This is a genomic window from Paenibacillus sp. An7, assembly GCF_009870785.1.
GTDB lineage: Bacteria > Bacillota > Bacilli > Paenibacillales > Paenibacillaceae > Paenibacillus.
This window is the reverse complement of record NZ_WTWX01000014.1, coordinates 57,672-108,237: the sequence shown is the minus strand read 5'-3', so window position 1 is coordinate 108,237 and position 50,566 is coordinate 57,672. Positions and strand designations below refer to the sequence as shown.

Annotated in this window: 49 protein-coding genes and 1 riboswitch (1 of these 50 running past the window's edge); of the genes, 19 read left to right on the top strand and 30 right to left on the bottom strand. The window is 43.6% G+C overall.

What is annotated here, in order from left to right:
* Window positions 1-527 precede the first annotated feature (527 nt).
* Window positions 528-1,550, top strand: coding sequence for an LLM class flavin-dependent oxidoreductase (locus GQY27_RS15580; protein WP_160036027.1), 1,023 nt, complete (start codon window positions 528-530; stop codon window positions 1,548-1,550).
* A gap of 93 nt (window positions 1,551-1,643) precedes the next feature.
* Here GQY27_RS15580 and sdaAA read toward each other — a convergent pair whose 3' ends face one another.
* From sdaAA to GQY27_RS15550, 6 genes are all read right to left on the bottom strand, one after another.
* A complete protein-coding gene (gene sdaAA / locus GQY27_RS15575) occupies window positions 1,644-2,567 on the bottom strand; it encodes an L-serine ammonia-lyase, iron-sulfur-dependent, subunit alpha (RefSeq protein ID WP_160036025.1) in 924 nt (307 codons plus the stop codon).
* A gap of 2 nt (window positions 2,568-2,569) precedes the next feature.
* Complete coding sequence (gene sdaAB, locus GQY27_RS15570) at window positions 2,570-3,247, bottom strand: L-serine ammonia-lyase, iron-sulfur-dependent subunit beta (protein WP_160036023.1); 678 nt, start codon at window positions 3,245-3,247, stop codon at window positions 2,570-2,572.
* 421 nt (window positions 3,248-3,668) lie between these two features.
* Entirely contained in the window at window positions 3,669-4,427 is a 759-nt protein-coding gene (pstB, locus tag GQY27_RS15565; RefSeq protein ID WP_160036021.1) for a phosphate ABC transporter ATP-binding protein PstB, read from the bottom strand.
* A 33-nt stretch (window positions 4,428-4,460) separates the two neighbouring features.
* Window positions 4,461-5,357 carry a phosphate ABC transporter permease PstA gene (gene pstA, locus GQY27_RS15560; RefSeq protein ID WP_160036059.1) on the bottom strand — a complete coding sequence of 299 codons (897 nt, stop codon included), beginning with the start codon at window positions 5,355-5,357 and terminating at the stop codon, window positions 4,461-4,463.
* Window positions 5,357-6,277 (bottom strand): phosphate ABC transporter permease subunit PstC, encoded by a 921-nt coding sequence (gene pstC, locus GQY27_RS15555; protein ID WP_160036019.1) that lies wholly within the window; start codon window positions 6,275-6,277, stop codon window positions 5,357-5,359. Before pstC ends, pstA begins: the two co-directional genes overlap by 1 nt.
* Window positions 6,278-6,410: 133 nt before the next feature.
* On the bottom strand, window positions 6,411-7,334 hold the full coding sequence (locus tag GQY27_RS15550) for a phosphate ABC transporter substrate-binding protein PstS family protein (RefSeq protein WP_160036017.1): 924 nt from the start codon (window positions 7,332-7,334) through the stop codon (window positions 6,411-6,413).
* Window positions 7,335-7,608: 274 nt separating this feature from the next.
* Between GQY27_RS15550 and GQY27_RS15545 the strand changes: the two genes are divergently transcribed.
* Together GQY27_RS15545 and GQY27_RS15540 are read left to right on the top strand one after the other, a co-directional pair.
* Window positions 7,609-8,493, top strand: a complete 885-nt coding sequence (locus GQY27_RS15545) for a LysR family transcriptional regulator (protein WP_160036015.1) — start codon at window positions 7,609-7,611, stop codon at window positions 8,491-8,493.
* 75 nt (window positions 8,494-8,568) lie between these two features.
* Window positions 8,569-9,342 carry a hypothetical protein gene (locus tag GQY27_RS15540; RefSeq protein ID WP_160036013.1) on the top strand — a complete coding sequence of 258 codons (774 nt, stop codon included), beginning with the start codon at window positions 8,569-8,571 and terminating at the stop codon, window positions 9,340-9,342.
* A 61-nt stretch (window positions 9,343-9,403) separates the two neighbouring features.
* On the opposite strand, the gene GQY27_RS15535 is transcribed toward GQY27_RS15540, so the two are convergent.
* The 4 genes from GQY27_RS15535 to GQY27_RS15520 all read right to left on the bottom strand — a co-directional run bounded on the left by GQY27_RS15535 (window position 9,404) and on the right by GQY27_RS15520 (window position 14,727).
* Window positions 9,404-11,083, bottom strand: coding sequence for an alpha-amylase family glycosyl hydrolase (locus tag GQY27_RS15535; protein ID WP_236570620.1), 1,680 nt, complete (start codon window positions 11,081-11,083; stop codon window positions 9,404-9,406).
* Complete coding sequence (locus GQY27_RS15530; protein ID WP_160036011.1) at window positions 11,080-11,922, bottom strand: sugar ABC transporter permease; 843 nt, start codon at window positions 11,920-11,922, stop codon at window positions 11,080-11,082. Before GQY27_RS15530 ends, GQY27_RS15535 begins: the two co-directional genes overlap by 4 nt.
* The gene (locus tag GQY27_RS15525) at window positions 11,919-13,259 is read right to left on the bottom strand and encodes a carbohydrate ABC transporter permease (protein ID WP_160036055.1); all 1,341 of its coding nucleotides are present in this window, start codon (window positions 13,257-13,259) and stop codon (window positions 11,919-11,921) included. Before GQY27_RS15525 ends, GQY27_RS15530 begins: the two co-directional genes overlap by 4 nt.
* Window positions 13,260-13,422: 163 nt before the next feature.
* Entirely contained in the window at window positions 13,423-14,727 is a 1,305-nt protein-coding gene (locus tag GQY27_RS15520) for a sugar ABC transporter substrate-binding protein (protein ID WP_160036009.1), read from the bottom strand.
* Window positions 14,728-15,309: 582 nt separating this feature from the next.
* Here GQY27_RS15520 and GQY27_RS15515 point away from each other — a divergent pair.
* On the top strand, window positions 15,310-16,350 hold the full coding sequence (locus GQY27_RS15515; RefSeq protein WP_160036007.1) for a LacI family DNA-binding transcriptional regulator: 1,041 nt from the start codon (window positions 15,310-15,312) through the stop codon (window positions 16,348-16,350).
* Between the two features lie 77 nt (window positions 16,351-16,427).
* Here GQY27_RS15515 and GQY27_RS15510 read toward each other — a convergent pair whose 3' ends face one another.
* Together GQY27_RS15510 and GQY27_RS15505 are read right to left on the bottom strand one after the other, a co-directional pair.
* On the bottom strand, window positions 16,428-16,676 hold the full coding sequence (locus GQY27_RS15510; protein ID WP_160036005.1) for a helix-turn-helix domain-containing protein: 249 nt from the start codon (window positions 16,674-16,676) through the stop codon (window positions 16,428-16,430).
* On the bottom strand, window positions 16,628-16,966 hold the full coding sequence (locus GQY27_RS15505) for an RNA polymerase sigma factor (protein ID WP_160036003.1): 339 nt from the start codon (window positions 16,964-16,966) through the stop codon (window positions 16,628-16,630). Before GQY27_RS15505 ends, GQY27_RS15510 begins: the two co-directional genes overlap by 49 nt.
* A 346-nt stretch (window positions 16,967-17,312) precedes the next feature.
* Here GQY27_RS15505 and GQY27_RS15500 point away from each other — a divergent pair, with 346 nt between their 5' ends.
* Window positions 17,313-18,398 carry a hypothetical protein gene (locus GQY27_RS15500; protein WP_160036001.1) on the top strand — a complete coding sequence of 362 codons (1,086 nt, stop codon included), beginning with the start codon at window positions 17,313-17,315 and terminating at the stop codon, window positions 18,396-18,398.
* Window positions 18,399-18,566: 168 nt separating this feature from the next.
* On the opposite strand, the gene GQY27_RS15495 is transcribed toward GQY27_RS15500, so the two are convergent.
* The 3 genes from GQY27_RS15495 to serS all read right to left on the bottom strand — a co-directional run bounded on the left by GQY27_RS15495 (window position 18,567) and on the right by serS (window position 22,835).
* Complete coding sequence (locus GQY27_RS15495) at window positions 18,567-20,825, bottom strand: bifunctional 2',3'-cyclic-nucleotide 2'-phosphodiesterase/3'-nucleotidase (RefSeq protein ID WP_160035999.1); 2,259 nt, start codon at window positions 20,823-20,825, stop codon at window positions 18,567-18,569.
* A 208-nt stretch (window positions 20,826-21,033) separates the two neighbouring features.
* Window positions 21,034-21,450 (bottom strand): pyridoxamine 5'-phosphate oxidase family protein, encoded by a 417-nt coding sequence (locus GQY27_RS15490; RefSeq protein WP_160035997.1) that lies wholly within the window; start codon window positions 21,448-21,450, stop codon window positions 21,034-21,036.
* A gap of 92 nt (window positions 21,451-21,542) precedes the next feature.
* Window positions 21,543-22,835, bottom strand: a complete 1,293-nt coding sequence (serS, locus tag GQY27_RS15485; RefSeq protein WP_160036053.1) for a serine--tRNA ligase — start codon at window positions 22,833-22,835, stop codon at window positions 21,543-21,545.
* Between the two features lie 433 nt (window positions 22,836-23,268).
* A riboswitch (TPP riboswitch) is annotated at window positions 23,269-23,387 on the top strand.
* Between the two features lie 174 nt (window positions 23,388-23,561).
* Between serS and GQY27_RS15480 the strand changes: the two genes are divergently transcribed.
* The 5 genes from GQY27_RS15480 (at window position 23,562) to GQY27_RS15460 (ending at window position 27,350) form a co-directional block, all read left to right on the top strand.
* Window positions 23,562-24,551, top strand: a complete 990-nt coding sequence (locus tag GQY27_RS15480) for an ABC transporter substrate-binding protein (protein ID WP_160036051.1) — start codon at window positions 23,562-23,564, stop codon at window positions 24,549-24,551.
* A gap of 44 nt (window positions 24,552-24,595) precedes the next feature.
* Complete coding sequence (locus GQY27_RS15475; RefSeq protein ID WP_160035995.1) at window positions 24,596-24,889, top strand: thiamine-binding protein; 294 nt, start codon at window positions 24,596-24,598, stop codon at window positions 24,887-24,889.
* On the top strand, window positions 24,886-25,647 hold the full coding sequence (locus tag GQY27_RS15470) for an ABC transporter permease (RefSeq protein ID WP_160035993.1): 762 nt from the start codon (window positions 24,886-24,888) through the stop codon (window positions 25,645-25,647). Before GQY27_RS15475 ends, GQY27_RS15470 begins: the two co-directional genes overlap by 4 nt.
* A gap of 74 nt (window positions 25,648-25,721) precedes the next feature.
* Window positions 25,722-26,519, top strand: a complete 798-nt coding sequence (locus tag GQY27_RS15465; protein ID WP_160035991.1) for an ABC transporter ATP-binding protein — start codon at window positions 25,722-25,724, stop codon at window positions 26,517-26,519.
* A 24-nt stretch (window positions 26,520-26,543) separates the two neighbouring features.
* Entirely contained in the window at window positions 26,544-27,350 is an 807-nt protein-coding gene (locus GQY27_RS15460) for a TatD family hydrolase (RefSeq protein ID WP_160035989.1), read from the top strand.
* Window positions 27,351-27,459: 109 nt separating this feature from the next.
* Here the strand turns inward: GQY27_RS15460 and nfsA are convergent, their stop codons facing one another.
* Window positions 27,460-28,203, bottom strand: coding sequence for an oxygen-insensitive NADPH nitroreductase (nfsA, locus tag GQY27_RS15455; protein ID WP_160035987.1), 744 nt, complete (start codon window positions 28,201-28,203; stop codon window positions 27,460-27,462).
* Window positions 28,204-28,219: 16 nt separating this feature from the next.
* Window positions 28,220-28,597 carry a hypothetical protein gene (locus GQY27_RS15450; protein WP_160035985.1) on the bottom strand — a complete coding sequence of 126 codons (378 nt, stop codon included), beginning with the start codon at window positions 28,595-28,597 and terminating at the stop codon, window positions 28,220-28,222.
* A 259-nt stretch (window positions 28,598-28,856) separates the two neighbouring features.
* On the opposite strand from GQY27_RS15450, the gene GQY27_RS15445 reads away from it, so the two are divergent.
* Both GQY27_RS15445 and GQY27_RS15440 read left to right on the top strand, forming a co-directional pair.
* Entirely contained in the window at window positions 28,857-29,432 is a 576-nt protein-coding gene (locus tag GQY27_RS15445; protein WP_236570619.1) for an RNA polymerase sigma factor, read from the top strand.
* Window positions 29,429-30,238 carry a hypothetical protein gene (locus GQY27_RS15440; RefSeq protein ID WP_160035983.1) on the top strand — a complete coding sequence of 270 codons (810 nt, stop codon included), beginning with the start codon at window positions 29,429-29,431 and terminating at the stop codon, window positions 30,236-30,238. The genes GQY27_RS15445 and GQY27_RS15440 overlap by 4 nt, the downstream gene beginning before the upstream one ends.
* 20 nt (window positions 30,239-30,258) lie before the next feature.
* Here GQY27_RS15440 and GQY27_RS15435 read toward each other — a convergent pair whose 3' ends face one another.
* Window positions 30,259-31,287 (bottom strand): YeiH family protein, encoded by a 1,029-nt coding sequence (locus tag GQY27_RS15435; RefSeq protein ID WP_236570623.1) that lies wholly within the window; start codon window positions 31,285-31,287, stop codon window positions 30,259-30,261.
* A 194-nt stretch (window positions 31,288-31,481) separates the two neighbouring features.
* On the opposite strand from GQY27_RS15435, the gene GQY27_RS15430 reads away from it, so the two are divergent.
* Window positions 31,482-32,369, top strand: coding sequence for a LysR family transcriptional regulator (locus tag GQY27_RS15430; RefSeq protein WP_160036047.1), 888 nt, complete (start codon window positions 31,482-31,484; stop codon window positions 32,367-32,369).
* 27 nt (window positions 32,370-32,396) lie between these two features.
* On the opposite strand, the gene GQY27_RS15425 is transcribed toward GQY27_RS15430, so the two are convergent.
* The 5 genes from GQY27_RS15425 to GQY27_RS15405 form a co-directional block, all read right to left on the bottom strand.
* Window positions 32,397-33,137 (bottom strand): uracil-DNA glycosylase family protein, encoded by a 741-nt coding sequence (locus tag GQY27_RS15425; RefSeq protein WP_236570618.1) that lies wholly within the window; start codon window positions 33,135-33,137, stop codon window positions 32,397-32,399.
* Between the two features lie 224 nt (window positions 33,138-33,361).
* A complete protein-coding gene (locus tag GQY27_RS15420; RefSeq protein WP_328803009.1) occupies window positions 33,362-35,800 on the bottom strand; it encodes a heavy metal translocating P-type ATPase in 2,439 nt (812 codons plus the stop codon).
* Window positions 35,801-35,958: 158 nt separating this feature from the next.
* The gene (locus GQY27_RS15415; protein ID WP_160035979.1) at window positions 35,959-36,159 is read right to left on the bottom strand and encodes a copper ion binding protein; all 201 of its coding nucleotides are present in this window, start codon (window positions 36,157-36,159) and stop codon (window positions 35,959-35,961) included.
* A 66-nt stretch (window positions 36,160-36,225) separates the two neighbouring features.
* Window positions 36,226-36,636: a metal-sensitive transcriptional regulator gene (locus GQY27_RS22005; RefSeq protein WP_160035977.1), complete on the bottom strand. Its 411-nt coding sequence runs from the start codon at window positions 36,634-36,636 to the stop codon at window positions 36,226-36,228.
* Window positions 36,637-36,879: 243 nt separating this feature from the next.
* The gene (locus GQY27_RS15405; protein ID WP_160035975.1) at window positions 36,880-37,569 is read right to left on the bottom strand and encodes a type 1 glutamine amidotransferase domain-containing protein; all 690 of its coding nucleotides are present in this window, start codon (window positions 37,567-37,569) and stop codon (window positions 36,880-36,882) included.
* Between the two features lie 74 nt (window positions 37,570-37,643).
* Between GQY27_RS15405 and GQY27_RS15400 the strand changes: the two genes are divergently transcribed.
* Window positions 37,644-37,973, top strand: coding sequence for a MerR family transcriptional regulator (locus GQY27_RS15400; protein ID WP_160035973.1), 330 nt, complete (start codon window positions 37,644-37,646; stop codon window positions 37,971-37,973).
* 100 nt (window positions 37,974-38,073) lie between these two features.
* On the opposite strand, the gene GQY27_RS15395 is transcribed toward GQY27_RS15400, so the two are convergent.
* The 6 genes from GQY27_RS15395 to GQY27_RS15370 all read right to left on the bottom strand — a co-directional run bounded on the left by GQY27_RS15395 (window position 38,074) and on the right by GQY27_RS15370 (window position 44,200).
* The gene (locus GQY27_RS15395; RefSeq protein WP_160035971.1) at window positions 38,074-38,829 is read right to left on the bottom strand and encodes a nucleoside phosphorylase; all 756 of its coding nucleotides are present in this window, start codon (window positions 38,827-38,829) and stop codon (window positions 38,074-38,076) included.
* Window position 38,830: 1 nt separating this feature from the next.
* Window positions 38,831-39,502 carry a sulfite oxidase-like oxidoreductase gene (locus GQY27_RS15390; protein WP_160035969.1) on the bottom strand — a complete coding sequence of 224 codons (672 nt, stop codon included), beginning with the start codon at window positions 39,500-39,502 and terminating at the stop codon, window positions 38,831-38,833.
* Window positions 39,503-39,535: 33 nt separating this feature from the next.
* Window positions 39,536-40,459 (bottom strand): ABC transporter permease, encoded by a 924-nt coding sequence (locus GQY27_RS15385; RefSeq protein WP_160035967.1) that lies wholly within the window; start codon window positions 40,457-40,459, stop codon window positions 39,536-39,538.
* A complete protein-coding gene (locus GQY27_RS15380) occupies window positions 40,443-41,510 on the bottom strand; it encodes an ABC transporter permease (RefSeq protein ID WP_160035965.1) in 1,068 nt (355 codons plus the stop codon). Before GQY27_RS15380 ends, GQY27_RS15385 begins: the two co-directional genes overlap by 17 nt.
* Entirely contained in the window at window positions 41,507-43,009 is a 1,503-nt protein-coding gene (locus GQY27_RS15375) for an ABC transporter ATP-binding protein (RefSeq protein ID WP_160035963.1), read from the bottom strand. The genes GQY27_RS15380 and GQY27_RS15375 overlap by 4 nt, the downstream gene beginning before the upstream one ends.
* 153 nt (window positions 43,010-43,162) lie before the next feature.
* Window positions 43,163-44,200: a BMP family lipoprotein gene (locus tag GQY27_RS15370; RefSeq protein ID WP_160035961.1), complete on the bottom strand. Its 1,038-nt coding sequence runs from the start codon at window positions 44,198-44,200 to the stop codon at window positions 43,163-43,165.
* A gap of 264 nt (window positions 44,201-44,464) precedes the next feature.
* On the opposite strand from GQY27_RS15370, the gene GQY27_RS15365 reads away from it, so the two are divergent.
* From GQY27_RS15365 to GQY27_RS15355, 3 genes are all read left to right on the top strand, one after another.
* Complete coding sequence (locus GQY27_RS15365) at window positions 44,465-45,841, top strand: hypothetical protein (RefSeq protein WP_160035959.1); 1,377 nt, start codon at window positions 44,465-44,467, stop codon at window positions 45,839-45,841.
* A gap of 145 nt (window positions 45,842-45,986) precedes the next feature.
* On the top strand, window positions 45,987-46,586 hold the full coding sequence (locus tag GQY27_RS15360; protein WP_160035957.1) for a DUF5317 domain-containing protein: 600 nt from the start codon (window positions 45,987-45,989) through the stop codon (window positions 46,584-46,586).
* Window positions 46,587-46,823: 237 nt separating this feature from the next.
* Window positions 46,824-48,686, top strand: coding sequence for a bifunctional diguanylate cyclase/phosphohydrolase (locus GQY27_RS15355; protein WP_160035955.1), 1,863 nt, complete (start codon window positions 46,824-46,826; stop codon window positions 48,684-48,686).
* An 80-nt stretch (window positions 48,687-48,766) separates the two neighbouring features.
* Here GQY27_RS15355 and GQY27_RS21525 read toward each other — a convergent pair whose 3' ends face one another.
* On the bottom strand, window positions 48,767-48,937 hold the full coding sequence (locus tag GQY27_RS21525) for a hypothetical protein (RefSeq protein ID WP_201450737.1): 171 nt from the start codon (window positions 48,935-48,937) through the stop codon (window positions 48,767-48,769).
* 366 nt (window positions 48,938-49,303) lie between these two features.
* Here GQY27_RS21525 and GQY27_RS15350 point away from each other — a divergent pair, with 366 nt between their 5' ends.
* Window positions 49,304-50,146: a sensor histidine kinase gene (locus tag GQY27_RS15350; RefSeq protein ID WP_160035953.1), complete on the top strand. Its 843-nt coding sequence runs from the start codon at window positions 49,304-49,306 to the stop codon at window positions 50,144-50,146.
* Window positions 50,143-50,566, top strand: the 5' portion of a protein-coding gene (locus GQY27_RS15345) for a response regulator (protein WP_160035951.1). Its footprint extends 233 nt past the window's final position; only the first 424 of its 657 coding nucleotides appear in the window; the start codon lies at window positions 50,143-50,145; the stop codon falls past the right edge of the window. The genes GQY27_RS15350 and GQY27_RS15345 overlap by 4 nt, the downstream gene beginning before the upstream one ends.

The window sequence follows — 50,566 nt, the reverse complement described above, 5'->3', positions numbered from 1 at the left end:
TGCGCGGAAAATTTTGAGTATAGCTATTTACTACCACGCTCTACTGCCGGTTAGCTTAATGAGATATATGAGTCTAAATTAGACTCTCAAATAAAGACACCACTGAGCAATCATCTCAAGACATCATTAGATCTCAAAAATATGATCTATTTTGGCTAGGGCTAGAAAAAGTCAGCGAAACGGATGTTACTATAAAAGATATAAAGGTGGGTTCCGGAATTCGCTTCAAAGCCAAAAACGAACAATTGGATACCATGCCTCCTACTATTACTGCAAAAGAGATTCAAATCATTGATTCAAAATAAAACAGAAATAGATCAAAAAAGTCGTCAACTCTTTTGTAGCAAGAGAGAACTGACGACTTTTTTCATTACTAAAACCTTACGAAATCCCCTCTACTTTATCCTACTGTCACACATACATATATATATCTATATTTTATGTTATAATAGTCAGATTACGATTTACATATTCAAAAATGACTTATATATAGGAAGAAACAATCCTAGCGTACAGGAGGTACACACATGAATACTGAATCACAAGCACAAAGCAAATCGTTAAAAGATATTCCTTTCTCTATCCTTGACCTAGCCACCGTTACGGAAGGCTCTAACATCCAGACGGCACTACAAAATTCCTTGGATATTGCAAAACTAGCTGATGAAGTGGGGTATAACCGCTTCTGGCTTGCAGAGCATCACAACATGCCGGGGATCGCAAGTTCAGCTACTTCGGTTGTCATCGGCCATATCGCAGGTGGAACCAAACGAATTCGGGTTGGCTCTGGAGGCGTGATGCTCCCTAACCACGCTCCGCTTGTGATTGCTGAACAATTCGGTACACTCGAATCATTATTTCCTGGACGAATTGATCTTGGACTTGGCCGCGCGCCTGGATCTGATCAGCTGACTTCCCGCGCCTTGCGCCGGGGACCTGGCAGTGACGGACAAGATTTTCCGCAGCGTCTTGAAGAACTGCAGAATTACTTCCATCCGACATCGAGTTCGTCTATGCAAGTGCATGCCTATCCTGGACGTAACTTAGATATTCCGATTTGGCTGCTTGGTTCGAGCGGTTTCAGCGCAGAACTTGCCGCTAGAAAAGGTCTCCCGTTCTCTTTTGCGAGCCATTTCGCTCCAGATTACTTACTGCCTGCGCTTGATATCTACCGATCAAGTTTCAGACCATCTGAAGTGCTGGATAAGCCTTATGCTATGGTTGCTCTAAACGCTTTTGTTGCTGATACGGATGAAGAAGCTCATTACTTATCCACTTCACATAAAAAACAATTCCTAAATATGATCCGTGGACGCTTTGGACTCATGCAGCCACCGGTGAAAGAACTCGATTGGAACATGCAAGAGAAAGCGATCGTCCAAAATCAGCTCAGCTATTCGGTGATTGGCAGTAAGGACAGCGTTCGCGAACAACTGGAACGTTTCCTTGCTCAAACGGGTGCGGACGAGTTCATGATGACTACACCGATCTATGATCATGAGGCGAGACTCCACTCGATCAAACTGCTTGGAGAACTGATGAACAAATAATCTTCATTGCGATCAGAATCAAAACAATTCTATATAAAAAGCCGGAAGACGAAACTTTCATCGTTTCGTTTTCCGGCTTTTGGGTCATCCAACTTATTTACTGTTTTCTTTGGAGCTAACTTCTCTGTCTTGTGTTGTTTTCTTGGGCTTAGCTAAATTTTCTGCCATCTTCCGTCCTGTCGGCGTTTGGGCAAGACCGCCTTGCGCAGTTTCCCGGTGACGACTTGGCATCGCACTTCCCACTTCCAGCATCACATCGATCACTTCATCTGAAGGTATTGCACTTCTTACTCCTGCCAGTGCCATATCTGCGGCCGCCAGAGCAGTTACTGCACCTAAGCCATTACGAACAATACAAGGGATCTCAACAAGTCCTGCTACCGGATCACAGATCAGCCCCAGTGTGTTTTTCAGTGCAATCCCTACCGCATGAACTACCTGCTCAGGAGTTCCTCCGCGCAGCTCAACCATCGCACCGGCTGCCATTCCGATGGCCGAACCCACTTCAGCCTGGCAACCTCCTTCTGCGCCTGAAATAAAGGAGTTATTCGCAATCACATATCCAATCGCACCGGCACAAAACAGTCCATTTACCATATGTTCATCGCTCCAGCCAAACCGTTCTTGTGCACTAAGAAACACACCTGGAATAATCCCAGCGGAGCCGGCTGTAGGAGTCGCAACAATTCGCCCCATGGATGCATTCACTTCAGATACGCCGAGTGCATATGCCATGGCAAGAGCGGAAGCATCTCCCGAACAACTTTGATTACTTTGCAAGTAGTCGCGAACACGCTGACCATCCCCGCCAGTGAGACCGCTGCGGGAAGTTGTATCTTCCGTCATTCCTTTATGAACAGCTTGTTTCATAATCTCGTAATAATCAGCCATTTGCTGAACTACTTCTGTCTCAGAAGTGCCTGTTTCCTTCACTTGTTCTTCAATCATTAAGGTGCCAAGTGTCTTGTTTTCTTCGGTACAAATGGCATGAAGTTCTCTTAGATGTTTAAAACGCATCCTTATATTAGCCCCTTTTTCAAATCGATTACTTTACAATCCAGCACATGTGGAAGCTGAATAAGTTTTGTCAGCACCTCAGGACAAGGAGCGGTATCCAGCTCCATCGCAGTTAATGCTTCCCCCTCTCTTGCTTTTCGGTCTACCTGCATAAAGCCAATGTTAACTCCCGACTCACTGATGGTAGAAGTAACCGAAGCAATGACCCCTGCTTTATCAAGATGTCGAAGGACCAGCGCAGGGAAATCCCCCGTCAGCTGTACTCGGAAATCATTTAAATGAGATACGACGACGCTGCCGCCTCCAATCGAAGCTCCCATCATGTAACAGGTTTGATCATGTACCTTTAATTCAAATTTCACTGTATTGGGATGGGCAGCAGGAAGTCCGCTTGTCACAATCTCGTACTGCATGCCAAGCTTCTCTGCCCACTCTTCTGCATCAGGGATACGGGAATCATCGGTAGCCATATCCATTAGACCGCTTAGAAGAGCTAGATCGGTACCATGACCTTGAAATGTATCCGCAAAAGAACCATATAACGTCATTTTCGCTTCAGTAGGTTGTTCCCCAAGCCACTGCCGAGCAATTCGTCCAAGCTTAACTGCTCCTGCGGTATGGGAACTCGATGGTCCCGTCATTGCGGGTCCTATAATAGAAAAAACGTCTTTAAATCTCATGTTGTACTCCCCCAAGGTGCATATATTACACGTGAAGACCATAGGAACAAACAACCTGCAATCTCCCGCAAAAAAGGACAGAAGAAGAACATATCACTCTTCTCTGTCCTTGGTATTTGAATGTTTCGCCACTTACCAATATAGCAATATTCAGGTTAATTGAAACAAGTTGGCGGTGTCAATAATAACTCTAACATCCATCAACGAAGATATCCTCTACATGACTATCTGTCAATTCCTACTTATTTCACTTACTGTTCCCGCTGCATCTCCCTTCTATGCTGCATGCTGTTTCCTTTGTAATACATGAAAAATGACCCTACAGATGATATGGCAAAAGACCAAGGTCACCTATTCCAGGGAACCTTGGTCTTGCCATGTCTTCCTATCCATTTGAAATTGTTAACTATTAAAATCTATTTTAACCGAAACGTCCCATAATATATTCTTGAGTAGACTGGTTCGCAGGATTTGAGAATATCTTTTCTGTAACATCACGTTCAATCAGATTTCCCATGTAGAAGTAGGAGGTATAATCTGAAATCCGTGCTGCTTGCTGCATGTTATGAGTCACAATAACGATACGCAACTCTTTTTTAAGTTCTGTAATTAGCTCCTCAATCTTCCCCGTCGATACCGGATCAAGTGCAGATGCCGGTTCATCGAGCAAAAGAATTTGCGGCTCCACTGATAATGCACGAGCAATACATAGACGTTGCTGCTGCCCGCCAGATAGTGCCAGGGCTGAATCTTTGAGCCGATCTTTCACCTCATCCCATAGTGCTGCGCGGCGCAGACTTTTCTCCACAATCTCATCGAGCTGCTTCTTATTCTTCACTCCCCGATACTTGGGTCCGAACGCGATATTATTATAGATCGACTTATGAAAAGGATTCGGCTTCTGCCACACCATTCCGATTTGTTGGCGTAGTTTGATTACGTCAGTTCCCGGTGCATTCAGATCTTGTCCGTTCATCCATATATGACCTGTAACTCTAGCACCCGCAATCTCATCATTCATGCGATTTAATGAACGAAGAAAGGTGGATTTCCCGCATCCCGAAGGACCAATCAGTGCCGTTACCGTATTCTCAGGAAACTCCATACTGATTTTTTTTACCGCTTCTTTTTCCCCGTAAAAAACACTTAGATCCTCTGTACTAAATGGTTGTTGTGCCATTACAGCTGTACCTCCCTATATACAAAAAAACAATTAATCCATGCGTTTCGCAGCAGTCATTAGGCGATAAACAAACCGCCCAAACCAACGAGCGAATAAGTTAAATAGCAGAACCATAATCACGAGAACAGCAGAAGCACCCGCTGCGATCTCAGCAGCATCTGGTTTAAGCTGCTCACTATTTACCTTCCAGATGTGTACGGCAAGTGTCTCTGCAGGACGCATCGGATTCAGCGGAGATCTCTCACTGAAAGGATTCCAATTCGTAAAGTCGAGTGGCGGACTACTCATCCCTGCAGTAAACATCAGAGCAGCCGCTTCCCCAAAGATCCGGCCTGCTGCAAGAATCGTTCCTGTAATCATGGCAGGTAAAGCTACAGGAAGCAGAATGGAAGTGATAATCTTCCACTTTGATAACCCGAGGGCAAGTCCAGCCTCTTTTTGTGCTTTAGGAACCGAACGGAAAGCTTGCTCGGTTGTCCGAACCATAAGCGGCAGGTTAAATACGGCAAGTGCAAGTGCACCTGACAGCAAAGAAAATCCAAAACCAAATGTATTTACGAGAACCAACAAACCAAAAAGACCAATTACGATGGATGGAAAGGAGGATAATACCTCAACGACCAAGCGAATCATGTTAGTAATTCTACCTGGTTTCGCATATTCAGCCATATAAATACCAGCTCCCCAACCAAGCGGGATCGTAATGATCAGCGTAAGGATGAGAAGGTATATAGAGTTAAATAGCTGTGGTCCAATTCCGCCGCCAGCCCGTAAATTTTGTGGTTTGCTAGTTAGGAAATCCCAACTGATATGTCCAATTCCGCGGAAAATAATAAATCCAAGAAGACCTGCGAGAATAGCAACAATCGCAAGTGCAAAGGTAACGATAACCCCAGTAGCAATGCGATCTACTGTTTTCGGCTTCATCATACCCGATTTCTCCTTTCAAGCAAACGAACAAGTAATACAAAGATAAAGGTCATAAGAAGAAGCACAAGCGCCATACTCCATAGCGCATTATTATGAACAGAACCTGAAGCTGTATTTCCCATGCTAAGTGTAATTACACTGGTGAGTGTGGATGCAGATTCCAAAAGTGAATGTGGAACATGCGGTGCATTACCAATAACCATCTGTACAGCAAGTGCTTCACCAAAAGCCCGTGCCATTCCGAGAACAACGCCTGTTAAGAGCGCAGGCAGTACCGTAGGTATGACTACACCTGTTATCGTCTGCCAGCGGGTTGCACCCAGTGCATAGGAAGATTCTCTAAGACCACCAGGCAGAGAAGTAATCGCATCTGCCATAATACTCGTAATCGTGGGAAGAATCATAACGGATAACACAAGACAACCTGCTAAAATACCGACCCCCGTACCTCCAAAGATCGAACGGATCAGTGGAACAATAACGGTAAGTCCAACAAATCCATAAACAACCGAAGGAATACCAGACAAAAGTTCAATCGCTGGCTGCAGAATTCGCTTCCCTTTACCCGGTACAATCTCAGTCATGAATAAAGCGGCACATAATGCTAAAGGACTTGCAATCAGTGCAGCCAGAATCGTTACTGTAAAGGAACCTACGATAAACGGAAGTGCGCCATAGGCAGGTTCATCCCCTGTCGGATCCCAAGTCCCCGATGTAAAGAACTCTAGTGGACTTACTCCGTCTTTCACAAAAGTAGTTAAACCTTTGGAAGCAACAAAAAAGACAATCGATATAATAACTACAATAAGAAAGACTACACAGATGGACGTATATATTTTACCGATCCAATCTTCATAATAATGCTTTTCCCGTTTCGGGCGAGGTTTGTGCGCATGATCCGTGTTCGCTACACTCATCAAGAACCATCCTTTTTAAATCATTTTAGTATCATTCTGCATCTTATCTAAAAACCGAACGAAAGAGGTCGAGCAACAATTCAGCCCGCCTCTTATCGATCTATATCTCATTAATTAAAAATGGTACTCTACCTTATTTCTCGGTAATATTACCTTCCGCATCACGCACAACTTGCATTCCTTTAACTGGGATATAACCCAGGTCTACCACATAAGTGTCTTGAATTTCGTCAGACAACATGTAGTCGAGGAAAGCCTTCACTACTTCATTCGGATCACCATTGGTGTACATATGTTCATAAGCCCACACCGGATACTTACCAGATTCGATATTCTCTACTGTAGCTTCTATCCCGTTAAATTTAATGGCCGTGATACTATCATCGAGGTAGGACAGTGCAAGGTATCCGATTGCCCCTGGAGTTTCCGTAATGATTTTCTTAACAGTACCGGAAGAATCTTCTTGAATAGCTCCTTGCAAATCAGGTGCACTTTGACCTAGAGCATATTTTTCAAATGTAGCACGAGTTCCTGAACTTGCTGGGCGGTTAACGATAACGATTTTTTGATCTGCTCCGCCAACTTCTTTCCAGTTCGTGATTTTACCAGTGAAAATATCAACCAATTGGTCTTGAGTCAGGTCAGTAACACCTACATCTTTATTCGCTACAGCAGACATTCCTACAACAGCAACTTGATGGTCAACCAAGGTTTTTGCTTGATCCGCATCTAATTTTTCTTCTGCAAACACATCGGAATTACCGATATCTGCTTGTTTGTCAGCAACTTGAGTAAGTCCTGTTCCACTACCGCCGCCTTGGACTTGAACGGTAATGTCTTCATTTCCTTCTACTTCCATAAAATCTTGTCCAGCTTGATCAACCAACGGTTGAAGCGCTGAAGATCCAACAGCAAGAATGGAACCACTTAATTTTGTTCCTGTATTATCTGTATTTCCAGAACCGGCCGTATCTGAGCCAGAACCGCAAGCGGCTAGTACGACAGTCATTGCGAGTGTTGTCACTAGTAAAGGAAATTTCTTTGCTTTCTTGAACATGTTAGGTTGTCCTCCCCCAAATTGTGTGTGGCGTTTATTTGTTTACCACGTTTTGACTATATGTTTATTGTAAAACCGGTGCATCAATATAAAATTTATGTTTTGTAAACTTGTTATTAAATATATATATATTTTATCTATGGGTTGATATAATTAATCTATAGCAGAAAGATCGTACAGTGTGTATTTACCAGATGTTTACTATTCAATCGTTTTTATCCCTTTTAGCTACCGTGTATGTAAAATGACTAAAGCAGAAGTGAGGTACCACGCCATGAATATAAATGTAATCAAGTTTCAAATCCTCGTTCTCATTGATCGCTACAATAAAGTAACGGATGTCGCTAGAGAACTTCAAATGAAGCAGCCAACGGTATCTTTTCATATGAAAAGCTTAGAGAAAGACATGGGCGTCCCCATATACATTGCTCAGCAAGGAAGAATGATGTTAACCGAGGCAGGAAAGGCGATCCTCCCTCATGCCAAACAAATCCTTGCACTTACCGATACGGTTAAACGAACGGTTCAGCAATTCAGTTCGCTTGGACAAGGGGATGTTCTCATCCATACCGATTCACTTGCCGCTGAAAATGTGCTGCCTGAGGTGATGAGTCGTTTCGCTTCAGAGTATCCAGGAATTACAGTGAGAAGCAGCTTAATTGAAGATTCGGCTGGAGAAGGAAATACAGAAGATTCTTTTCTACTTGCACGTACCGAAAAACAGCCCCTCTCTCAGGAACCGGAATCGAGCGATTATGTATTATTGCAGCAAGATCAGCTCGTGCTTGTATCAGCAAAAGATCATCCTCTGCTAATGAGCGATTCTGTAAAACCCAGTGATCTCTCTCAAATCTTATTCGTTGACTATGAAAGCCAAGGGTTACTTGATAAATACACAGAACAATTTACGGAACAAACTAATATTCATTTGTGGAAAAGGATATCTGCGGCTACACCGCAAGCAGCGCTGAAGACCGTCTCTTTAGGGAATGCGTTTACCTTTTTACCTGCGAGTATGCTCTCCTTCACCTCAGCCAATATCAGCTCGATGCCGATTCCAGGTTTAGAAGAACAAGATACTAGACTCTGCACCTATTTATATAGAAGAAAAGATTTATCACCCGCTGCTTCTGCATTATGGAACTTCATTACATCCTGATGCACCCATCCCACTTGCGGTTCATATATATGACCATAGGCTATGAACCAATATTCGGATTGGGAGTTGATTGTTTTGTCTTTTTCTACCTTTCCTATACCTGCTCCACTGACACCTGGTCAGGGAGGAAGTGCTCCGCTTCAATCTTTATTAGGATCCATAAATATCGGGAGTTTAACTGCTACACCGGGTGCGACGCAGGCCGTTCCTGCAAACCTTCTCGGGTCGCTGCCTTCCCCGCCATACCAAGCTTTGCAGCATTATCAATTGTTAACTTCTAATCCAGCGCAGGCCCAAACGCTTGTAGCACAATCCGGTCAGCAAGCGGGCCCCGGCGGATCACCTTGGCAGATACCGGGCGGGGGTGGTTTTCCTGGCGGGTTCCCTGGTGGCGGACCGGGTAGTGGTCCGGGCGGCGGGCCAGGTGGTGGGCCAGGCGGTGGGTTCCCCGGCTTCCCAGGTGGAGGTCCTTTTGGTCCCTTAGGTCCTGCCCCAGGAATGGGCGGCCTTTTGGGTCCGGGCGGCCTTTCGAATCCCGGCAATATCCTCGGGAATATTTTGCCGGGTCTTGGTGGACCCAGGGAGGAAGATAACGAGGCGGAACTTACCGAATCGGATTCAGAATCTCAGCTCGCCGAATATCGTAGTGCACGGTTCCCTTGGTCGCTCCCATTCTGTACAAATCGCTGGGCCGTCATCATTACAGGCCCTAACCCTTTTAATCTCACTGTTCGTTTAGGGGTTGTACTCTTCACTAATCCGGCGGTAACTGTGTTCCTGCAAACGCAGCCCTATCCAATCATTCAAGCATTTCCTACATGGCAAATTTTATATATTCAGTGCTTCTAATCATCACAAAAAACCTTGCCTCCATACGGGAGACAAGGTTTTTATTCTTGTTACTTTATACTTACTTCAATACAACTGTACTATACGGAGGAAGGCTTACTGTACCGTTCTGGAGACTAGCTTGGTCATCCGACTGATACAATAGTGCAGAGAAATGAGGTTCTTTTTCAGACAAACTTACTTCTTTTGCTTCACTAGATAGATTATGAACAACCAGCACCTGCTCACTTGCTGCTACTCTTATATAAGAAAGAACTTGATCATCCTCTACAGAATAATCTTCTACCGCACCATCTCGCAATGCTGCTGTCCCTGTTCTCCACTCAATTACATTTCGGTACAGGGATAAAAGCGATGACGGGTCTGTAAGCTGAACCTCTACATTCACAGCATCATCATCCAGATTATGTTTTGCCTTCTCCCAAGTTGTTTGTCCCTTACTGCCGTCACTGTTTTTACTCCACAGCATAGGCTCCCGGATTTCTTCATCCGGTTTTGAGCCCTTCATCCCAATCTCTTCCCCGTAGTATAGGAATGGATTACCCGGAAGCGTCAGCAGGATCGCTGCGGCCATACGTGCATGGTCACTATTCCCGCCAAGCTGACTCATCACACGGTTCTGATCATGGTTGGCAAGGAATATCGCATCGACAAATTCACCTTGTGATTTTTCAGAAAAAAGCTCATAGTTTCTTTCCCATTGAATCAAAAACCCACCGTTTTGCTCATTGCTAACTGTACGAATGATTTGATCGGCCAGTCCAAAGTTAAAACCGGAATCAAATGCATTTTCTAAATAAGGAGCAATGGCTACCGGTGAATTCTCCCATACTTCTCCTACAATATAAGCATCTTCTTTCACTTCGTTCATCGCATCTCGAAATTCCTGCCACCATGCTACATTTTTGGCAGTCGTTTCGGGACTGCGATCACTCTGTAAATCCTCATAGATGTGTTTTGCAGCATCCAGGCGGAATCCATCAAAACCTTGTTCTAGCCAAAACTTTCCGATCTTCTTCATCTCTTCTCGAACGGCCTCCTGATCAAAGTTCAGATCCGGCATACCGTTCCAGAAGGTTCCAAGATAATGATTTCCGTTCTTCTCATGCCATGCCGGGCCGCTGCCTGCAGCACTAAGTCCAGATGGATCTACATTTAGATCTTCTGCCCATTTATACCAAGCACGATGTGTATTGTCTAAAGATGAAGCAGATTTCACAAACCAAGGATGTTCTGTGCTCGTATGGTTAACGACCAGATCCATGATGACTTTCATCCCTCGCTTGTGTGCTTCTTCTAATAGATGCTGCAAATCTTCCATTGTGCCATATTCAGGATTAACCCCGTAGTAGTCCGTGACATCATATCCGTGATAACTAGGCGACGGGTTAATGGGCATAAGCCATATTCCTTCTACTCCGAGATCGTCGCCACCGGGTTTCCCATCATTTAAATAATCCAGCTTCTCTGTAACGCCGTTCAAATCTCCAATCCCATCGCCATCTGAGTCATAAAAAGATCGAACAAAGATTTCATAATATACCCGGCCCGGCTGTTCATCGATAACAGCTTTAGAATCAGAACCGGGAGAAGCAGGCGGATCGGCCTGCTCCTGAGCATCGGTCCTGTCCCTAATGTCGCCTTTATCACTGCAGGCTGCTGTAAAGCACAGAGAGCATATTAATATGCTGGCACCCATCCATTTTTTCCAAGCGAACTTATCCTTAAGAATAGGTATCACCCTTTCGTTGCGCCTGCTGTCAGCCCATCAACGAGGAAGCGTTGCAAGAACATATAGAGAAGTGTGATGGGTACGGCTACGAGAACAGAACCCGCAGCAAACAAAGTGAATTCCGTACTGGAGTAACTATTTACAAGTTCATAAAGTCCAACAGCAAGTGTCCAATTTTCGCGTGACCGAAGAATAAGCCTTGCAAAAATAAAGTCAACCCATGCACCGCTGAAAGTCATGAGTGATATATACGTGATAATGGGTCTTGAAAGCGGCAGAATAATACTAACAAAGATTCGCATATGACTTGCTCCGTCGAGCAAAGCCGACTCTTCGAGCGCTCTGGGAATGGTATCAAAGAATCCTTTGGCTACGAACATTCCGAGTGCCGCACCAGAGGTGTATACCAGAATCAGCGCGAGCGGCGAATCAAGCAGGTTCATCTGCAGCAGCATAACATAAACGGCGATCATGCTCATAAATCCAGGGAACATACCTAGAATAAGAATGACAGACATCGCTGTTTTACGTCCCTTAAAACGAAAACGAGACATCGCATATGCCGTGAGTACTTGAATAATCGTTCCAAGTATCATGCTTGTGACTGCGATCTTCAGCGTATTTCCGTACCACTTCAGGAAAGGAATATCTTTATCAGCCTTAGGCATAAAAAGGTCTATATAATGCTGTATAGTAAACTTTTCAGGAATAATAGTCTCACTGTACAGTGAATCCCCTACCTTAAAGGAAGACATCACAATCCACAAAGCAGGATAAATACATACAATCGCGATGAGTATCAGCAAAATATAACTGAAAGTAAGCTTAATTCTCTTTTTTCTTTTCATTGAATCATATCCTCCTCTTTAAACGAACGGCTTCTACGATAGTTGTAGATTGAGAACGAGGCAATGATTAAGAAAATAAGAATTCCGATCGCAGAGGCAAAGTTATATCTTTGATTATCGAGTGTCAGTTTGTACAGCCAAGTAACGAGCAGGTCCGTACTTCCGGCAAAAGCATAATCCCCATTCGCAGGTGCACCGCCTGTAAGCAGGAAGATCACGTTAAAGTTATTGATATTCCCTGCAAACTGCATAATCAGAATGGGTGCGGTCTGGAACAGAACGAATGGCATCGTGATGTTGCGGAATTTTTGGAAACCAGAAGCACCGTCTACTTCAGCAGCTTCATATAAATCTTTTGGAATGGCCGTTAATACCCCGAGCACTAGAATCATAGATACAGGAATCCCGATCCACATGTTGACGAGAATAACGGTCACCTTCGCCATAAACGGATCATTAAGCCATGGAACCTGCCCTAGCCCCAGCATACCGAGATACTGATTAATGGGTCCAAACTGAGAGTTCAGAATATTTTTCATGATCAGTAAAGAGATAAATTGCGGAATTGCATAAGGAAGTATAAAAATTGTACGCCACATCGTTTTGAAGCGAATCCCATGCTGCTGAATCAGGAGTGCAACCAGTATACCGCCAAAATAAGTAGTCACTGTAGCTACGACAGCCCATATAATCGTCCAGATCAAAACACCATAGAACGTTTTACTCCAGGCTTTCAGGGTAAAGAGGCTCTTGAATGTCTCCAATCCAACCCAGTCTACCAGGTTCTTTGGCGGAATATGATCCGGTGCAGAGTAATTGGTAAAGGCCATTAGTATCATGAACAGAATCGGAAGAATCGTGAAAAAGAGTACGCCAATGGTTGGCAGTGAAAGCAGTAGATAAGGAAAACCTTTATCGAGGAGCTGCTTAGTCGTATCTCGGAAAGAAGGTGCTTCTTTCCCTTCATCCCGAAGCTGACCAACTGCCCGGGCATCCCGTATGTTACCGATATAAAATAATACGAACAGCACGATATAGATCAACGCAGCAAGTCCGTAAATCATCATAAAAATGGAATGGTCCCCAGGGACGTTCTGATAGAGTCTTCCTACCTTCTCCATTCGAGAAGGTGTATCACCCAGTGTTACAAGTCCCCATAAATTCGCTCCGAGCTGTGCAATGATAAGATAAATACTGATGACCTCAGCAAGCATGAAAATGACACCCTTCACCCACTGACGGTGATAGAATTGTCCAAGTCCCATAAACAATGCTGAAAGTATGGTCCCATTACGGGCATGGCTTGCTCCGGCAGATTGCGGTTTGCCGGTTGACATCATGGTGGGGGATTGTCCTTTGCTCATCGTATGTTCCCAGCCCTTCCTTCCGCAAAATGGTGATGAACCACCTCCGGAGTTTTCTAAGTTCCGTCGGTGGTTTCTTTTTATCTGCTATTTGAATCAATTTCATAATTCATTAGAACGATAAATTAGTAACTTCTTAAGATCCGGTCTGAATGTTACTCTTCATTTGTTCTACAACGTTATCCATCACTGCTTTAGGATCCTTACCGTTATTCCACAAGTCGGACAGTGCAGCTTCCATTGGTGACCAGAACTGAGCCATTGCAGGGATGGAAGGCATTGGGATTGAATTTTCAAACTGGGCGAGGAAGGCAGATGCAATCTCATCATTTTTCACAGTTTCACTTGCTGCTGCTTCTGTATTGGCTGGGAGTGCCCCTGTCATTTCAAAGTTTTTCGTTTGGTTTTCTGTATTGGTAATAAACTCAGCAAACAGTTTTGCTGCATTTGGATATTTTGTATACGCATTTACAAAATAGCTCTTCACACCAGAGAAAGGTTTCATAGGATCGCCATTGGGAAGAGCAGGATATACCCCTACACCTAGATTCGTGACGCCTTCTTTCAGAGATCCGACATCCCAAGGACCACTGATATTCATGGCGAGTTTACCCGAAGTAAATAAGGATTTACGAATATCTCCATTGATGTCGGAAGATTTAAGCGGCATTAGCTCTTTTAGTGACTGAAGGAAAGTAGCTGCTTCTATGCCTTGTTCACTGTTTAAACCGATATCTGTTGGGTCCGTACCCTCATTACCGAAGACATAAGCTCCGTATCCCCCGAAGAAAGGATAAGAACTATAACCGTTCCCTACATCCCACATAATGGAAAATTTATTGGCTTTCGTATCGTTAAAGGTAGCAGCAAACCCCTTAATTTCGTCCCAATTGGTAGGAACTGCATCAATCAGATCTTTATTGTAAAATACAGCCGTTGTCTCTACAGACTTCGGATATCCATATAGAATATCTTCATAAGTTAAAGCGTTTACAGCAACTTCACTGTTTCTTGCTCGAATATCTTCTTCAAACCAATCGTTCGGCATAATCACACCCGCGGTTACTCCTTGCCCGATCTGATCATGTACGCCAGCAAATATGTCAGCACCTACACCAGCAGGTCCATCCGTAACCATTTGTGTCATCGCTTTATCTGCACCAAGTTCTGTGTAAGATACTTTGACTCCATACTTCTCTTCAAAAGCAGCAGCTGCCTGTTCTACAAATCCCTTCTGATCTCCGCCGTCCCAGATCGTAAGCATCGCGCCTTCTTCCGGTGTAAGTTCTTCCACTTCAGCAGGTGGTGCTTCGTTATCTGGGGTTGTTCCTGAATCTCCTGTATTGTTAGAAGCATCGCTGCCTCCGCTACCGCATGCTGCAAGCAAAACTGTCATTGCAAGTGAGAGTGACATGAAGCTGAATTTTTTCCCTTTTTTCATTAGAAATCATCCCTTCCCCTTTTTTTTTGCTGCGCATACACCTTCTTTCGTCACTGTATGAACACAGCAACAAAAGCTCACTGAACCTATCCAAATCCGGCAGAGATTCTTTGTTTATTTACTGCCTTTCAGAAATCAGAATCAAAGATGTCCTCTGTTGTGCAAACGTTTGTCTTGATTCGTAAATTCCTGCTTTCATCGGATAAGTCATCAGCGTATGTATTCGAAAAACTTATAAATATTGGTAGGTAAGCGCTTTATTATCAAATTAATCATAACCGACAAAACCATTTTGTTAAAACGTTTGCATAGATTAAATTTGGCGATATTACACCATCTATCTAAAATAATCCATTGTTTACTCTCTTTTACAATGTCTGTCGTTTATTTCCTCGGTTTTATCTATGAAATAGGGTTAAGATAAGAGATTTTTTGCTGAAAAACTATAAAAATAATTTCATTTTCTGTTAAAAGGGTGCCACAATGGTTATAAGCTTATAAAAATCTCCATTTACAAACCGGTAAATTATGGATTACCATATCGATACAAAGCAAACGGTTTCATTAAGGAGTGAAAAATAAGTGGCGGTAACAATCAAAGACGTAGCAAAACTGGCGGGTGTATCTCCTTCCACTGTATCCCGTGTGCTTTCCGGCCACCCTCGTATTAGTCAGAAAACAGCTAGTAAAGTACGCGATATTATGCAGGAACTTGGCTACCATCCAAATATAATGGCAAAAAGTCTTGTATCCAAAACAACCAAGAGTATTGGGGTGATCTTGCCCAAACCGGCAGAAGAGCTGTTCCTCAATACCTTTTTTATGGAACTGATTCGGGGAATTGTCACCCAGGCGAATCGATCAGGGTATGATATTGTGATCAGTTCAGGTGCGAACGAACAGGAAGAAGTCGAAGCTGTCCAAAGACTGGTATATGGCGGGCGGGTAGATGGAGCAATCTTGCTCTATTCCAGGCAGAATGACCCTGTTGTCGAATTTTTGTATCAAGAGAATTTTCCTTTTGTATTGGTCGGAAGAACAGAACAATTTCCCGATCTTTTATCTGTTGATACGGATAATATACAAGCAGCCTATGATGCTACGCGTCATCTGATTTCGTTCGGGCATAAACGGATCGGTTTTGTGAGCGGACCCAAAAATTTAATGGTATCAAAAGACCGATTGCAGGGCTATCATCTAGCCATGAAAGAAGCAGGACTAGCCGTGAAAGCAGATTGGATTGTGGAAGATGATTTCTTGCAGGAGAGCGGATACCGAGCCATGTCCTTCTTTATGAATTTACCCGAACGACCTACCGCGCTTGTTGTCATTGATGATGTAGTCAGCTTCGGAGTTCTTCGCGGTTTGAACGAGCTTGGATTCAAGGTCCCTTCTGATCTATGTATTGTCAGCTTTAATAACAATCCCTTGTCCGAATTGTACAGCCCGCCGCTAAGCAGTGTAGATATTGGGATTTATCATCTAGGATATGTTGCTTCACAAGCACTCATTCAGGCCATACAAGATGAGGATAAGTCCTTGTTCAATAAACGTCATATCATTCCCCATCGGCTAATGGTGAGAGAATCGTCTATGCATCATCTCTCTCAGAGGACCGTATAGGCTCTTTTCTACTCATCACGTACTCATAAAAACAGCACAGTACCCGCGGTCTTCCTAGACAGCGGGTACTTCGTTTTCTACTCTTCCTCATCTGACGACCCCTTCTGATCGAGCACTTTGTTTTTAATCAGTGTGATAAATTCAAGCTTCATGCTCTGCAGAGCATCTTCTTCAGGCATGGGAATATATTTGCTTAGCAGCCGCATATCCGATTCAAACATATCAAGCAGCTTTTCCATGGCAGCCGTATCCCCTTGCTGCACTTCATGAACAAGTCTCAGGAACTCATTCTCTCCGATAGACTCTGGATTGTTTTTCTTCTCCATTTGTTCACCGCCTGCTGACTAATATTCAGTTCTTTTGCAATCTCTGCCTCACTTTGGTCTTCCAAATAAAATAAACGAATGACTTTTTGCCCCGTATCCGAGGGAATCAGTCCGAGAATGTACTCGATGAATAGTTTTGATTCGATCTCTTGTTCAGGAGATAAAGCCGAGATTAATAGCAGCTCTGTTTTGAGCGGAAGCTCTCTTTGGCGTTCGGCACGGACACGATACTGAAGACGCCACGCAATTCGTTTGAGTTCTTTTTGATAATAGTGGACAGAACTACTCATAATTAACACCTCTTTTTTTCTAATTATAGGAACATCTGTTCCCTCTTTGTTGCTATTATAATCGCTTCACCTTTTTCTTCCAAGACCCAAATTAAAAAGTAGTTATTCCTACTCTTTCTTCTCTAGGACTTTTGACCTTTATACCATTGCTGATTCACCTACTCGATCTCTCAGAGATACAGTTAATAAAGAAAACCGCCAGCTAAGGTAGAGATATCACTATCTAATGAAAAATAAGGAAAGAAAAAAGTTTGAAAATATTTTATCAAACAGGTTGTATTTTCACTCTCCTCAACTCCTATATTAGTGAGCAACAAAAAATGAGAGTAAAACGAGGAGGAAGAATATGAGCTGCAAACAAGAAAATTTGACTGTTGAAACACTGGTGATCCCGGGGAACATTAATATTGATATTGCCTCCGCCAAAGCGGGCGACGAGCGCAGATTAATGCTCAGTGACAACCCAGAGACACTGACACAAGAGATTTTGACAGAGCCATTTTCGACACTATGGCATGATGTGGTGGTGACTTCTAAACGGTCGATGAAACACCGCATCTTTGGATGGCACTACAATCGTACAGGTGCTCCGGTACGCATTGGCGTTACGATTGAAAACAAGGATGAGGAGCAAATCGAGGTTCGTCATATCGAAAGAGATCTGAAGCTAAGTCCCTCCACAGGACACTGGATTATTGATGTTGGTCAATGTCTTGCGAAGTCATGTGTAGGCGGCACTCTCGATCGAATTAAACCCGTCGACCCTTATAAATTTGGCAGAGGAGTTGCACTTATCGAGGAATTTACAGTAGAAGATGACGTGCTTGCAGGGTTTATCTACGAATTCACTGTAGAACACGCTAGCGGCAAAGGCGGCCAGAATTACGAGATTCGAACTGTTGTCTCGAAAATAGAAGATAAAGATCTTCGCGAGATTACGTCCGCTCCTATTCCACCTCGTCCTGCACCTCAAGCCCACCCTCGCGGCAGCTGGACTTTTTCTGAAACAGACGCAACTACCCCTGTATATCGTGTTGGACAAAGTGCAAACTACCGTACCTGTGCGGGCACGAAGCTAACGGGAGAACTACCGGCCGACCTGCTCTTCACTGCGGACAGCAGCACGCTACCGGCATCCATGACCAATCGGGGACAATTCGGAGCCATCTATCAAGTAAATATTCCGATTCTGAATGAGACGAACCAGGATGCTGTCGTTCGTATTCGGGTGAACCCGCGCGGTGGAGCCTTTGCCGGGGCAGCTCTCATTGATGGTAAAACCTACGGTATTCCTCTTCTTCGCAATAACACACAGGCCAGTCCCATTGCTGATGTCACTGTTCCACCAGGTGCAAGCTCCTACTCCTTCAAATACATGACGGCGGGCAGTGCAAGTACACCGCTTGGCATTTATGTAACAACGCTGACGTAGAACGGCTCAGTAGATTAGAAGTTCTATATTCATTACCTTTCTTACCTGTGTAGAATGTTAGACTTCCCCGTTATCCGCCCCAATCTAAAAAAGCCTTGCCCCGCCGAATCACTCGGACAAAGGGCAAGGCTTTAATCAACTCTAGCAGTGATCAAAATCAGTCATCCATTAGGATGCTGGAATGATCAATTTTTGGCCTACTTGCAGTGTATATACATTGCTAATCTTGTTTGCTTTTACAATCGCATTCCAATCGACACCATATTTTAAGCCAATACGGTAGAGGTTATCCCCTTTTTTCACCACGTGCACTTTTTCTTTGTTTGCTTCCGGTTTAGACGGCTTCTCCGGCTTAGACGGTTGTACTGGGGTCGCTGGTTTCTCCGGTGTTGGTGTCGGTATTGGTGTTGGCGTTGGAGTCGGTTCTGGTGCTGGTGCAGTCGCTTTATCACCTGCCAAATTTAATGCATATTTACCGAATCCATCTTTTCCTTCACCAAGATACGTCATTACTTTACTCAGCTCTGGATCTGATTCCACTAATTTTTTCGCTTCTGTCGCTGTGTTAAAAATAACTTCCGGATTTCCGCTTACTGCTGCGAAGGACCAGTTTCCATCCGCAGATGGATTAATCGTTTTGTTCTCCGTAATGTAATCGATGATGACTTGGCGGCTCTCATCGGGTGCAGCAAGGACAATTCGTTTTCCATCTGGATTCGCAAGTTTGGAAGATCCCGCACGGTAGTTATTGGTGGCAACAATAAATTTCTTCTGCAAGTCGATCGCTTTCCCTTCAAACTGAAGGTTCTTGATGCGGCTCGCTGAAGCATTCACTACATTTCCTTTTGCATCATATTTACTCGGCTGGGTTACATCAATTTCATACGTTACGCCGTCAATGACATCAAAATTATATGTCGGAAAATCAAGATTAACCAGCTCTTGTTCCCCTGACTTATTCGGATCGATCTGATTGAACTGCCCCGCAGACCATTCGAGCCATTCTTTAATCTCTGCTCCGTTTACTTCAACGGCATGTAGTGTATTTGGGTACACATAGAGATCTGCTACATTCTTTATTGCAATCGTTCCTGTAGGGATATCCGTGTAGTAATCCGCACCCATACGGCCGCCTGCTTTAAAAGGAGCACCTGCAGACAATACTGGAGTACCTTCGTATTTCGTGCCTTTCAGTTTGTTCTCGATATACCATTTCTGTGCATTCGTTACAATCTGAATGGAAGAATCATCTTGAACAAGTGCAAAATAGCTTGTGATCGGCGCCGTTGTCGTTCCTACCGGCCCACGTACATAATCCACTGTCGCTTTATGCTCGTCCGATATGGCAGCTACGATCTCTTTGTCTGCTTCGACAAATGCTTTTTTGTTTGCTGCATCGTAAATTGGGCTTGATACGGATTTGGAATCTACTACTTTCCATTTCCCATCTGCCTGCTCCAGCTGTAAATCAATAACCCCAAGGTTATCTCCCCACGCACCAGGTTCTACAGCGGCAACACCATTAATCGTTCCTTTTTCAAGATTCACGCCCTTTTGATCTGCAAATGCACTTCCAGGGAAAACCTTATGGGCATGTCCGAACAAAATGGCATCAATACCATCCACTTCACTCAGCGGAAGAACTGCATTCTCTGCCATATCTGCCGGCGGATTCTGATCATAACCGGTATGAGCAAGGGCCACGATCAGATCTGCCCCTTTTGCTTTCATTTCAGGTACAAACTTCGCCGCTGTCTTTACAATGTCTTTCGCAATAACTTTACCCGTAAGGGAAGAACTGTCCCACTGCATGATCTGCGGAGTAACAAGTCCAATCACGCCTACTTTCAGTGTATGTTCCTTACCCGCTTCATCTTTTACTTTCTTCTCAATAATTTCATACGGTTTAAAATAGTTCACGTCGTTGCTTTCATCCTTATCGCCGTCATCTTTATAAATGTTGGCATTCACATAAGGAAAATCAGCGCCTTTCAGCGTTTGATTCAAGAAATCAAGACCATAGTTGAACTCATGGTTCCCAAGCGTTGCTGCATCATAATCCAGCAGATTCATCGCTTTATATACAGGATGGACTTCAGCACCCTTCAGCGGCTTCACTTTGGCTACATAATCACCGAGCGGATTGCCTTGAATAAGATCACCATTATCAAACAAAAGACTATTGGTCGCTTCACTCCGAGCTTTTTTAATAAGAGTAGCGGTTCTTGCCAAACCATACGTTTCAATTTCCTGATCACTGTAGTAATCATAATCGAGCAGATTCACGTGAATATCCGTTGTCTCCAGAATACGAAGTTTCACTTTGGCTGCATCTGCAGCAGAGACAGGTTGTCCTGGGATGGCGAATAATTGAAACAGTAGAGCAGCGGTAGTCAGACCTGCTAATAATGGTTTACGTGATCTCAAAAGAACCCCTCCAAATTTTCATTCCAATACTACTGGAAATAATATGCTTCTGACAGATATTCTAAACTATTTATTACTGGTATAAAAGTGTAATTTTAACTAAAATAACAACCTTGAGGGAGGTTTTATACAAAAAAAGAAAGAAGAACGATCTATGCGATCGCCCTTCCTTCTCTTCTGACATCAGGCTGTAAAGGTCATGTGATATTTATGCTTCCCATACCTGTTTTTCTTGCCCTTGTCCTGTATATTCAATCCGGTTTGGGGTAATATCCAAAATGACATAGTTCGGATCTTCCGGACCACTGAACCATTTACTAAACTCATCATTCCACAGTTTCTTACGCAGACTTTCGTCCTTCGTTACACTTGCGGTTCCTTCAATCTCAAGGATGTCTTTGTTACCTCCTGCTTCGTAACCCATCAGAAGGCTCACATTCGGGTTATCCTCTAGTTCCTCCACCTTATGAGTGCAGCGGTTTGTTGCCATATGAATATTTAGACCATCATTGAAAACAGCCATGTATCTTAGTTTTGGTTTTCCTCCCTCTACGGTAGCCAAGGAACCAAAATGATTATTTTCTATGCCCGCTATAATTGCACGTTCAAGATCTGTTTTATTCATTGTATTTGTCTCCTTTCAAGAGCGAAGTTTGTAATTATAGTAAAAATAACTGTTACTATAGTGTACCCGTCTCTCGAAAGTTGAACCGTATTTTATTCTTGCACTGCGGTACAGGCAATGGTGTCTCTACCCCCCATATAAGGGCGAAGCGCCTTCGGAATATAGATGCTGCCATCCTCCAGCTGATGATTCTCCAGCAGCGGAATTAGAATTCTTGGCGAGGCTGCTGCTGTATTGTTCAGCGTATGCACATATTTTAATTGTCCATCTTGATCCCGATAGCGAATGTTCGAACGGCGCGCCTGAAAGTCATGTAAATTCGACGACGAATGGGTTTCTCCATAAGCTTGTCTGCTTGGCATCCAGGTCTCAATATCGTATTGTTTGTACGTTTTCTGCGACATGTCCCCCGTACAGACAGCCATGACTCGGTATGGCAGCTCTAGCGCTTCTAGCAGCTGTTCGGCATAACTTGTTATTTCCTGATGAACTTTCTCCGACACCTCGTCATTTGCTTCGGTTAGAACAACCATTTCCACTTTAGCAAACTGATGGACACGGTATAGTCCTCTGACGTCCCGTCCGGCCGAACCCACCTCGCTGCGGAAGCTTGTCGATACAGCAGCCAGGCGAATCGGCTCCGTTACATCAACCACTTCTCCTGCGTAATACGAGATCAGTGGAACTTCCGAAGTGCCGACCAGGAACTTATCCTCTTCCTCTAGCGCATAGGTCTGATCACGTCCGGTAGGAAAGAAACCGGTATTGATGAGAGCCTCTTCGCGTACCATAATCGGTACATCCATCGGTATAAATCCGTGCTTCATCACGATATCCAGTGCCAGCTGCTGAACAGCTCGGTGCAGTAATACGCCGTCTCCTTTTAAATAATAACTTCTCGAACCGCCGACTTTCACGCCGCGAGGGACATCAAACAGATCATGCAGTTCCCCTAGCTGGATATGATCCTTGATGACAAAATCCCTTTCCGTTACTTCACCTACTTGGCGCACGAGTACATTATCTTCATCCGACTTTCCAATTGGGGTGTCCTTCGAGAAGATATTCGGAACGAATAGCATCTGCCTTTCATACTCTTTCTCCGTCTCAGACAATTCCTTGTCCCATTGTTCGATACTGCCGCCCAGCTCCCTAATCTCGACCCTTAGCTTCTCTGCTTCTTCCTTTCGTCCTTCTTTCATAAGCTGACCGACTTTTTGGGATCCTTTATTTCGCTGTCCGCGCAGTTTCTCTACTTTAGTAATGAGCTCTCTTCTTCGATCATCCGTGTCTATAAGCTCTTTTACCGAAAGGCTCATATTCTTCAGTCTTGCAGCTTCCTCCACCTCGTTTGCATGCTCTCGTATCCAGTTTATATCCAGCACACCGCCCACATCCCTCTCGTTATTTTTTATAAAGAAAGACAAAGAGCGCCCTCATCCCTTGGGACGAGGAGCGCTCTATATGCTCGCGGTGCCACCCAATTTATTGAAATGAACAAAGATCTGTGTACATTTCAATCACTTTGGTTCCGCGATAACGGGCGGTGCCGATTAACTTAGGGAATGTCCATCTTCCCTTAACGAAAATACCTCCGAGTTGGAATCTCTTCATTGGCATGGTCACCGATTTTCAATTGGCATAATTATAATGTAGCTTTCCCCGATTCGCAACCTCTTTATTCCTTCGATGTGAACGAATTAATTAAGTTCACTCGCAGATACCTTATAGTTACTGTTTTTACCCTGCTCTGTCTTATCATCTGGACACGCCTCTGATATAAGACTATAATACATGGTTGTAACACCTTAACTTTATAATGTACTCAAGGGGTGCTGGTGAAGCCGGCTGAGATAGTATCCGTAAATTACGTGCAGATACGTACCCTGTAACCTGATCTGGATAATGCCAGCGTAGGAATGGAGAAATATATTTGGGCTTACTATTTCATGAAGAAGTATACCCATTCCCTTACGTACAAGAGCATCCCGATTCGGGATGCTTTTTTTATGATGAAAAGGTAGCTTTCAGGTGCATTCTAAAGACATCTAAGATATCTAAAGGAGAGGGAAACATTGCAGAAAAAGTTAGGCTTGTTCTTGCTGCTTGCTATGCTCACTATCGTTACCGCCTGTGGTAATGCCGGCAATGGCAGCTCGGGAGCACAAAGCGGGGCAGGAGAAAACACAGAGGGTGAATCACTCCGCGATATTAAGGTAGTACTTGATTGGACCCCAAACACGAATCATACCGGTCTTTATGCGGCGGTAGATCAAGGATTTTACAAAGCAGAAGGACTACATGTTGAGATTATTCAGCCTGGACAAGCGGGTGCAGATACCATGGTCGCTTCTGGTGAAGTGCCTTTTGGAGTAAGTTATCAGGAAGGTGTCACTCAGGCTCGTACCCAAGGGGTCCCTATTGTGTCGATCGCGGCGGTAATCCAGCACAATACATCCGGATTTGCTGCTCCTGCTGATCGGAACATCAAGTCACCTAAAGATTTTGAAGGTAAAACTTATGGCGGCTGGGGTTCTCCGATCGATTCTGCCGTTCTTGATACGATTATGGGTCTCGAAGGCGCCGACGTAGATAAGGTCAAAAACGTGAACATGGGCGATGCCGATTTCTTCACAGCGATCAAGCGTGATATTGATTTTGCATGGATCTTCTATGGCTGGACCGGAATTGAGGCTGAGCTGCGCGGTGAGGCTATTGATATGTTCTATGTCAAAGATTACTCTGAGAAGCTTGATTACTATACACCAGTTCTGATCTCTAATGAAAAGACGATTAACGGTGACCCAGAACTTGTAAAAGCATTTATGCGTGCAACTACGAAAGGTTATGAGTATGCCACTACACATCCGGAAGAGGCTGCTGGGATCCTAAGTGCAGCGGTACCCGATCTTGATGAAGAGCTAGTGCTTGCCAGTCAAAAATGGCTGAGTCCTAAATATCAGGATGATGCTTCTCGCTGGGGTGAGCAAAAAGCAGAAGTATGGCAGAACTACTCAGATTGGATGGTAGAGCACGGGCTTCTCGATCAGCCGCTGGAAGTAGAAAAAGCGTACACAAATGAATTTTTACCAACTGAATAATCTGGTTGTTTCCTAACTTATAAAGAAAGAGAAGGTGATTCATCATGGCAAAAACACTACTCAGCATTCAGGTCATACCGAAAACACCAAATGGAGAAGATTCCATTCCTTATGTAGACAAAGCCATTGAAGTTATTCAGCAGTCCGGACTTACATATCAGGTCAATCCGCTCGAGACCACACTCGAAGGAGAACTTCCAGAGCTGCTTGAGGTGGTCCGTCAAATGCATGAAGTACTGATTGAAGCAGGCAGTCCGAGTGTAATCTCTCAGATTAAAATCGCTCATTATCCTGGCGGAATCAGTATGGAAGGTCTTACGGAGAAATATCGCCCATGAGTTCTTGGTGGAAAAGCGTATGGCCGCCTCTTATGGCAGTTATCCTCTTCTTAGCGGTGTGGCAAATTGCCGTGCCGCTTTTTCATATTGAGAAGTGGATCCTGCCGAGCCCTGCTGATATTACGAAAGAAGCGATTGCAGAGGCTGCAAGTCTCACCCAGCATACCTGGGCTACGGTTCAGCTAACTTTACTTGGATTCTTCATTGGTACGGGCGTTGGACTTCTTACGGCGATGCTACTTCATCTCGTCCCGTTCTTAAAGTCGGCCTTATACCCACTGCTTATTCTTAGTCAAAATATACCGACGATCGCTCTGGCTCCTCTGCTCATGATCTGGTTTGGCTTTGGGCTGCTTCCGAAAATCATTGTCATTACGCTGGTTTGCTTCTTCCCTGTCGCCGTATCCACCATGGATGGACTGATGCAGACCGATCGGGGAATGATGAACTACATGCGAATGGCTGGAGCAAGTAAAGCACAAATTTTTCGAAAATTAGAAGTACCCCATGCCCTTCCATCGGTCTTTTCCGGCGTGAAAATTGCCGCTACCTACAGTGTTATGGGTGCTGTCATTGCGGAATGGATTGGAACCGATCGCGGCATCGGTTATTATATGATGCTTCAAAAATCCGCCTATCGCACGGACCGGGTATTTGTCGCTATGGCCATCATTGTCCTCTTAAGTCTAGTCTTATTTGCAATCATCGCTCTTCTGGAGAAGATACTTATCCGCTGGCGAGGAGCAAATATGAAATAAAATGTAAATAATATTTCTGCAGCAGTTTCAGCAAATGAACAATTCATTTCGGAGTGGAAAGGAGATAACTGCATATGAATGTACCCGCTCTAGAAGCCAGAGAGATTGCTCTCTCCTTCCGAGAGAAGAAGAAAAATCTCCAGGTCCTTAACGATATTTCACTTACGGTTCAGAAGGGAGAATTCGTCTCTATTGTCGGTCCTTCCGGCAGCGGCAAGAGCTCTCTATTCCAAATTATTGGCGGTCTTCTTGCTCCCGGGGCAGGAAGTATTCATATGAATGGAGAAGTGGTAACAGGAGAACGAGGGCATATCAGCTATATGCCACAGCAACCGGCCCTTTTTCCTTGGCGTACAATCTTAGATAATATCAAGCTTTCTAGTGAGGTCGCTCCTCGAAAGCATGCTGCTAAGAGCGGGAAGCTTAATGAAGATGAGATCCTCCACTGGATTAGACAAGCAGGCCTTGAAGGTTTCGAACATGCCTATCCCCATATGCTCTCTGGCGGGATGCAGCAGAGGGCCGCTTTTGTACGCGCGCTGCTGAGCCCTCAGGAGCTCATGCTGCTTGATGAGCCGTTTAGTGCGCTCGATGCGCTCACGAGAAGTGAGATGCAGGAATGGCTGCTCGGTATATGGGAACAGTACCGCCGATCAGTGCTTTTTATTACTCATAATATTGAAGAAGCGTTACTACTGTCTGATCGAATTTATGTATTTTCCAGCCGGCCTGCCACCGTTCTTCATGAGATTCAGGTTCCTTTTGCAAGACCAAGACAAGAAGAAATTATCGAACACCCTGACTTTCTTGCATTAAAGAGACAGATGTCAGGCTGGTTACGTGCGGAAAAAGAACGAAGCCGCTCATTGTAATCTAGACAAGGAGGTGAAGAACACTTGCAGCAAGCCGAAGATTTTGGATGTCCGGTTATTGATGCACATATTCACCTCGATCAGTATGAGGATGATATACAGCCGCTGCGGTTGTCTCTTGCTCCAAATGGAGTGAAATCAGTAATTGCAGTCTCTACTCAGCTTGCCTCTTGCCAAAAAATAGAGAGAGCAGCTGCCGCTGCGCCTGACTTAATCTATCCTGCTTATGGATATCATCCCGAGCAATCCATTCCAAGTACAGAACAGCTGAATGAACTACTGGACTGGATGGAGAATCACACGGATTCCATGATTGCTGTTGGGGAGGTTGGACTTCCCTACTATTCAAGAATAGAAGCGGAAAAAGCAGGACAGCCTTTTGATATGGACCCTTATATCTTCATGCTGGAGCAGTTTATTATCTTTGCTAAGAAGCATAATAAGCCAATTATTCTCCATGCCGTGTATGAGGATGCAGATATCGCTTGTGATTTGCTTGAGGAGCATCAAGTAAAAAAAGCCCATTTCCACTGGTTTAAGGGGTCCGATGATACCATACACAGAATGGCCGAGAATGGGTATTTTATTTCGTTTACACCCGATCTTGTATATGAAAAAGAAATTCAGGATCTGGCAAGCAAATATCCGCATGATCAAATCATGGCAGAGACCGATGGTCCATGGCCTTTTGAGGGGCCTTTTGCTGCTCATAAAACCCATCCCCGGATGGTAAAAGACGTGATTCGTGCCTGGTGTGATGTCACTGGGGTTAAACTTGAAGTCGCGGCAGAACTGTTTTATAAGAACACAAAACAGTTTTACAACCTATAATTCATAGTTTACGTACGCGTTAATACTCGATCTACATACGTGGAGAGCCCCTCGCAATCTATTGCGGGGGCTCTCCTTTTTTCATTCGTATAACAAATTAAATTCAATACTATCGTTTCATAAATCCCTTACCTTCAAGGAAAAATTTCAACTGAAGACGAGCAGGCTGTGTTAGCCGCTTCGCCATCATCTCAGACCAGGTAGCAGACTGCTTTCCGTCAGAACGTTCACGCATGTAAGCCGATAAAGTCTCATCATACTCTTTTACCCCGGCAAGAGACTGCTCTTTGTCATAACCGTTTCTATGCAAAACAGCTTTCAACGGAAGACGCGGACGCAGCACAGGTTCCTGATCGGGTACACCAAGGCACATACCAAATACGGGGTACATGAGCTCAGGAAGACCAAGCACGTCTGAAACTTCTTCGATGTTATTACGGATTCCGCCAATGTAAACAACACCGAGTCCCAGCGATTCCGCTGCCACAGCTGCATTCTGTGCAGCGAGAGCTACATCAATGGTAGCCACCGTAAAGTTCTCCATCGTATCTTCGTAGGTTTCTGCCCCTGCCGCCTGTGTTGCAGCGGTTTCACGAAGTCTGTACATATCTGCACACCACACGAGGAAAACAGGGCACTCGTTTATGTAAGCTTGATTCCCCGCAAGACCTGCAAGCTTGGCTTTCAGCTCCGAATCGGTGATTGCTATCACACTATAGGCTTGTACGTTACTCGAAGACGAGGCCATTTGTCCTGCCGCTATGATCGTTTCTAGCTGTTCCTCTGTCACGGGTTCATTTCTGTATTTTCGAATGGACTTGTGATTCATTAATAGATTGATTGTGTCGTTCATTTTGCATTCACCCCTTCTATTTAATCTTCAGATAATTTTCAATGTCCTGCGGGACTTCATAATACGTGCCATCAAGCCCGCTCAGTACATAGCCGTCCCCAATATATACAAGATCCACGTTTGGAAAATGCATAAGAACTGCTTCTTTCGCACTCTCCGGATCAATCCCCTGAGATTCCTTAGGCGGGTCGATCGCCTTGCCCTGGTTTAAGAGAGCAACCATAGCCGATAATTCTTGTTCATCCGTGATGGTCTTAGATGCTTCTTCCTGGCGAATCAGCACTTCACTACTCCCTGTCAAGCTATCCGCATAGGGCGGTAATTCTTCCTTCTGCGAACAAGCAGATAGAATCAAGATCAATAACACGCCTAACATAAGACCGTATTTCTTCATGATGTCTTTTCTCCTTCCTTGATGTGATCCTTATAGAAATGTACTAAGTACATTACCCATTTCAGATCTTGTTCTATCTCTGGTCTATCTCTAACCTCTCTTTACAGGTACAGACATTACTTTTAAAATCAGTTCTGCTCCATTCTTTTATTTTAGCACGAAATTATATATGTGTTGTGATGAAGAACATCTTCGCACCTTCGCATCTAGGAACTTATTTCGACATCATGTAGTCTATAGAGTAGTGAGGTGAGCAAGCTTGGATTACAGCGATCTTAAACATGCAGTTACGCTGGATAACGATACTTTATATCAAATCATGGACGACTTTGGTAACGACGTATGGAATTATGCTTTTTTTCTGACCGGAAGCCGGGACCATGCCGATGATATTTCGCAAGAGGTTTTTATTAAGGCCTATCAAGCAATTCACACCTACCGGGGTGAGGCTTCACTCAAAACATGGCTGATCACCATCACACGAAATACTGTTCATTCTTACCGAAGATCTCGTTTCTTTCGTCAGAGCCTCGGCAGTAAACTTTATTCGACAGATGATGAAAAAACAGCGGAAAGCAGTGCTTTTTCATCGCATAGTCGAATAGCCCCTTCTGCCGAGTCTATCGTCATGGAACAACACTATGAGGATTCGATATGGGAGATTATTATGAGCCTGTCTGTCAAATCGCGGGAAGTACTCATTCTTGCTTTAAAATATGAAATGAAAATTCATGAGATCGCAAAGATCCTCCACATATCAGAGGGTACAGTGAAATCGCGTCTTTCCAGAGCAAAGGAAAAAGTACAAAAAGAACTAGGGAGGCGGGCAGAATGACAAAACATCTTGAAGAGTGGGAAAAACGGGTTAAAGAGGATCCTTTTGGAGATGAACCTTTCACGGAAGAGCATAAACGGCAAGTAATTCAGGCGGTGCAGCACATTTCACAAACACCGGTTCCCAAGAAAAAAAACGTTTGGCTAAGACGCATCCTGCCGAGTGTCGCTGTATGCAGCACTCTTATAGCCGCAGTATGGTGGTTTCTGCCCGGTAATGAACTTACACCCAGCAAGCCAGAATTGATCAGTATGAGCAAAGCTGGCCCATCTGCCGAGTCCACAGCGGAATCAACGGATAGCGAGCCTTACTCCATGAATGAAAAAGAAACGAATAGAAACGCTAAACAACATGAGGAGATGGCAGACTCATTATTTAAAGAGGATCAATCCAAAGTGAGATTTTCGGACCAGGAACTTTGGTTACGAGATTTGGTTAAGGAAGCAGATCTGATTGTGGAGCTGAAAATAACAAATCCAAATCAGGGTGGACTTACTCTGCAAGGTGATGTGGAGAATATCATTATCTCTCACGTAAATGAGGTGCCGAGCGCACTAAAAATCAACCTAAGTGAGACAGTAAATCTGACTACTCTTCCCCTTGAGACAGAAGATCGAGTCGTGCTTTTTTTGAAGAAAACAGAAAAATTAGATACGTATCACCTAGCAGGAGAAGCCCAGAGTATATACGTGGTTTCAGCAGATAATCTTGTGTCTTCCATCGAACCTACACCGAATTCTTCAGCTATAGAAGAGATACCTTATGATGAATTTATAGAGAATATGAAAGCCCTTGCGGATCAATGATCCCAAGGGCTTGTTTATTATTAAGCAAGTCCGAATAAATGTACGAGTGCAAAACCAAGTAGAGACAACAGAATCGAGCCGATCCCGCCAGCAATAAACGAAGGCAGTCCTTTTTTTCTAAATGTAGAGAACTGAACACCAAGTCCGAGTCCAGCCATTGCCATACCAATCAAAAGATAAGAAATCGTAATGATATAAGAAACCATAGCAGATGGGATAATCCCCAGTGTGTTAATACCGCTCATCACCAAGAAACCAACAATAAACCAAGGAATAGGTATATCACGAAGACTCATTTTCGCGCTTCCGCCGTGCTCGATGCGTTCCTTACGAGCGCTCCACATCCCAATTACGATAGCAATCGGAACAAGCATAGCAACGCGGGACAATTTCACAATTACCGCTAAATCTACTGCACTTTGTCCGCCCGGATCTGCCGCGGCAATGACATGAGCTATTTCGTGAAGCGTCGCACCAGAGAAGATGCCGTATCCAGATGCAGAAAGTCCAAGTACAGGGTACAATAGCGTATAGAGTAAAGTGAAAATGGTGCCAAGTATAGCGACCGTAGCCGCGCTTATGGCTGTATCTTCATCACTTGCCTTTAACTGAGGAGAGATCGCAACCACGGCAGCTGCTCCGCAGATGGCCGTTCCGCAAGCCGTCAGAATCCCCAGCTTCTGATCCACTTTGAAGACTCGCGCCAGTACATAGATCACTACAATAGCAAAAATAATATTGATAATGGCAATAGCCAGCACTTTCGGTCCTGCTTCAATTACATCTGCGAGGTTAAGTCTAACTCCCAGCAGAATAATCCCGTACCTGAGCAGCTTTTTACTGGAGAATGATATGCCGCCTGAGGCGTTCTCAGGAATAGGGAAAAATGCCCTGTAAAGCATCCCCAGCAAGATCGCAAGAACAAGCTGGCCCATAATACTTAAAAAAGGAAGCATTGCTAAAAATCTTGCAACAAGCGCGATAGCAAGGGTAATACCAATCCCTAGGAAGAAGCCTTGTTTACTCGGGCCTCTTTGGGGTGCAGCCATAGATTTACTCATTTTCAAACACTCCTTGTTTAACCTAGATGTCTTCTGTGTGTTCTCATGCTTTACTATAGTTGATCGTGTTTCGCGAGTGAAATACCGATATGCTATGCCAATCATTACAAATACTTATGATTGAAATAGCGATCGACTTCTCTCATGTCTTAAAGCAAACCAAATATCAAAGGAGAATAATGATGATTACTGATACTTTACGGGTATTCGTTACGGTTGCAGAGCTGCGTCACTTTTCTAAAGCAGCTGAATTGCTTAACCTTTCTCAACCTGGAGTCAGTCTTCACATCCGTAATTTGGAGAACGAAATGGGAGCTAAGTTGCTTCATCGTTCTTCAAAACAGGTCCGCTTGACAGAAGCAGGCGAAATTCTGTATAAGCACGCCAAACAAATAATGCACCTGTATGATGAAGCAAAACAGTCCATCCGGCTTCTCCAACACGAAGTCACTGGTCAGATTCGTTTAGGTGCCAGCTTTACGATTGGTGAGTATATTCTTCCCGGCATGATTGCGGATTATGCAAAACAATATCCTCATGTCAATATCGAAGTAACGATTCGAAATACAGAAGAAATAATGCGAGGAATTCGCGAAGGTATTTTAGATATTGGTCTTGTAGAAGGAAAGGTGAGTGCCGCGGAGTGGACCGCAGTTACTCCTTTTATGAAAGACAAGATGATTCTCATCGCTCCTTCTGATCATCCGCTGGCAAGAGAACGTGTCATCGAACCCATGCAGCTTCAAGACCAAATCTGGGTGCTGAGGGAATCGGGTTCAGGCACAAGAGCCTTTAGCGATCAGTTCATTGCGGAGCAGAGCCTTCGGGTGAAACAGTCTTATTCCTTTTACAGCAGCCAAGGAGTGAAAGAAGCGGTAGTCTCCGGTCTAGGAATTACTTTCCTTTCTGAACGGATTGTTCAAAAAGAAATTAAATATAGAGAAGTAGCTCAAATCCATTTAGAGGAACATCAGATGGAAAGAGAGTTCAGTATGGTTCAATCGGCAGGAATGGAGACTACGCTTGCTCATCGGATGTTTATTCAGCACTTGCTCACTTACGTATCGTAGCTCTGGTTAAGCTGTATAGAAGATACTTTACTTCATTTGAAAATAACGAAGCCTTCGTATCATTTCAGGCTTTGCTTTTTCGAACTGCTTGTGTCGATGCCCATTTGCACCAGAAGGATGAGGAAATCCCCACAAAAAATTCTCAGTTTTGATTTGATTCTGCTGAATCAGCCTATGAAGCACTGTCTCAACCGATTTACCCAGCGGGATTATAAGCGGATTACCAAGCATGCTGATCTCCTGAGGGAAAGATCCCAGTACTTTTTCATACAAAAATTCACTCTTTAGTAAAGATGGTACATGCCCGTTATAGTTTTGTTTATCGACAAATACAGGATACTTTAGTAATGACGTAGTATGTAAAAGATTGCTTTTCGCATCAAATAAATCACTTGTTTTTTCGATTCCAAAATAATGGGGTAAATCTAATGCTTCGAGCATGCTGATGATATTTGTACGCATGGATCCAGCAAACCGGGCAGCTATTTTGGCTGCTTTGCATGCTTCTTCCTCTGTCTCTCCTCTGTGCAAAGATTTTGCAGCCGCTTGATAAGCTCGTTCCATCTGTGTCCAGCCGGGCGTAATGCCTACAATGACTATTTTTGCGAGCGGGTTGATGTACTCATTATGGGGAGCATAATACATTTCCAGTTGCCCTTCCCTCGCCAATAACAAATCTTCAATTAGTAAATCCTGTTTTGAGTACTGCTCCTTGATCGGAAGCGACCGGATAAACGATAGATAATTTTTCGATTGTGCTGTCAACATAAGATCTCCTCCGTTCTTTCCTGTAAAAACTCCTTATTTCAACCATCCTATAACCAAAAAAAGATATCCTGAACTCGCTCAAAAGCCAGCAGGATATCTTTTTTCTACACCACTGAGGCAGTTATAAGATCAAGCTTCGCGTGATTCCGTGAGGTCTGAAGTTTGTTCACTGTTCCATCATCACTTGAGCCTTTACCTCGGTGCACAGTTATAGTCTTACTGGCTTATAGCTTCACTCGCTGTAACCGCAGTGCATTTAGTACAACCGATACCGAACTTAGTGCCATTGCTGCTCCCGCAAGCCATGGAGCAAGCAGTCCCATCGCGGCAATAGGAATACCGATGACATTGTAACCGAGAGCCCAGAACAGATTTTGTTTGATATTTCCCATTGTACGGCGACTCATCAAGATCGCATCAGGAATGCTGTTCAGATCACCGCGCATCAGCGTCACATCTGCTGCTTCCATCGCTACATCGGTGCCTGTTCCCATCGCCATGCCTGTATCTGCCGTAACAAGGGCCGGAGCATCATTGATGCCGTCGCCTGCCATCGCTACTTTTTTGCCCGTCTGCTGAAGTTTTTTGACTTCTTCCGCTTTGCCTTCTGGAAGGATTTCAGCCAGTACCTGATCTATACCTGCTTCCTTAGCAACCGCTTCAGCAGTCCGCTTGTTATCCCCTGTCATCATAACCACTTCAATACCCATTTCTTTTAGACGCTGCACAGCAGCACGGGAAGTTGGTTTAATGGTATCAGCGACAGCAACGGTGCCTGCCCATTTCCCATCGATAGACACCAGCATTGCTGTTTTTCCTTTTTCCTCTAGCTGCTTCATGCCTTGGTCTGCCATCTTACTATCAACTTGATGCTTTTCTAATAATCGGCGTGTCCCGATAAGCAGCTCTTTACCATCAACCTTAGCCTTTACCCCGTAGCCAGGAATATTCTCAAAATGTTCTGCTTCTGGGAAACGAATACCTTTAGCACCAATCCCTTGCACGATCGCCTGTGCCAGCGGATGTTCCGAAGCGTTCTCGGCAGCGGCAACCAGAGATAGAAGTTCCTCTTCCGCCAGATCATCGCGAGTAATAACATCTGTTAATTGTGGTTTTCCTTCCGTTACCGTTCCTGTTTTGTCGAGCACTACAATTTCGATTTCTTGTGCATGCTCTAGATGTTCTCCACCTTTAAACAAAATTCCATATTCAGCCGCTCTGCCTGAACCCGCCATAATGGAAGTTGGCGTAGCCAGACCAAGCGCACATGGACATGCAATAACGAGTACTGCAATGGCTTTTTCGAGGGCATTTGCAAACTGTCCTTGATCTACAAAGAAGTACCAGACCGCAAAGGTTAGCACCGCAATACCTACGACAATCGGTACAAAAATACCAGAAATAAGGTCAGCAATCCGCTGAATCGGTGCTTTTGAGCCTTGCGCTTCTTCCACTACTTTAATAATTTGGGCAAGGGCTGTATCGGACCCGACTTTTGTTGCCCGAACAGTAAGTGCACCGTTTTTGTTAATAGTAGCTCCAGATACGTTGTCTCCTGGTTTCTTATCTACAGGAAGACTCTCCCCGCTCAGCATCGATTCATCCACAGAAGAGGATCCTTTCTCAACGACTCCATCCACCGGGAACTTCTCACCCGGCTTCACAATAAATAAATCGCCCGCCACCACCTCTGATGCTGGAATCGTCTTCTCTTCTCCATCACGAATGACAAGTGCAGTTCTTGGCGCTAGTTCCATCAAACTGCGAATAGCCTGAGATGAACGGCCTTTAGCAACACTCTCGAACCATTTTCCGACAAGAACAAGCGTAATCAAGATGGCGCTTGTCTCATAGTACAGCTCAGCACCATGATGTCCGCCCTCTATTGTCCACGCAATGCTCAAATAAAGGCTGTAGAAGTACGCTGCCGAGGTTCCAAGAGCGACGAGAACGTCCATGTTTGCACTCTTATTGCGAAGAGCACCATAGGCACCTCTATAAAATTGCCACCCAATCACAAACTGGATTGGTGTTGCAAGAATCCACTGGAACCAAGGATTCATGAACAGATCAGGTACATAAATCCATGAGGTGAACGAGAAATGGCCTACCATAGCCCACAATAATGGGATGGACAGGATTGCGGAAATGATCCATTTCCATTTTTTACGTTCAAGCTCTTTCTGACGAAGATCTGCAATATCTTCCTTCGCTTGCTGCGGAAGAGCGCCATAGCCGAGCTGCTCGACCTTTTTCACAAAATCCGTAGAGCTTGCTGTACCGGAAGCATATTCAATATGGGCGGTTTCCAGCGCCAAATTCACATTCGCCTTGGTAACCCCAGGCATTCGGCTGAGTCCTTTTTCAATTCGAGTGGCACAGGCGGCACAGGTCATTCCCGTGATGTTTAGATCCACACTCTCGACAGCAGTTCCGTATCCCAGGGAATCGATTTTATTCTTCAGATCATTTACACCAATCGCTGCAGGGTCATATGTAACCGACGCTTGTTCCAGCGCCAGATTCACATTCGCCTCCTTAACCCCTTCCATGCGCGACAGCCCTTTCTCAATTCGGGTCGCACATGCAGCACAAGTCATACCTGTTATGTTCAGTTTGGTTTTTTTATTATTCATACGATTTTCTTCTGCCTGTTCATTCATTACAATCCATCTCCTTTATACCCCTTAGGGGTATATACATGAGGTAAAAAAAAGCAGTCTTTATCTGACTGCTCTTTATATAGGATAAAAATAGAGCAGAAACGATCAACGTTAGATACCTGATCGTTTCTCTATACTATGTTCATTTTCAAAGTCGATTAAACTACGTCATACCCCTGATCTTCAATTGCTTGTTTCATTTGATCTACTGTCACTTTTTGCTCGTCAAACTCGATACTTACCTCACCAGCATCAAGATCCACATTTCCTTTTGCTCCAATATTTTCAAGGGCATCTTCTACTGCTTTTACACAGTGACCACAAGACATTCCACTTACATTCAATGTTACGTTACTCATTATGTTTTCCTCCTTAAGGTTTGGTATAGAGCTCTGCATTAAAAACAGTTTATAGATTGTACTACATTACTTCATTAACTTCTTAACCGTAACGAGCAGTTCATCAATCACTTCGGAGTCTCCGGCTTGGATGCGTTCAATAACACAGCTCTTCATATGACCTTCAAGCAAAAGCTTTCCAACGCTATTCAGCGCAGATTGTACCGCTGCAATCTGTGTAAGTACATCGTCGCAATACGTATCACGTTCGATCATACCCTTAATTCCTCGAACCTGTCCTTCAATTCGGTTGAGACGTGAAGTGAGAATGTTCTTCATCTCATCCGAGTGATGACTATGCCTTGGTCCGTCGTTGCCTTGAGGCGAATGAACATCATGACATGCACTGACTGCAAGAGCCCCTTGTGGCGAACAACAATCCACCGTATTATTCGTTAGTTCCTCATTGGGAGTATGGTATACATTAGGCTCTTCCATTCCCATGACCTCCTTCGTGCTCTCTGAAGCTATTGTATTATACCCCCATGGGGTATGTCAACACGGATACCCTTTTATAAAATTATAATATAGATTTAAAAAAGAAATGAAAATGACAAAAGGCATTGGAATTAATATTCCCAATGCCTTCTGTTTACCATACCAAGCACCAAAAAGGTTGCCGGTTATTCATTGATCAAAAAATCACTTCCATAATAGTGATCTGTGAAACCACTAATAAGATTAACGTTTTGAATTCAACAATTTAATTACTTCTTCTGCGACTTCACCACCCGAAGCCGGATTTTGCCCAGTTACAAGATGATCATCAACGATCACGAACGGTGCCCAGTCATTTCCTTTTACATAATTAGCGCCTTTTTTAACCAGTTCATCTTCCGTTAAGAACGGAACTACTTTGTCTAATTCGATAGCTCTTTCTTCCGTATTGGCAAAGCCTGTCACTTTTTTATTAGCAATTAGATACTCGCCAGCTTCATTTTTAATGTTTACAAGACCGATCGAGCCATGGCACACAGCGGATACGATACCGCCATTCTCATATATTTTCATAGCAATGTTCTGTAATTTTTCATTCTCAGGGTAATCCCACATTACGCCGTGACCGCCAGTATAGTAAATAACATCATAGTCTTCTGGATTAATATCTTCTGCAGCTAGAGTTGTTCCTAACTTATTTAAGAATTGATTGTTTTGGTAATATTTCCAGTCTAGTTCCGTCATTGAATCTTTCTCTAAACTATGCGGATCGATAGAAGTGTAGCCTCCGTTAGGGCTGACATAATCAATTTTATGTCCTTCCTTCTCCATTTTATCTACGAAATGTACTGCTTCTCCCAACCATAATCCTGTAGCACGCTCTAATTCTGGGTATTTGGATACATTGGTTACAACAACTAAAATATTTGCCATTATGTTCACTCCTGTTTAATATGATAATATGATTGTATTGGTTAAACCTTACTTTAAGTCAAGAGGGGAAAAATATGTATTTTATTCAAAAGGCCAGCGAGTATTCTGAGATACCAGCAAGCTCCATTAGATACTATGAAAAAATAAATTTATTACCTGCATTAAAAAGAAACGCAAACGGTGTTCGTGTATTTGACGACAAGGACATTGAAATTTTAAAACTAGTAAAGTGCTTTAGAAGGCTGGGAATGCCTATTCAAGAAATAAGAGAGAATATCTCAAATATAAACTTGGAGTATGAACGTATAGATACGAACGCCATTTTGCTTCAACATAAAAAGAGCCTGGAGGATCAAATCCTCATTCTAAACTCTTTTATTGAAGAAATAGATGATAAATTGTAGTATTCATGCAAAATAAAAAAAGAGGGGCATCGGAATTATATTCATTCCAATGCCCCTCTTGTCTTCTAAGCAATCACTGCTGACTAGATTTTATTTACTATTAATGAATATCTTTGGTTTCTGTACCCGTATCTTGCTGAGCAAGAGTTACCATCGCTTTCAGCGCGGCTTCCATCTCACGCTCTACCGCATCACTCACCACATTCGTATGCGGATCATACTCGGCAGCTAGGTCTTGGTCGGCAAAACCGTCAATCGCTACAATCGCTCCCGCCCGCGCGCCTCGTAGAGAGCTGATCACAAACAGAGCCGCTATTTCCATCTCTGCGCCAAGCGCACCTGCCTGTTTGAATTTTTTATGTGGAATTTCCTCAACTCCATTAAAGAAAGCATCTACGGTGACGGTCATTCCTTTTCGAACCACACCTTGCATAGCCGTAGCAGCGCTATATAGAGCGTGCGTTACCTCGTGATCTGCCACCGCAGGGAAACCATCCGGTACCAGCTGTCTTGTAAGACCATCTGTACGAATCGCCGCTGTACTTACCACAAGACTGCCTGCAGGTACATCCGCAGTATAAGAACCTGCCGTTCCCACACGAATCAGCGTGGTCACACCGGCGCGGATGAGTTCCTCAAAACAGACCGCTGCTCCTGGGCAGCCTACCCCATGACTTACTACAGCAAGAGGAACACCTTCATATTTACCAACAAATGTACGGTATTCCCGGCTGAATGCAAGTTCTTTTGCTCCGGTCAGCTTACCCGCAATTTTCTCTGCACGGAATGGATCTCCACATACGACCGCATAAGGCGGCATATCTTCCGAATGAATCTGTAAAATGGGCAGTAACATATTAATCAAACTCCTTTTTCATCCACTCATCTTCTGGAATCGGCAGTTCCTCATCGGAGAAACGCTGCTCCTGAAATGGATCAGCTGTATTATGAAATCCGTTCCGTTCCCAGAATCCATGACGGTCTTCTGTCATAAACTCAAAGCCGCGAATCCACTTGGCACTTTTCCAGAAATAAAACTCAGGAACCACCAGGCGCAGCGGCCAGCCATGCTTGGGTGTTAAGTCTTTGCCATCATATTTAAAAGCGAGCAGCACATCATCCCGCAAGAGCGCTTCAATCGGCAGATTCGTCTCGTAATCTTGATCTGCGTGAATCATCACGTATTTTGCTTCCGGTTTGATTTTGAAATGCTTCATAAAGTCAGTAAACCGAATACCCTCCCAGGCCGTATCAAATTTAGACCAGCGAGTAACACAGTGTATATCACTCACCGTATTTGTCATTGGAAATTGTAGAAGGTTTTCGTAGGAGAAGCTTACTTCTTCCTCTACTGCTCCATATACGCGAAGATCCCACATGCTCATATCGTACTCTGGGACTTCACCTTCATGCAGTATAGGGAATTTCTCAGTCAACACCTGTCCTGGCGGCAGACGATGTGCTAATGATTCATCAACATTTATCTTTGGTGACGTTGTTCCTTTTAGTCGCTCTGCTTTGCTTTTCATATAGTACAGCCCCTTCCTGTGCACCTTTCTTTGTTACCTTGAGCTTCCGCCCGCTTTCTGCGCATCTTGTGCATACGTCTTATCCTTGAAGAAGAACATCGCCGCAAGTGTAATAATGTAAGGAAGCATAGTGGTGAAATGAGACGGAAGTGAGAAACCTTGCAGACGAATCCCCAGTGCCTCCATAAAACCAAACAATATACTCGATGCCATCACAAGAATTGGACTGGACTGACCGAGCATCGTAGCAACAAGGGCGATGAATCCCCGTCCTGCCGTCATTCCTTCTGTAAACATCGTCACTTGTCCAAGCGACAACTGTGCACCGGCAAGCGCACAGAGTACGCCGCACATCAGTACAGCAAGGTATTGCGTCTTTCGAACGGGAATACCAAGACTTTGTGCAGCTACTGGATTCTCCCCAACGGAACGGAGCCGAAAACCAGATACTGTTTTAAATAGATAGAAGTGAAGAACAAAAACAAGAATGAATGCGAGATAGACAAGCGGTGAATGACCAGAGATCACATCCCCGATCCATGGAATATCTTGAATGAATGGGATATCCCATTTCGGTAATCCGATCATATCCTTATCGTAATAAGCACCCTTCACATCAAAAATAGCGCGTAACGAGAATGTCGTAAGTCCCGCTGCCAGAAAGTTAATAGATAACCCGACCACAATTTCATTGGCCTTTAGGTTAATACTGACAAAAGCAAATACAAGCGAGAAGAACGAGACAATTAGAATAGCAAAAATAATGGCAATCACGACGTTATGAAATAAATAGTTACCTACAATAGAAGAAAAGGCTCCAATCAGGACTAATCCTTCCAGACCTACATTAAATAAACCAACACGGGAACATAATGCCCCTCCGAGCGCAGCAAGCAAAATGGGTGTAATCATACGAAGAGTCGCATTAAATAAGGCTGCATCAAGAAGCTGTTCCATTTGTTTTGTTCCCCTTTCTTCGTTTTAGGAAGCGATAGCCGATTTTTGCGGATACGAAAAGAGTCAGCACAGCTTGAATTACACTACCTACTTCCAGTGGTACCTCGGTATTGCGTTCCACACCCATAGACCCGGTCTGAAGAGCAGACAGCAGAAAAGCTGAGAAAGCCGTACCGAGCGGATGCGATCCAGCGAGCAGGGTAGCCATAATTCCGCTCCATGCATAATTCGCACTGCTCAGTGAACCATCAATATATCGGTACTGGGTACCCAGCACTTCTCCTGCTCCTGCAATTCCAGCCAGCGCTCCGCTGACAATCATCGAAAGCATCATCATTCGCACTCTTTTCACACCGCCAAAAGCAGCAAAGGAAGGATTGCTTCCGAGCATTCGAATCTCGTATCCTGGTACTGTTTTTTGCATAAAAAAGTAAATGACTACGGCAGCAATGATTGCGATAATAAATCCGGCATGAAGACCCATGCCTTGAAACAGTTTAGGCAGCCATACACTTGGATCAACCATCGGCGTCTGTGCCATTGCCGCGGATCCCGTTGTATCCTTAAGCGGATACGCAGCCATATATCCCGCAAATAAAGTAGCTATGTAATTGAGCAACAGCGTAGTAATCAATAAATTCATACCAAATTTGGCATCCAACCAGCCGGCAAAAAGAGACCAGATACCGCCGACAATCGCACCGGCAAGAATGGAGACAATCGTGACAAACCAGCCCGGTCCTGGCAGGTAGAGCGCAGTTATTGCGGAAGCTAAAGCCCCTAGCAGCATTTGCCCTTCAGCCCCCATGTTAAAAAATCCGGCTTTAAAAGCAAGAGCAACCCCAAGCCCGATCAGAATAATTGGCGTGGCTCGTGACAGTGTATTAGTAAAGAAGTAGAAACTGCCAAAGGCGCCCTTCCACATCTCCCCGTAAGTCTCAAATACATTGCCGCCGACAACCAAGATCGCGATCGCTCCTGCAAGCAGGCCGATCACTACAGCAAGCAGCGGCTGGATTAAACTTTTCAAATGATTCTTCAACATGCTCATGCCTGTTGTTTCCCCCCTGCCATCAGTAAGCTGATGCTCTCTTCGGTCGCATTCTCTGCCATAAGTTCTCCTGCGATTTCTCCTTCATACATGACAACAACCCGGTCCGAGAGTTGCAATATCTCTGACAATTCGGAAGATACAAGTAAGATCGCCGCACCTTGATCTCGCTGATGGAGCAGTTCCTTATGAATCGTCTCCATTGCCCCAATATCAACTCCGCGCGTCGGTTCAGCAGCGATGAGAAACGGAGCTTCATGAGCAAACTCGCGAGCAGCAATCAACTTTTGCAGGTTTCCGCCGGAGAGATACTGTGCTTTTGTCTCGACAGAACCTGTCTTTACTCCAAAGCGCTGAATCCATTCCTCTACCTTCTTGCGTACCTTACGAGAGGAGATAACCCCTTTGTTCTGCAGAGTATGATGGTGACCCATTATTCCATTCTCAAGAACGGTCGCATCTTTTGCAGCACCCCACATATAGCGGTCTTCCGGTATATGGGCAAGACCTGTCTCCCTAATTTTGCGAACAGACAGCCCGGTAATATCCTGGCCTGACAAGCGGATCGATCCTTCACTGACCGGTCTAAGCCCGGCAATGGCTTGAATTAATTCCGATTGTCCGTTCCCCGAAATCCCTGCGACTCCAATGACTTCGCCTGCGTGAACTGTGAGGTTAATATCTCGGAGCGATGTTTGCTCTTTGGATCCTTTCATCGATACTCCTTCGATCTCAAGCACAGCATCCCCAGGCTGAAAAGGCTTTTTCTCCATTCGCACCAGTTCTCTGCCTACCATAAGTCTTGATAGCTGCTCAACATCTGTGTTTTTTGCCTCAAGTGTTCCCGTCACGACCCCATCTCGAAGTACCGTGATGCGGTCAGACACTTCCATGACTTCCTGCAATTTATGCGTAATAAGGATAAAACTTTTCCCGAGTTTCGTTAGAGCACGAACGTTAATGAGAAGTTCTTTTACTTCGAGCGGAGTTAGTACGGCAGAGGGTTCATCCAGAATAATAATGTCTGCCCCCTGGTACAGTACCTTCAGAATCTCAACGCGCTGCTGCATACCAAGCGAACACTCACCTGTTTTTTTCCACGGATCAACTGGCATTCCGTACTTCTCACCGAGTTCCATGACGATTTTGTTGGCCTCATTCCGATCAAAGACTATACCGCTTTTGGATGGTTCACGGCCAATCACTATGTTCTCAGCAATCGTAAAGGACGGAAACAACATGAAATGTTGATGGACCATGCCGATTCCATGAGCAATCGCGTGTGAAGGCGTTGTAAAGCTCACTTCCTTGCCGTTTACCCGTATGCTGCCCGAGGTCGGTTCTTCCATCCCGTAGAGAATACGCATCAGTGTCGTTTTCCCTGCACCATTCTCCCCTACAAGGGCATGAACCTCGCCTTCTTTTAAATCAAAATCAACTTCTTTATTCGCCGTAAGTGTTCCATACTTTTTTGTAATCCCGCTCATTTCTAGCAGCACGCGTATCCTTCCCCTTCTCCTCTTAATGAAGAAAAAACCGACTACCTGTGTTGGGCAGCCGGCCAAATCTTGAAGAACTAACAATCATTCCGAGCTCTAACATAGCTGTAGTAAATTCTTCTTCCGTTTTTGCTTTAAAAAGAAATGTATTGCTTAGTTACTTTGAAGCGGATCAGTCACTACGATCTCACCAGACACAATCTGATCTCTGATTGCTTTCACTTTATCAACCACTTCTTGTCCAATGAATGGACTAAGCGGAGATTCACTATCTCTAGTTACAAAAGTAAGTCCCACGCCGTCTTCTTTCAGACCATAACTTACATAGCCGAACTCAAACGAACCATTTGCAAAAGCCTTCAACTCTTCATAAGCAACAGAGTCTGTGGATTTAAGCTGTGAAAGAACAATATGTTCTGGATCTTCTACCGTACGATCTGTATCTTGACCGGAAGTATAGAAACCTTTTTCTTTCGCTGCTTCAAATACACCAAGATCACCTACTGCAGAAGCGCCAGCAATAAAGTCAGCTCCTTGATCTGCTTGAACGATTGCCAGTTCTTTTGCTTTGGCAACATCATCAAATCCACCTGCATAGTTAATTAGGAATTTTGCATCTGGGTTAACGGAAGCAAGTCCTTCTCTAAATCCTTCGGTGTACTTCTTGATCAGAGGAATATCTTGAGCGGCAATCATGCCGACAATGTCTGTTTTGGTTGCGAGGCCCGCTGCTGCCCCAAGTAGGTAAGCACCTTCATATTCTTTAAATCCAACACTTCGAACATTAGGCAGATCAATAACCGTATCTACGATAGCAAAAGACTTGCCTGGATTTTCAGTGGCCACTTTAGTAAGAGCATCCTCCGCTTGGAAGGTAGCCGTCATGATAAGATCATAATTCTCTGCTACAGCTGCACGAAGATTCTGTTCAAATGCTGCCGGGTCTGTCGATTCGATCGTCTTTACTTCAATTCCGAACTCTTCCCCTGCTTTTTTGAAACCTTCATCCATCTGCACGAAGAAAGGATTGACACCAATTTTCTCAGGAAGTACAAGAACTGCTTTTTTAGCCTCTTGCTCGGAAGCAGATGCGCCCTCAGACCCATCTTTTCCACTGCTATCACTGCCGCAGGCAGCTAATAAAATGGAAAGCATTGAAATAATCAACACAAACGAAAGAGCTCTTTTCATAGTGACCTAATCACCTTTTCCTATTTTCATAGTACAATAATACGAACATTGTCGATGTATGTCAATTGATCTTTCGGATTTTACTATGTATAAAGTTAAAATATATGGTTTACTGCTAATTGTAATCAATATAATGCGAATGTTTGATTGACACTCTTCTAAGCCTAGTGGTAAGATGATCCCTAAATTTAGAACATTAAACATACATAAATGGTAAATTTAGTAGGATTATAACGTATTCAAATGATCTTGAGGAGTGGTCTTATGAAAAAAGTTTTATTAAAAACAGTCGTTGCAGCAAGTGTAGCTCTATCTGTTCTTCCTTCCACCTCGTTATTTGCTTCCAATCCAGTCACCGAAGCAGCATCTATGTCTACGGTAAGTCAGTACGCTGGAGCGGACACGATCGAAGGATACGTGCAATTTCTCAGTAACAAGTACGGGATTGTGTTTGAAGCGAAGCCAACAAAAGGAGACTTTATCAAAGCGGTGGCAAAAGTTCTTCCTGTCAATGTAGAGAGTGATGACCCTGTTTTTACAGATATAGATTCCTCTGATCCGCTGTATCCATCAGCAGCCAAACTCTACAAGGCAAGCATCATCACAACAAACACAGTTCATGGGGATGCGAAACTCACTCCACTCGCAGCACTGTACATTGCAGTGAAAGCAGCTGGAATCCAGGAACTTAGCTATACTTATCCATCAGCTAAAGTAGAAGCATCTCTTAAAAAACTAGGTTTTTCACCTTCTCGTATTCAGGGTAAAGCCGGTTCCGAAATTGCTGCTGCGGTAGATACAGGTCTTCTCCCCTCTTCCTTATATAAGGAAACCGTAACAGCCAAACAAGTCTCAAGTGAATATGCAGCCGCTTTACTCGGACAAGTGCTGGAGCTAAACGGTAATTATAAACATAGTATTGGTAAAACCAGCGATGCGGACATCTATTCCAAGCTTAGTGATGCTTATAACACTTCTGATTTGATTGCAGCCCCCGATCTTCGTGCAATCGTAAATGAAGCACTGGAGAACAATGAAATTACCGGATATAACCTGAAAGATACTAGATTTAACTCTAATTTTATAGATTCATTAAAACTTACGTATGGTCATGATGACGTTAAACATGCGAAGCAGTTAATAGGACTACTACGGAGTGAAGGAATTCAGGCCGACATCCAGCTTGAGCCCAAAACATCAGCATTCATATATTTAAAAGAGTGGGGCGAGCCGAAGGAAACTGACAATTATAAAGTAGAGCAAATAGCAAATGGGAATTACATTGCTTATGCGAAAGAATACGATCTCGAACTAGAATTCAACAATATAGATGATAAAAACCGATTTAATAATATAGTGCTTGCTTATGCTAAGAAAAATAGCGATGAACAGAAAGATCTCTTATATGGATCTTGGTGGCAGCCGCTGTACTACTCATCAACAGCCCTTTCGAACTATGAAGTCATCGTAAATAACAAAATAGCAAAAGGAAATTACTATGCTCAATCGTTTACTTTAGAAGAAAATGCAAAAAAAGTATCCGATTCACTAAAAAAACGTGCACCTGGTGCCGATATATCTAGTTATAAACTGTGGGTCGATGTACCTTTTTATAACTATTTACAAGGTGGATATGAATAATTCTTGATTAGTTCCTTAACACGCAAACTAAAATTTTTATATCAGACAAATTAACTAAAAATATTTTAGAAAAAAGAAGGAATTTGTATATACTAGTCGAATATAACTATTTGACTAAAAAAATACGATATACGGAGATTAATACATGGTCTATGATGGTATAATTCTTGGACTTATCGTCGGATTGTTCAGAGGCGGTCTCAAGAATGGTCTCACGCAGTTTGGTCAAATTAAATTAAAGGGCGGACTTATCTTTCCGATCCTTCTACTTATTCAGTTCCTTATTTACCGCTTTCAAGGAGATGCCTCCTGGTTAGAACCTGCTTCAGGCTATTTCTTTATGTCCATCTACGTTATTGGTATGGCGTTTCTGTGGATGAATCGACAGAATAAAGGCTTTATGATTATTCTTATCGGTGTTTTTCTCAATTTTCTTGTAATGGCTGTGAATGGTGGCCGAATGCCTGTATCACTCGACGCAGCACAAGTATTGGGACCATATTACACAGAACTCTTATCTAGCGGTGATGCAGTGTATAAGCACTACATGCTGGATGCTTCTACTAGATTATCATTCCTTGGGGATATTATTCCTCTCTCTAATCCTTATCCGCGATCTCAAGTTATTAGTATTGGAGATGTCATTATGAACCTTGGCATTTTCTTGTACATCCAGAGTATCATGGTTCCCAAAAAGGATACTGAAGATCAAGATCTCGCAACTAGTTTACATACATCTAACTAACTTTTAAGGAGGATACATACTATGAAAAAAACTAACATTGCTCGCATCATCATGAATGCAGTTATCGTAGCTTCTGTTGTTGTTGCACTTACTTCTGGTTTTGCATTAGGCTAAACCACATGACAATCTTATGAAAAAACAGGCCATCAAGCCTGTTTTTTTCTTTATCTATCAAATAATGACAATGTCATGATAAAATATGAATAGATGACGCAATTAATAGGAGACTGTAGGTTCATGGCAAAAAATTTTATGAAAATAAAAGAACTAGATATTAGCCACTGGTATATTGCTTTCTTATGCCTAACCGGAATAGTAACCTTTGTATGGACTAACGGCTTCTCTTTTATTAACTATAGCAGTGAAGAATGGGTGAAACTTTATGTAATGCTAGGGGCAGCCCTAATTCTCAATAGTCTAACATTCCGACTTCCACCTGAAGGAAATGTAATTTCCTTTGATTCTTCCATCTATCTCGCGTGTATGTTTATTTACGGAAGTCAATTTACACTTGCCGTGCTGTTACTCTGTTCTTTATCCTACTTTGCCTATAAACGTAGTGTTCCTTGGTGGAAGAAACTAACTAATTTCTCTTTATACTCAATAATGATCACTATTTCATTTCAAGTTTTTCTTGCTTTTAATGGTACATTAGGACCTGTAAACGATCATAATTTAGCTTCTTACATATTAGCCCTTACTAGTTACTTTGGGATAAACACAATCGGTCTGTTTATTTATTACTATCTTTTATACCGTAAAGATTTAGCTAATACGTTAAAGGGATTCGTTAAGGACACTATCCTTGTATACCTATGTATGTTAATTCTCTCTCTTGTATTATGTGTCTTGATCGTTAATAACGGAACGCTTGGTCTCATTCTTTTTCTGAGCCTTGCCATTATGTTATCACATGCTTTCCGTCAGTTATTCTCTATGTATCATCAGATACTGAATCGTTCTAATATTGATCAGCGGACCGCACTCTATAATCATAGTTTTTTTGAAAGTTCGCTTGATTATCACATAATAGAAGCTAAAGTTAATGACAGGCCTCTTTCATTAGCCATGATTGATATTGATGATTTTAAAAAATACAATGACAGCTTCGGCCATTTAAAAGGTGACCTGCTTATCAGTTTCCTCGGTTCTATGTTGAAAGAAGAAACAAAAGAGACCTCTATTGTGGCTTCCCGTTATGGCGGTGAAGAGTTCACTCTTCTTATGCCGGGATATGACTACGAAAAGGCTCGTCATTTTGTTGATAAGTTGAGAAAAAAACTAAACGATACTCCTTTTGATGGTGTAGAAGTTTTTCCACATAAATGCTTGTCTTTTTCTGCTGGAATTGCTCAGTACAGTATCGATCTATATGATAAATCACAGCTTGTGGACCACGCCGATAAAGCACTGTACTACGCTAAGAAACAAGGAAAAAACACTGTACATACTTATGGCTGTGACTTAACTATGGAAGACGAACTAGATTTGTCTCATGAAGTGAATTACATTGAGCAACAACTCAACTTATTTATGTACAAAGATATAGATACATTTAAGCACTCAAAAAGAGTATACAAATATGCCTTAGATATGAGCAGTATTCTATCCTTAGACAAAGAAGAAAAAAGAGAATTTGTTCTTGGCGCACTCATTCATGACATCGGAAAACTTGAGATTCCGTGGGGCGTTTTAAATAAAGAAGGAAAACTTACTCCTGATGAGTGGGAGACTATTAAACAACATGTTACCTGGGGAAAGAAAATCGCGCTTACCGATCCGCGTTTTAGAGATCTAATCCCTTATATCGAGCTTCATCACGAACGATTTGATGGTAAAGGTTATCCGCATGGACTGAAAGGGAAAGAAATCCCTAAACTATGCCGGATGCTCACCGTTCTCGATTCTTTTGATGCCATGACTACCGAACGGCCTTACCAGAAAACAAAAACGCTGCAAGAAGGGATTATTGAGCTTCGAGCTTGTGCGGGAACTCAGTTTGATCCAGAGCTAGTTGAGATCTTTATTGCCTACATCCTTGCCCGGTCACCAAAAAACGATCTGACTTTGCAGGAAGAGACTGCTCCTTATATGGTATAACAAGAATAGAACCCGGATCCATCAGCTTCTGCAATCGCCAGAAGTAGATGAATCCGGGTTCCTTTTGTATTAATAATTATTTAGCGTCTTTCTGTGTTCAACTCATGTGAAGTTTGATGGAGTTCTTTAATCATTTGTTGTAAAAACATGCTTTGCTGTCTTGTAATGCCCTTTTGATTTTCCCGAATTAGCAATTGCTCAATATTTTTCTTCAGTAGTTCACTGCGACGTTCCAACACGGCTAAACTCATGTCTCTACATACACTCCTTTTAATTCACTCTAATTTAGTGACGCTCCTAGCTGCTAAGATGAGAAGAAAAAAGTACCTCGTTATTAGCAACTTTGATATTACCATAAGTATACAGAAGGACAGGGTACAAAGGAAAATTTCATTCTGCGTTAGAATACAGCATAACAGGAAGTGAGCAAGGATGACTCTTCCCTACCGCCTTTTTTTCATACACATCCTTCCATATACTTAGAATCACGTACCATGTTTCTATTTACCCCTTCGCTTAGGACTGAAACGAATCCCTTTGCTTCAGGTTAGGAGGTATAATAAAAAAAGCAGGGTATTTATCTTGATTCTCCCCTGTGATAAGGAGTGTTGCTGCTCATGAGCTATAAACATATCAAATGGATGATTCTTATCATTCCGACGATTACAGTCGGTCTATGGGAATACATACGGCATCAGTTTCTTATGCCCTATCTTTCAATGGAAGCTGGAAACTGGCTGACACCTGTCATTATTTATCTTGTCAGCGTAACCCTGTTAAATAAGTTATTTCAGGTTATGGAACGTGCTCAGGCTGAGTTAGAGAAAGAAAAAGCTGCAAAGTCTGCTCTTGAGGCTAGAGAACAAATGGCAAGGGAATTGCATGATGGGATTGCTCAATCTTTATTTTTATTATCGGTACAAATGGATAAAGCGGATCGCAACTTGTCTGGTTCAGCTCATCAAGGTGAACTGCGAGATGCAAGAAAAACAGTGCATGAGATTCATCATTATGTGCGACAGGCGATTGCTCAGCTCAAGATTCCGGAAAGCCCCAGTGATCTTCCAGCAGACCCGCAGCAGATGCTTAGACAGATTGAGGATTTGATATACACCAGTCGTCTGGAATCGAAAATCAGCTGGAATATACCAGATGAGGACCTGACCACGAAAGAACAAATTGAACTGATCGCTTGTATTAGAGAAGCCGTTCTTAATGTCCGAAAACATGCCAATGCTGGTTCTATTCAAATAACAGGTCAAGGGAATAAAGCATCGTGGACCGTATCCATTATGGATGATGGCTTAGGGTATAAAGGTGATCCTTGGGATCGACCGGACCGATATGGTCTGCGGATTACGAGAGATCGGGCCGCTGAAATGGGCTGGGATTTTGCTTTTTATAACCAAGAACATGGCGGGACGTGTATGACCATAATGAAAGGAGGACCTGATTCATGAACAATACACGAGTACTCATCGTCGATGACTCTGCTCATGCACGGGCAGCCATCGAGGCTATTTTATCTGAGGACCCCTCATTTGAGATTGTAGGGAAGGCTACCAGCGGGGAAGAAGCACTCCGGCTTACGGAGGAATGGATGCCTGACCTCATTCTAATGGATATCAGAATGCCCGGTATGGATGGGCTGGAGGCAACGAGGCTGATCAAGCAGCGCTACCCCTATGTCATCATCGTGATGGTAACCGTATCGGATGATGTGACCCATCTGTTCGAAGCACTTAAACAAGGCGCTCAAGGCTACCTATTTAAGAATCTCTCTTCCTCAACCTGGCTGGAATACCTGAGAGCCACTGTATGCGATGAAGCCCCTCTCAGTCAGGAGCTTGCGTATCAAATTCTGCAGGAGTTCCCCAAAA

Excerpts from the sequence above, each read along its gene's own strand:
- GQY27_RS15545 (WP_160036015.1), top strand. The coding sequence starts at position 7,609 with ATGAATATAAATGTAATCAAGTTTCAAATCCTCGTTCTCATTGATCGC.
- GQY27_RS15420 (WP_328803009.1), bottom strand. The coding sequence starts at position 35,800 with ATGAATGAACAGGCAGAAGAAAATCGTATGAATAATAAAAAAACCAAA.
- GQY27_RS15465 (WP_160035991.1), top strand. The coding sequence starts at position 25,722 with ATGAATGTACCCGCTCTAGAAGCCAGAGAGATTGCTCTCTCCTTCCGA.
- GQY27_RS15510 (WP_160036005.1), bottom strand. The coding sequence starts at position 16,676 with ATGGAGAAGAAAAACAATCCAGAGTCTATCGGAGAGAATGAGTTCCTG.
- pstB (WP_160036021.1), bottom strand. The coding sequence starts at position 4,427 with ATGGCACAACAACCATTTAGTACAGAGGATCTAAGTGTTTTTTACGGG.
- GQY27_RS15500 (WP_160036001.1), top strand. The coding sequence starts at position 17,313 with ATGAGCTGCAAACAAGAAAATTTGACTGTTGAAACACTGGTGATCCCG.
- GQY27_RS15550 (WP_160036017.1), bottom strand. The coding sequence starts at position 7,334 with ATGTTCAAGAAAGCAAAGAAATTTCCTTTACTAGTGACAACACTCGCA.
- GQY27_RS15530 (WP_160036011.1), bottom strand. The coding sequence starts at position 11,922 with ATGAAAAGAAAAAAGAGAATTAAGCTTACTTTCAGTTATATTTTGCTG.
- GQY27_RS21525 (WP_201450737.1), bottom strand. The coding sequence starts at position 48,937 with ATGAGTTTAGCCGTGTTGGAACGTCGCAGTGAACTACTGAAGAAAAAT.
- GQY27_RS15370 (WP_160035961.1), bottom strand. The coding sequence starts at position 44,200 with ATGAAAAGAGCTCTTTCGTTTGTGTTGATTATTTCAATGCTTTCCATT.
- GQY27_RS15395 (WP_160035971.1), bottom strand. The coding sequence starts at position 38,829 with ATGTTACTGCCCATTTTACAGATTCATTCGGAAGATATGCCGCCTTAT.
- GQY27_RS15490 (WP_160035997.1), bottom strand. The coding sequence starts at position 21,450 with ATGAATAAAACAGATCTTGAACGTGCAATTATAGCGGGCATAGAAAAT.
- GQY27_RS15365 (WP_160035959.1), top strand. The coding sequence starts at position 44,465 with ATGAAAAAAGTTTTATTAAAAACAGTCGTTGCAGCAAGTGTAGCTCTA.
- GQY27_RS15435 (WP_236570623.1), bottom strand. The coding sequence starts at position 31,287 with ATGGCTGCACCCCAAAGAGGCCCGAGTAAACAAGGCTTCTTCCTAGGG.
- GQY27_RS22005 (WP_160035977.1), bottom strand. The coding sequence starts at position 36,636 with ATGGAAGAGCCTAATGTATACCATACTCCCAATGAGGAACTAACGAAT.
- GQY27_RS15380 (WP_160035965.1), bottom strand. The coding sequence starts at position 41,510 with ATGAGCATGTTGAAGAATCATTTGAAAAGTTTAATCCAGCCGCTGCTT.
- GQY27_RS15430 (WP_160036047.1), top strand. The coding sequence starts at position 31,482 with ATGATTACTGATACTTTACGGGTATTCGTTACGGTTGCAGAGCTGCGT.
- GQY27_RS15505 (WP_160036003.1), bottom strand. The coding sequence starts at position 16,966 with ATGAGTAGTTCTGTCCACTATTATCAAAAAGAACTCAAACGAATTGCG.
- GQY27_RS15405 (WP_160035975.1), bottom strand. The coding sequence starts at position 37,569 with ATGGCAAATATTTTAGTTGTTGTAACCAATGTATCCAAATACCCAGAA.
- pstC (WP_160036019.1), bottom strand. The coding sequence starts at position 6,277 with ATGAGTGTAGCGAACACGGATCATGCGCACAAACCTCGCCCGAAACGG.
- GQY27_RS15470 (WP_160035993.1), top strand. The coding sequence starts at position 24,886 with ATGAGTTCTTGGTGGAAAAGCGTATGGCCGCCTCTTATGGCAGTTATC.
- GQY27_RS15390 (WP_160035969.1), bottom strand. The coding sequence starts at position 39,502 with ATGAAAAGCAAAGCAGAGCGACTAAAAGGAACAACGTCACCAAAGATA.
- sdaAB (WP_160036023.1), bottom strand. The coding sequence starts at position 3,247 with ATGAGATTTAAAGACGTTTTTTCTATTATAGGACCCGCAATGACGGGA.
- GQY27_RS15350 (WP_160035953.1), top strand. The coding sequence starts at position 49,304 with ATGAGCTATAAACATATCAAATGGATGATTCTTATCATTCCGACGATT.
- GQY27_RS15525 (WP_160036055.1), bottom strand. The coding sequence starts at position 13,259 with ATGTCAACCGGCAAACCGCAATCTGCCGGAGCAAGCCATGCCCGTAAT.
- GQY27_RS15520 (WP_160036009.1), bottom strand. The coding sequence starts at position 14,727 with ATGAAAAAAGGGAAAAAATTCAGCTTCATGTCACTCTCACTTGCAATG.
- pstA (WP_160036059.1), bottom strand. The coding sequence starts at position 5,357 with ATGAAGCCGAAAACAGTAGATCGCATTGCTACTGGGGTTATCGTTACC.
- GQY27_RS15415 (WP_160035979.1), bottom strand. The coding sequence starts at position 36,159 with ATGAGTAACGTAACATTGAATGTAAGTGGAATGTCTTGTGGTCACTGT.
- nfsA (WP_160035987.1), bottom strand. The coding sequence starts at position 28,203 with ATGAACGACACAATCAATCTATTAATGAATCACAAGTCCATTCGAAAA.
- GQY27_RS15425 (WP_236570618.1), bottom strand. The coding sequence starts at position 33,137 with ATGTTGACAGCACAATCGAAAAATTATCTATCGTTTATCCGGTCGCTT.
- GQY27_RS15450 (WP_160035985.1), bottom strand. The coding sequence starts at position 28,597 with ATGAAGAAATACGGTCTTATGTTAGGCGTGTTATTGATCTTGATTCTA.
- GQY27_RS15475 (WP_160035995.1), top strand. The coding sequence starts at position 24,596 with ATGGCAAAAACACTACTCAGCATTCAGGTCATACCGAAAACACCAAAT.
- GQY27_RS15385 (WP_160035967.1), bottom strand. The coding sequence starts at position 40,459 with ATGGAACAGCTTCTTGATGCAGCCTTATTTAATGCGACTCTTCGTATG.
- GQY27_RS15480 (WP_160036051.1), top strand. The coding sequence starts at position 23,562 with ATGCTCACTATCGTTACCGCCTGTGGTAATGCCGGCAATGGCAGCTCG.
- GQY27_RS15580 (WP_160036027.1), top strand. The coding sequence starts at position 528 with ATGAATACTGAATCACAAGCACAAAGCAAATCGTTAAAAGATATTCCT.
- GQY27_RS15355 (WP_160035955.1), top strand. The coding sequence starts at position 46,824 with ATGGCAAAAAATTTTATGAAAATAAAAGAACTAGATATTAGCCACTGG.
- sdaAA (WP_160036025.1), bottom strand. The coding sequence starts at position 2,567 with ATGCGTTTTAAACATCTAAGAGAACTTCATGCCATTTGTACCGAAGAA.
- GQY27_RS15440 (WP_160035983.1), top strand. The coding sequence starts at position 29,429 with ATGACAAAACATCTTGAAGAGTGGGAAAAACGGGTTAAAGAGGATCCT.
- GQY27_RS15400 (WP_160035973.1), top strand. The coding sequence starts at position 37,644 with ATGTATTTTATTCAAAAGGCCAGCGAGTATTCTGAGATACCAGCAAGC.
- GQY27_RS15360 (WP_160035957.1), top strand. The coding sequence starts at position 45,987 with ATGGTCTATGATGGTATAATTCTTGGACTTATCGTCGGATTGTTCAGA.